Below are 57671 nucleotides of genomic sequence, written 5' to 3' on the forward strand. Positions count from 1 at the left end.
ATATTTCTCGCTTAAACGCTTACCGTCCTTGTAGGGACGCCGAGGGCGTTTATGCTTGATGGGTCAATAACAGATTTACATTAAATGTTGTAATAGAAAGCGGTGTACTAGTGTCTTCCTATGGGAAATTTGCTTATGTATACGATGAGCTCATGGCAGATATGCCGTATCCTGATTGGATCTCCTTTGCTGAAACCGCATGGAGCAAATACGGTAAGCCTGTAACCGTGGCTGAGCTTGGCTGCGGCACCGGGAGTATCACTATTCCTTTGGCGGGTTCAGGGTATCATATGACCGGAATCGATCTATCTTCAGATATGCTCTCAGTGGCACAGCGCAAAATGGAAGAGCATCCCCAGGGACGGCGCTTCTTGCGCGAAGGTAGTGTTCGTTGGATTAGACAAAATATGAAGGAATGGGAGCTTCCAGAGCTTGTGGATTCTGTGATTTCTTTCTGTGATTGTCTGAATTATGTGCTGGAAGAAGACGATATCAGAGCTGTCTTTGCTAGTACTTTCGCAGGACTGAAGCAAGGCGGCACCTTTCTGTTCGATGTGCATCATCCAAATACACTGATCCGTTATGAAGAAGAACAGCCTTTTATTCTGGATGAACCATCGGTGTCTTATATTTGGACTTGTGAGATGGATGTTCCACGCCGCGAAATAGAACATCATCTGTCTATTTTCGCCCGCGAAGAGGGACGGAGTGATGTATATCGCCGTTTCGAAGAGACGCATATTCAGCGTGCCTACGATCCCCAATGGATGAAGGATGAACTGCTTAAGGCTGGATTTAGTGATGTGAAGACTTACGCCGATTTCGAGTGGATAGAGGCGGATGATGATGCGGAACGTTTATTTTATATTGCTATAAAATAAATATTTCCATAATAATAAGAGGGGTGTCTCATTAGCTATGAAAATAGCTGATGGGACACCCTTTTTTTGACTTCGTACTTATGTAAAACAAAAAACCGGGCAGTGTTTATGCCACCCGGCATCTTCCAATCCTTACCGATGCTCAAACAGATCAATGGCACCCAATACGACATGAGCCAGACCAAATCCAAGTACGCCTGTTGCTGCCATCTTATACTTGCTTCCAAGAAAAGCGGCGCTTGAAGCGGTTACGACGGTTCCAAGAACAGCGGGAATTAGACCTTCACGCATTCGAAACACTCCTTCTCGGTGGTTTGGGAGACAAGGTTATTATGAGTCAAACCCAAAAAAATATACGAAGGTAAAAAAGACCGGAGAACAGAAATTTCTGCTTCTGCGGTCTTTTTGTTTAAATGGTTTACTCTGATAAGGTAACAGCAGTACGAGAAGCGCCAATTTCAACTTCATGAACATCATATAGTACACGCGCCAGCAAGTCCTGGCTATAGTTGCCGAAATGTTTGCCGTAAATGGTGAGTCCGCGTTTGTTTACAGGCTTGTCCGTTACAGCTATCCGGAAAGTAAGCTCGCTCTTGTAATCAAGCTGGATATCATCCAGGGTCACGTCAGAAATCCGGCAGCCGTCAATAAAGCTGCCTTCATTATTAATACGGATCAGTTTGAGCATACCATATTGGTTTAAATGTGGAGGCCACCAGTCTGGATTAAACGTTCCACGGGTGTCTCCGAAATCTCCAGGACTAGTCCAGTAGCCGATTTCAATTCCATTTAGGTAAAAATAAAGATCGGAAGGGTAGTTATCGTTAGATCCTGGGGCCTCAGAGCCAATCTCCATCGAGAATTGGATTTCACGGAACGTTTGATTAGCTTTAAGATAGTTCGGAACTCTATATTCGAGAAAGCCTTCGCCCATCCATATGATCTCAGCTTCAATCCGTTGGGGGTCTGCAAAATAACGCGGCTCATCAAAATCCCCGATTATGCTGTCTTTGGTAGCAAGTCCGCAGGTCGGAACAGCCTGATAGTTGCTATAATGTCCTACTTGGATTTCTACTTCGTAGAGATTATCAACATCCTTGCTGCGAAGATCAACAATAAGCTTATCCTTATTTAAATAGCAGACCTTCTGAATACCGTGTTTACCCACGGATGTGTTTATCTCGATGAGACCGCTTTCTTCTAGCTTTTTAATATGCATCGTGATTGCGCCATTGCTGAGATTCAGCTTCTTGGCAATTTCATTCAGATTCAGTGCTTGATTGGTAGCTAAAAGTTCGAGTATGAGGATTCTGATTTCAGAACTAAGCGCCTTGAATATTTCAAGACCACTCATTAAATCTTTAATATAGATCATTTTATCAATACCTTCTTCCAAATGGTCATAAATGAATACTGTTTTATGAAATTATAAACTAATATAGCATATAAATAAAGCATCCTTCCTTATTTTGTAGAATGATAAAAATAAGGGAGTTTTTTTCCTGTTTTTGCATCTAATCTAATTTAATTTAAAAATTAATGAAACTAATTTACAAAAAGAGATGATTTTACCCGTAATCCTGTTACTTTAACTATTTATTTTATAAAAGTATTAAAAGGTTTAAATAAATATATTTACAAGTCTTTTTGTCTATGCTATTTTTAAACTGAAAGTCTTAGAAAAGGACGTGAAAATCATTATGTTAGCTGCAACGCCCCCGATGGGCTGGAATAGCTGGGACTGTTACGGAGCTAGTGTTAATGAAGAAGAGGTAAGAGGCAACGCTGAATATATGGCTGCTTATTTGAAGGAATTCGGCTGGGAATATGTTGTTGTGGATATTCAGTGGTATGAGCCTGGAGCGAACTCTTCGCAATATCGTAACTTTGTACCGCTGGTCATGGACGAGTATTCCAGACTTCAACCGGCAGAAAATCGTTTTCCTTCCGCTAAGGGAGGCAGAGGTTTTGCTCCACTTGCTGAATATGTGCATGGATTAGGGTTGAAATTTGGCATACATATTATGCGTGGAATTCCTCGTCAGGCCGTTCATGCTGGCAGTGCCATTCTAGGATCTAAGCAAACTGCACGTGATATCGCTCATCCCAATTCTATTTGTCCGTGGAATACAGATATGTATGGAGTAGATGCTTCTAAAGAAGGCAGTCAGGCTTATTATGATTCGCTCTTTCAGCTGTATGCCAGTTGGGGCGTTGATTATGTGAAAGTAGATGATATTGCCGCTTCACGTATTTATGGATACCACAAAGACGAAGTTGCCATGATCCGTAAGGCTATCGACCGCTGTGGCCGCGAAATGGTGCTTAGTCTTTCCCCTGGACCTGCTCCAGTGGAAGATGCGAAACACTTAGCTGATCACGCAAACCTGTGGAGAATGACTGACGATTATTGGGATCATTGGCATTTGCTACGCGGAATGTTCGAGCGCTGCGAGAAGTGGGCTTCCTACGTTCAGCCAGGCCATTGGCCGGATTGTGATATGCTGCCGCTAGGTCATCTTGGAATTCGTTCTGTTGATGGCGGGGGAGACAGATTTACAAGGTTTACTCCTGACGAACAGGTTACCATGATGACACTCTGGGCTATTTTCCGTTCGCCTTTAATGTTCGGAGGGGAGCTTAGAGACAATGATGAGTGGACTTTATCTTTGTTAACCAATAAGGAAGTGCTTCATCTGCATCATTTTGGTAAGGGTGGTAGACAGGTAGAGCGGAATGAAGAGTATGCGATCTGGACTTCTGAGGATGAGCAAGGTAACCATTATGTAGCGTTGTTCAATCTCAGTGATGAAGAGTCGACGCTTCAAATATCGTTTCAGCAGCTTCATGTTTCCATTCCAAGCACGATCCGTGATCTATGGCTAGGCCGTGACCTGGAGGTTGTTAATGAAGGGGTTAAGCAGCTTCTTCCACCGCATGGTTCTGCATTGTTAAAGCTTTTATAGAGGAGAGAGATTATGGATACGAGTAGAGCGTACAACAACCCATTGGTGGAGCAACGTGCTGATCCATGGGTATATAAACATACGGATGGCTATTACTATTTCACAGCTTCTGTTCCAGAATACGACCGGATCGAAGTAAGAAGATCGACAACCATCGAAGGATTAACTACTGCAGAACCAGTTGTAGCTTGGCGCAAGTATGAGACGGGGCCACTTAGTGCTAACATTTGGGCGCCGGAAATTCATTACATAGACGGGAAATGGTACATTTACTTTGCCGCAGCACGGACTACGGAGACGACGGATGGTTTGTTCGATCACCGGATGTTTGCGCTCGAGAATGCATCTGCTAATCCCTTAGAAGGAACATGGGTAGAAAAAGGTCAAGTGAAGACCGCTTGGGAATCGTTCGCTTTGGATGCGACCACGTTTCAGCATAAAGGAAAACTGTACTATGTATGGGCTCAGAAGGATCTGAATATTGAGGGGAATTCTAATCTGTATATCTCTGAAATGAGCAATCCGTGGACACTCACAGGTCCTCAGACTATGATTGCTACGCCTGAACATGACTGGGAAGTTATTGGGTACAGAGTCAATGAAGGTGCAGCAGTATTGAAACGTAATGGTCGTATCTTTATCAGCTTCTCGGCTAGTGCTACAGACTACAATTATTGTATGGGACTATTAGTTGCGGATGAAGACAGTGAACTTCTGGAGGCCGCTTCATGGACTAAACTACCCAATCCTGTATTTCAAACGAATGAAGAAAATGGACAATTCGGTCCTGGCCACAATAGCTTTACGGTCAATGAAAATGGGGAAGATGTGCTCATCTACCACTGCCGCAATTATAAAGAAATTACTGGCGATCCTCTTTATGATCCAAACCGTCATACTCGTGCTCAGGTCTTCCATTGGAATGAAGATGGCACACCGAATTTTGGAGTTCCTGTTAAGGATGCACACTAAAAATACTCCGTTTTGCAAAAAAAGAGGGTTACCCATAAGCCGCGTTAATGGCCGCTGGGTAACCCTCTTTTTCATTTGTTACATGTTGCTGCTTAAGGTATATATTGTTGCACGATGGAAGTGATTACGCCGTCCTGAATCGTAAGGTGATAAGGGAATTGGCTTAGATCGAAAATATCCGTCTTATTAAATTGATCGATAAATTGCTGTAAGGTAATGGCTTCGTTCCACTGAATGTCTAAGTCCTCAATGTTACCAGTGTGATCAAAGATCTGCATGGTGACTGTTGCGTTATCAGCGATCGGATAGGTTGTCAGTGTATCAACATCATTAACAACATAATATCCGTCTGGAGCTCCGCCAATTTCTGCTGCACCTTCCGGGTCTCTTTCAGCAAAGACTCGGTCAGCATCAGCACCCTGATACCAGTTTATTTCATCGGCTGTAATGGAAAGTTTGCCATTCTCGGATTGAATAGTATGAATATATACCGTCTGTTGCTGAGTCTTGCCACTATCTTGCGCATCTACTCGTGTTCCAACGGTACTAGCAGTAGTAATTAGGGAAAGAAACAATAGAACAACAACCGGTAACACATACGCTGACTTTTTCTTAAACATTAGAAATCTCCCCCTTGAGATATGTAAAAAGGTTGTATATAGCTTATTACCCGCTATGTTTTTTCCTAAACGGGCTATATACTTCTATTACGTTAAACGGGCAGGTTTTGTTGCAATTTTTTTAAAAAATTTCTGAAAAAAGATGCCAGTCGTGAATCCACTGAAAATGATAGTAAAAGTTTGTCTCCTCGGGCATATTAAAATGTCAAAACATACAGATTAGGGGGAGCAACGAATGGGTGGAATACTACGGATTTATAGGAACGACTGGCGCAACGTTTTTAAGGTTCCTGTGGCCGTGTTCCTGATCGCTGCTTTGGTGGTGTTACCTTCTGTGTATGATTGGTTTAACGTTGCGGCGGTGTGGGATCCCTACAGTAATACCTCTGGCATTAAGATTGCTGTAACTAGTCTGGATGAAGGGACCACTGTCAAGGATAAGAGCTTCAATATCGGCAATGATGTCATGGAAAGTCTTCGGAATAATAAAAGCTTAGGGTGGACCTTCGTAGATGCAGAAGCTGCGCACAATGGTGTGAAGCGTGGAGATTATTATGCGAGTATTGTTATCCCTGCTGATTTCTCCAAAAGAATGACAGGAATCCTTGAAGGCAGGATCGTGAAACCAGAGATTGAATACACCGTCAATGAGAAGATAAACGCGATTGCGCCTAAAATCACGGATAAAGGTGCCTCTTCAATCACGACACAGATCAGTGAGAATTTTACGGAAACCATTAGCGAAACCGTATTTACAGCCTTAAAACAAATCGATTCAAAGTTCCAATCTGAATTGCCTATTATACGCAAGGTAGAAAAAGGACTTTTTCAGTTAGAGGCAAGTCTCCCCGAAATTGAAACGGCAGGCCAACATGTATTGAAAATGGAGGCGCAATGGCCGCAAATTCATGCATCGGCAGCGCGCATCTCTAAGCTGGAGAATAAGCTGCCAGAGGTTGAAAAGGCGGGATTGGCTTTAGAAAAAATAGCTGAACATTGGTCTCAAATTGCCAATATTGCAGATCATTTAGGGGAGCTGCAGGATAAGCTGCCCAAAATTGAACAAGCAGCACAGCTAATCGTTCAACTTGATCATCATTTTGGTGAAGTTGAACAAATTATGGACAAGGCGTCTGAAGGTCTTACGGAAGCAAATAAAGTTGTTAGCACTGCCCTAACTGCGCTACCTAAGGCGGACAAGATTGCAACTGCTGGAAATGATTTTGTTCTAGAGCTTCAACAGTTCTTAGAGAAGAGTAATGCTGCATTTGAAGCGGTACCTGCCGCCCTCAAACAAAATATATACCTGCTGCAAAAAACGGAGAATGCAGTAGTTCAGCTTGCTGAACTGCTGCAGGGAGAAGATATTGACCCGCAAGCGGTCCGCGAGCAACTTGAGTCTGTTTCCGCTCAGCTGGGGTCGGGAAGTAACGTGATGGATCATACGCTTTCTTTGTTATCGGCACTGAATACATTCTCGCCAGGAACAGTGCCTAATGCTGAGATTGGCGCCTTGAAGGATGTAAATAATACCTTGAGCAGACAGACTTCTTTGGTAAATTCGTTGGTATTGGATTTACAAAATGAAGGTCAGCCAGATCCGAGTGATGTTAAGCAATTAGGTCTTAAATCTGGCGAAGGGAACTTAGCCATAGCGAAGCTTATTTCCGAATATGAAGCGGCAACTATCCCTGCTATAAAAAATACGTTAGAGCAAATATCCACTGCTGCAGAGACTACAGCCACTGCCCTGGAACAAGTTCCGGATCGTCTATCGGCGCTGGGTACCCTTCTTGAGGAGACTATGGCAGCAATTGAGTTCGGACAATCAAGCTTGGCTAGTCTACAGCAGGACTTACCAGCTATTCGTGAAGCGGTACATACAGCAGCTAGCGGTGTCGCAGATAAGACACAGAGCTTTGGTGCTTTTGTTCGCGATACACTTCCACTAATTCAGAGCAGCTTACCTGTTGCAGGAGCAAAAATACAACAAGCTGCAAATTTCGTCCGTCAGGATCTGCCGGCTGTAGAGGAACGGGTGCATCAGATTTCTGATCTGATACGTACAGGTCTCCCCCGAGCGGATAAGGGAGTGGCGGTCGCAGCGGATATGGTGCGAAATGATCTTCCGATCCTGGAAGATTCGATTCGTAAAGCGGCAGCTACCATCCGTCAGATCAAAGATGAGGTGGATCTGGGAGAGATTGCAGAGCTGCTCGGAGGGGATATTAAGAGCAAAAGTGATTTTTTGGCCAACCCGGTAGTATTAAAAGAGAATAAGTTATATCCTATTCCGAATTATGGTTCGGCTATGACTCCTTTTTATGTTGTACTTTCCTTATGGGTAGGTGGCACACTCCTAATCTCACTTCTTCGTACGGGAGTGGATACGGAGGGAATTGTGTACAAGCGGTATCAATTGTATTTTGGACGTTTGCTGACGTTTCTTACGGTTGGAATTCTTCAAGCGCTGGTGGCTGTACTCGGTAATCTCTTTATTCTGAAATGTTATGTGGTGGACAAGGTGTGGTTTGTCCTTTTTGCAGTATTAATTAGTATCGTATTCGTGACGATTGTTTTTACGCTTGTCTCCGTATTCGGCAACGTTGGAAAGGGGATAGCGATCGTATTCATGGTGCTTCAATTCTCAAGCTCTGGCGGTACGTTTCCAATCAGTACAACAGGCCATTTTTTTCAAATGTTGAATCCGTTTATGCCATTTACTTATGCGATTAGTTTGATGCGGGAGGCGGTAGGGGGGATTCTGCCGGAAGTGGCGATTCGCGATTGTCTTTATTTGATCCTATTCGGTGTAATAGCACTCTTACTGGCGCTAACGCTCAAGAAGCCGCTGGAGCGTTATATCGAAAAGGCGGCTGAACAAGCCGAAGAATCCAAATTGATTTCTTAAGAAAAAAGAGGTTGTACTTAAGCCAATTGCTGTGGCTTTTGGTACAACCTCTTTCAGATTATCTCGCGGGAGCGAAATTGGCTACTGGCTTTAGAAGCTCTTCAATTCTCTCCAAAGTTTCAGGAGACAATACGGCATCAACAGCTTGGGCATTCTCTTCCACCTGCGCTGGCTTACTGGCCCCGATAATAGCAGAACTTACGCCGGGTTGACGTAGGGTCCAAGCTAACGCTAGTTGCGACAGCTTCAAATCAAGACGGTTAGCTAGTTCATCGAGCTGTCCGACAACAGTCAATACATCATCGCGGAAGTAGCTGCGAATGACGCCATTTACCGAATCATCAGCTGCGCGGGTTCCTGCCGGAGGCTGTTGTCCAGGTTTGTATTTACCTGTCAGAATACCTTGGGCGAGTGGAGAAAAGACCACTTGTCCGAGGCCCTCACGCTGACATACCTCAAGTACCTCATCCTCAATGTACCGCTCGAACATGTTATAGATAGGCTGATTGGAAATAAGCGGACGCAGATTTAGTCTGCGTGAAATGCCGGTGGCGTCAGAAATTTGAGCTGCGCTCCATTCGCTCATTGCCGAATATAGAATTTTACCTTGTGCAGTTAGGTCGTCCAGCGCGCGCAAAGTTTCCTCCACAGGCGTCTCTCTGTCAAATCGATGACAAAAATAAACATCAATATAATCGGTTCCTAAACGCCGTAGGCTAGCTTCGCATTGCTCCATGATGTGCTTACGTGATAAACCACGATTATTCACATCATCGCCCATCGGAAAGAATACCTTTGTACTCAGCACATAAGACGATCTTTCATAGGCGCGAAGAGCAGCACCCATTGCTTTTTCGCCTTCACCACGGTTATAAGCATTAGCTGTATCAAAGAAATTGATACCGCATTCAAAAGCTTTGCTGATGCAGGCGTCTGCTGCCTTTTGCTCTGCTGCTGTTCCATATGTAAGCCAGCTGCCTAAGCCGATTTCACTGATTTTTAGACCTGAATTGCCTAGCCTTCTGTATTTCATTATTTTCTTCCCTCCTTGAGTTGTATATGTTAACTTTACTTGTATCTTATGGAATATTCAACTTGAGTGTTTCATGTGAAAGAAGAGATCAAGGAGATGAATCATAGGAATGACTATTCCAACTTCTAAAGCTAAAAAAGTGATTTTATTTCAGGGCGACTCTATTACGGATGGGAACCGTGGTCGTGATGAAGACCCCAATCATATTCTGGGACATAGCTATGCGTATATTATTGGAGGCAAGCTAGGCAATGAACGGGCTGAGCAGAATCTAGTGTTCTTTAACCGTGGGATCAGTGGGGATCGAATTTCCGATCTGTATGCACGCTGGAATGAGGATGCGATTTACCTTCAGCCAGATGTCATCAGTATTTTGATTGGTGTTAATGATCTTTGGAGAACAATGAAAGGGGAACCAAGTGGAGTAACGGATCGTTTTGAACGTGCGTACCGTCATGTGCTTGAGGAAACCGGGGAAGTACTTCCGCAAACGAAGCTGGTCTTGTGTGAGCCCTTTATTCTAAATACCGGAGCTCCGGCAGAACAATGGGACGAATGGAAAGAGCGGATTACTCATTATCAGGGGGTTGTTAAGCAGCTTGCAGAGGAATTTAATGCTGTGTTTGTTCCTTTACAGGAAGCATTTGATGCAGCTACTCGTAGAACAGATGCAGCCTACTGGCTGTGGGACGGCGTTCACCCGACAGCAGCCGGGCATAATCTGATTGCCGGGGAGTGGCTGAAGATCGTAGAGAAAAGCGGTATTTTAAAAGACTAGTGAAATAAAGGATTCTCCCAATCTTTATCTATGCACCTACTGATTACTCAGCGGGTGCATAGATAAGAGATATATGATAGTGATTCAGAAACTCGATCCATTCCTCAGAAGGCTTCTCGTCTGTAACGATATAATCCACTCTATCGAAACTGAATAATTTGATGAACGCAGTCCTGTCGAACTTAGAGTGATCTGCGAGCAGAACGACTTTATTCGCCTGTTGTTGCATAAGAATCTTCAGTTCACTTTCTTCTTCATTCGAATCGCTGAGTCCGCCAGTCATGGATAACGCTTTACAGCTGAATATAGCTACATCCACATTATATTTTTGAATGGTCTGTGAGGCGGTATGCCCAACGAAGGAGCTTGTCTCTGGCCCTAGTATCCCACCAGTGGAAATAAGCTTTTGCCCAGAATGTTGAAATTCGGATAATACAACCAAAGAATTCGTAATAATCGTCAGATTGTTTTTCTCCTCTATAATTCTCCGTAAAGCCTCAAAAACGGTTGAGCTCGTATCCGTCACCAAGCTATCCCCATCATTAATTAATTGGAGAACATGATCAGCTATCGTACGTTTGGCCTCTATATTTACCTGATGCCTACTCACATAGGGAGGGTCCTCATTCGTGTGGGCATTAAGAATTGCACCGCCATAATTTTTCTTGGCAAGGCCTTCCTTGTCCAGTTTATCCAGATCCCGCCGAATGGTCTCTTCCGAGACATTGAATTTTTGCGCCAGCTGAGCGACATGGACTTTCTTTTGTCTATACAGCTCATTAATGATTAGATCCCGCCGTTCAAATGCTTTCATCCGTTCACTCACCTCTATCATCATCTACTTCCTAGTTTACTACATTGTCATAAAAATCAAAATCAAAAAATAACCTCATACTCACATAATACCACAGTGTTATGTTATAAATACCACATAAAACCACATTATTTATCTATAAATATGTTGATTTGTGTTGACTAAAGCGTTTCCATATTTTATGATGGAGGAGAAATCATTCCATTATCGATGAGATTAAAGATGATCTTGAGGAGGAACAGCAGTGATAGAAAACTATCCGAAAATTGGTATCCGTCCGACCATTGATGGCAGAAGAAGAGGTGTTCGCGAATCGCTAGAAGCTCAAACCATGGGTATGGCACAGCGGGTAGCTAAGTTTATTGAAGAGAACTTATTTTATCCAGATGGCCGCCCCGTGGAGTGTATCATTGCCGATACTACGATTGGTGGTGTTAAAGAAGCTGCGGCTGCGGCTCAGAAATTTGCTGGGGCTAATGTTGGCGTATCGATTACTGTGACCCCTTGCTGGTGTTATGGTTCTGAGACGATGGATATGGACGCCTCGATCCCGCATGCGGTTTGGGGATTTAACGGAACGGAACGCCCAGGCGCCGTCTATCTAGCTGCTGTTCTCTCTGCTTATGCACAAAAAGGAATTCCGGCGTTTGGTATCTATGGTGAGGATGTTCAGGAGTCTGGCAGTGAGGAGATTCCAGCGGATGTGCAGACGAAATTGCTACAGTTCGCTAAAGCAGGGATGGCAGTTGCTCAAATGAGAGGGAAGTCCTATTTATCTATGGGTTCTGTTTCGATGGGGATTGCTGGATCGATTGTGAATGAACAGTTCTTCCAAGAGTATCTGGGGATGCGCAATGAATATATAGATATGTCAGAATATGTACGCCGCTTTGAAGAGGAGATTTATGATAAAGAGGAATATAAACGAGCCCTCGCGTGGACTAAAGAAAACTGCCAAGTTGGTGCCGATAATAATCCGAAGCATCTGCAAATAAGTGATGATGAGAAAGAGAAGCAGTGGGAGACTTGTGTGAAAATGACATTGATCGCCCGGGATCTGATGATCGGTAATCCTGTTCTCGCTGAGCTGGGCTTTGAGGAAGAGGCCAATGGTCATCATGCGATTGTTGGTGGCTTCCAAGGTCAGCGCCAATGGACGGATCATTTTCCTAATGGGGATTTCATGGAGACGATACTGAACTCCTCTTTTGACTGGAACGGTAAACGTACACCTTATATCATAGCGACAGAGAATGATAGCCTGAACGGAGTAACAATGCTGTTCAATTATCTGCTGACGAATACTGCACAAATCTTTGCGGATGTCCGCACCTTTTGGAGTCCAGATGCTGTTAAGCGTGTAACAGGTCATCAATTGCAAGGTGAGGCAGCACACGGAATACTACACTTGATCAACTCGGGTTCGGCTGCTCTTGATGGTACGGGTGAACAGACGATAGACGGCAAACCTGCGATTAAACCTTTTTGGGAAATTACAGAGGATGAGGTAGAAGCTTGTTTAAGCCATACACAATTCCGCCCAGCTTCTCAAGAATATTTCCGTGGGGGTGGCTTTTCTACGAATTATTTAACCAAAGGCGGGATGCCAGTTACCATGGCACGTTTGAACTTGGTAAAAGGACTTGGGCCTGTTCTTCAGCTTGTAGAAGGTTATACCGTAGAGCTGCCTGAGGATGTTCACCATACACTGGATCAAAGAACAGACCCAACTTGGCCAACGACCTGGTTTGCACCTAAGCTAACTAATAGTGGTTCATTCCAATCGGTTTATGATGTCATGGATAATTGGGGCGCCAATCATGGGGCGATTAGTTATGGGCATATTGGAGCGGATTTGATTACACTGGCGTCCATTTTACGCATTCCAGTCAGCATGCATAACGTTGAGGAATCACGTATTTTTAGACCACGGGTATGGTCATTATTTGGCACTGAAGATCTAGAGGGAGCCGATTACAGAGCCTGTCAGAACTTTGGACCTCTCTATTAAAATCTTCCTGTGAAGCAGGTGTGGTGAACAATGGGTGATACGATTAAGCTTCTAGCCATAGATCTCGGCGCCAGCTCCGGAAGAGTGATGCTGGGGATATATGGTGGCGATAGGCTACAAATGGAAGAAATTCATCGGTTTGATAATACGCCGGTACAGATCAACGGGCACTTATATTGGGATGTTCTTAGACTGTTCCATGAAATGAAGCAAGGGGTTCAAAAAGCCTTTAGGCAACATGGAGAATTGACGTCTTTAAGTGTGGATACATGGGGCGTCGACTACGGTTTTATCGATAAAAATGGAATGCTGCTCTATTCCCCACATCATTATAGGGATCGGAGGATGGAGGTTCACCGTCTCAAATTGGAAGCGTTACTGTCGCCGGCAGAGCAGTTCCGTATGACCGGTATTCAACCAAGTGTGATTAATACAGTCTATCAGTTGTTCTCTGACTTTCAGGATAATGATTCTGTTAGGGAGACTGCGGACACTATTTTAATGATGCCAGATCTATTTCATTATCTATTTTCTGGTATAAAAGCAGCAGAACGCACGATCTGGAGTACAAGCGGCTTAATGGATGCTGTTACGGGAGAACTCTCCTCTGAATTATTTAGCAGGCTGGGGATTCCGAGTCATCTAGTTCCACATAAGGTTCATGCGGGGACAGTTATTGGATCAATCCTTCCGGTTATTCAAGAGGAGCTTAGTATCGGACTGATGAAAGTGATTGCCGGCGCTTCACATGATACGGCTTCAGCAGTGGCTTCGATTCCGTATACTCGTAAGGATGAAGCTGCATTTTTAAGCTGTGGTACGTGGTCGTTGGTGGGGATGGAGACGCCTGAGCCGGTCATTTCAGAGAAAAGCTATGAATATGGTTTCACAAATGAACGTTGCTACGGTAATTCTAATCGTTTGCTAAAAAACACAACGGGACTATGGATTCTACAGGAGCTCCAGAGGAATTGGGCGAAAGCAGGAGAGAATTTTAGTCAAAGTGAAATGGTTGAATTAGCCCAAACGATTAATGGGTCGCCAGCGATCATTGACCCGAATGACCAGCTTTTCAGCACACCTGGTGTGATGATGCAGCGGATTCAGGAATATTGTGAGCGAACGGGGCAACAGTCGCCTAATACGAAAGCTGAATTTATACGCGTTATCCTTGAGAGCCTTGCGCAATCATACTGTAGAACGATTGAAGAAATGGAAGAGATCACCGGCAAGACAATCACTATCATTCATATGGTTGGCGGTGGGATTCAAAATGAGCTATTATGCCAGCTCACCGCTGATGCTACGGGTAGAGAAGTCGTTGCAGGGCCAGTGGAGGCCAGTGGAATTGGCAATATCATTGTCCAGCTGGCTGCCCTGGGGAAATTGCAAGTTTCTAAGGCGAAAGAGTTCGTGGGACGATCTTTTACCTTTAAGACATACCAGCCTTCTTTGGTGAAGAACTCTAAAAAATAGGATATGAGGAGAGAACTTATGGATAACTTGGAACAAAAACTACGTTCGCAGATTTGTGATATTGGCAGAAATTTGTTTACTAAAGATTTCATTGCCGCCAATGATGGGAATATTTCAGCACGGTTATCAGAGAATGAAATTCTCACTACCCCCAGAGCCGTAAGCAAGGGATATTTAGAGCCACATATGATTGTAAAAGTAAACCTGCAAGGTGAAGTTCTTGAAGCGGCGGAAGGATACAGACCTTCAACGGAAACCAAAATGCATTTGAGAATTTATAATGAGCTACCTGAGATGAATGGTGTGGTTCATGCACATCCCCCGTATGCTACCGCTTTTGCCATTAAAGGTGAGGCGCTCGATAAAATGATGATGCCAGAGTCGGTTATCATGATCGGGGATATTCCTTTGGCGGAATACGGAACACCTTCAACAGAAGAAATCCCGGACTCACTGATGCCTTTCCTTGGCAAAAAAACAGCAGTCCTGCTCGAAAATCACGGAGCACTTACTTGGGGAACGGATGTTATGGAGGCTTATCTGAATATGGAGAGACTCGAATATACAGCCAAGATTACCTTTATTACACGTATGATTGACGGGGAGAGAGAACTGCCACAGCATCGGATTGATGAGCTGGTTGCTTTGAGATCTTTTTATGGGAAGTAATGAGGTGCTTGGATGTTGAAAAAAATTCCTAAGCTACTCTCTCCGGAACTGGTACGAGTGATGATGGAGATGGGTCATGGTGATGAGCTTGTACTGGCAGATGCTAATTATCCAGGACACTCCTTAAACTCAAAAGTACTAAGATATGATGGCATTGGAATACCTGATCTTTTGGATGCAATATTGGAACTGCTGCCACTTGATCATTATGTGGAACATCAGGTGGCGTTTATGGCTGTGGTTGAGGGAGATCCTACGGTGCCGGTGATCTGGTCCACGTACGAGTCGATAATCGCCAAACATGACGCTGAAGCGACGATTAAATATGAGAAGCGGTTTGATTTCTACAATCGTTCCAAGCAAAGCTACGCTATTGTAGTATCGGGTGAAGAAGCACTCTATGGAAATATTATTATCAAAAAAGGTGTAATCAAGGCCTGATGGTCAGCGATTCTGCTTACGGTATTGCAGAGGTGAGCATTTTGCGATTTGCTTAAACACCCGCCCAAAGTGGGCGATGCTGTCAAATCCTGTATTTTCGGCAATGGTCATGACTTTAGCGTTGGTACTCTGCAAGAGTCGCTGAGCTTCCTTGATCCGAATGTAGTTTAGATATTCAACAGTGGTGAAGCCAGTGGTCTGTTTGAATAAACGGCAAAGATAAGTACTGCTGATGAAAAAAGTGTCGGATAGCTGCTCTAATGTAAGCTTTTCAACATAATGTGCCTGTAAATAATCGATAATTTCGTAGACTTTAAGCTGCTTCTCACTGCTCTCAGGAGCGATGGGCTCGCGGCTTATTTCTTGTACTCTGTTCATTTCAATAAATAACTGGATGAGCAGTGTCTGAAGATAGGGGACTTGCTGTGATCGATGTTCTTCTTGTTCTTTTAGCATGGAGAAGAGGATAGATTCGATGGCTCCTTGTTCATGTACTCCGGGACGCAGAAGTAAGCTTTGTGTAGTTAAAAAAGGAATACTTAGGTCGTAGTTCGCCAACGTTTTTTGCAGAAAGACCTCCTCAAAGTTAATCAATATTCGTTCATGGCGCGCTGAGCCCTTAGAAGTGGTGCGATGGAGTTCATTTTTGTTAATAAATATTAAATCACCTTTGCGTAAGGTATAAATCAGATTATTGATATAATAGCTGCGCTCACCTGCGAGTAAATAATAAATCTCATATGTTTCGTGATAATGGTCGGAATCCATGCTGAATGGACCGGCTCTTTTGATTTGCTCAATGAAAAATGGGGGTTCAAGCACCTGTTCCATTCTATATCTGCCCCTTTCAGATAATGAAGCTAATATATGCATAGTTTTCGTTATTTCTACTAATAATCGCTTAGATTTGGATGTATTTTATACTATAAACTATAAGAAGAAACGGCATCTAAATCAATAGCGATGGAGTGATCCTTGTGTCGAAGAAGAAATATGTATTCGTAGGTACTGGTGGCCGAGCGGAGTTCTTCTATGGTGAGATAACTACGAATTATCGTGAAACTTCAGAAATTGTAGGCTTTTGCGATGTGAATGGGACAAGAATGGATTATGCGAATCGATTACTGAAAGGGAAATATCATTATCATGCGGTTCCTACTTATAAAGCTCATGAGTTTGATCGTATGGTTGAAGAGACCAAGCCGGATGTGGTTATCGTTACGAGTATTGACCGCACACATCACCATTATATTATCCGGGCGATGGAGCTTGGCTGTGATGTGATTTCGGAGAAACCAATGACGGTGGATGAAGAGAAATGTCAGGAAATTCTTGAAGCGATTGAGCGGACGGGGAAAAAACTGCGTGTTACGTTCAATTACCGCTATGCTCCGCATAATACCAAAATCCGTGAATTGATCATGGATGGGGCGATTGGAGAAGTGTTATCCGTCAATTTTGAGTGGCTGCTAAATACGCAGCATGGGGCGGATTACTTCCGCAGATGGCATCGGGATAAACGGAACAGCGGAGGGTTGTTAGTTCATAAATCAACACATCATTTCGATTTGATGAATTTCTGGTTGGGCTCAAGTCCGGATACGATCTATGCCATGGGAGATTTAAGGTTCTATGGCAGAGAGAACGCGGAGAAGCGCGGGGTGACGGAGTTTTATCAGCGTGCCCATGGGAGTAGTGCAGCGGAAAATGATCCCTTTGCGCTTCATCTAAAAGACAACGAGCAGCTTAAGCAGATGTATCTGGATGCCGAGCATGAAGATGGGTACCTGCGAGATCAAAGTGTATTCGGTGATAATATCAGCATTGAGGATACGATGGCAGTCATGGTCAAATACAAAAACAAGACGATTATGAACTATTCACTTAATGCTTATTTGCCTTGGGAGGGCTTCATTGTAGTATTTAACGGGACGAAGGGGCGGATGGAAGTTAAGGTTGTTGAACAGTCCTATGTAAACGCCGGGGGGAAGAAAGAAGATGAAGGGGCACTAAAGGACAAGCAGATCACTGTATTCCCTCATTTTACGCCGCCTTATGAAGTGGAAATTGAAGAAGGCGTTGGGGGACATGGGGGTGGAGATCCGGTCATGCTCCGTGATATTTTTGAACGACCTGTGGAGGATCGGTTTAATCGTGCAGCTTCCCATGTGGATGGGGCGATGTCTATTATGACCGGGATTGCGGCTAATCGTTCGATCGCTACTGGACTGCCGGTGAAGGTGGATCAGTTAATCAAATGGTAGAAGGAAAAAGCTCAAAACCAAAATTAGTAGTAGCCTGTTTGTGAACAAACCGCTGTGGAGTGGAGGGTTCTTACGATCGCTGTTAAAGCCCAATTTCTGGATAGTAGAAAGATTAGTAGTTGAAATTGGTCTTTAAAGGCGAACACTGGCGTTTCTCCAGAATCCCTCCACCCCTCCGCTCTGTCTTCACGTCAATTTACTACTATTTTTAGATTGAGCTAAAAAAGTAAAAATAAAAGGCTGCCTCCAAAGTCATTGTAGATGACTAAGAGACAGCCTTATTTATTTTGGCTATAGAAATTATTGTTTGACGACGTTGAAGCCGTCTTTTTGCAATTGAGTCACAATGCCATCATCACCCAGCATGTGTAGTGCACCAACAATGACAAGATAAGTCGCTTTTTTATCACTATTCAAATATTCTTTTACATGCTTCACCATGTTGGCATTCCGATCCGAAACGAGACCTTTATAGTATTCTGGCTCCTTAGCGACCGCTTGTGTCATAGCTACGAGTGATTGTTCATCCCCCTGCATCCACATTTGGGATAATGCATCCAACGAAGCCGTTGCTGCAGCATTGTCCGTTTGCTTGAGGCTATCGAGTGTATCGAGGAGAAGCTTTTCTTGCAATCCATCTGAGAATTGATTAAACATATTCAGCTGCAATTGCATATTTTCCAATTCAATGATAGGTTTATTCAGTTTGCCTGCCTTCTGTGTGAAATATAGGTCGATCCCCGTATCCGGTGTATAATCTGTCGTTTGCATTTGTAGGCTTGAGATACCTTGAGTAACGACCCATGGCTTATAGGAATCGAATGCATTTCCTGCAAGACCATTCGCTTTCAGAACCGCAACAACTTTGTTATAAGTATCAGCGGATACGTGATCCTTGAGTTTGGTCCCATCTGTATAAGAACCTTTCTCCGCAAGGAACTTTTGCATCTCCGTTTGATCAACCTTTGTTAAGTCAACTTCAACCCCGAGATATTGAGACGCTTCAAAAGCAGCTTCAATTTCCGGGCGTAGCGGGTACATTTTGTCGTTAGCTACATGGATAGAGCCAAGTAGATAGACGGTATTACCGTTGTTCTCCACTTTCCATAAGAATCCGTTGCTACCAGCAGCCTCGTTATTAGCTACAAAGGTGATGGTGCGCTGCGCCGCACTCCATTCTACCTTATAGCCGATCGTTTCACCGATAAAGCGGACAGGAACATAGGTGACATTGTTGATGGTTTTAGGAGCCACCTCTAGTTTTTTCTTCTCCCCGTTTACCGTTGCTGTGGTGCTGCCGATAGTCAGTGAAAGGGCCAGTCCATTTTTGGTCCCCGTTACGGTTTGGGTCTTTTTATTCCAATTCATATTTACATTTAGCTTCTCTAGGAGTGGACGCATAGGAACCAAGGTCGTTCCTTTTTCAACAATTGGGTTAGAATTGCCTAACTTTACTTCTGTTCCATCAATCCACACACCGACAGGCTTTTCAGCCGCATGGGCAGTGGTAAAGACAGACATAACCATGAAAATGGATAAAAATAATGCACCTAGCTTTTTCATTAATAGGACACTCCGTTTCTAAAAAGAATGAAAGTTGTAAGTTACTTTTTGATTTTAACGTATTTTTCCATAAATAGTTATACGTTTTGTTACTATATTGATTTGATGCCTAGGATTGGAAAGCGAACCTGTATCACTTTACTTCGTACAAAAGTCAAAATAATGCACATCAAAGCAAAAATCGCCCCTATTAGATCCTGTTCACTCTCCTTATCATGAAACATAAGAAACGAAGAGCCCGAAGGGAGCAAGGAGCTTATGTGGAGCAGTGCGATTGAAGATGCAATAGAGAAGGTACGTAAGAACATTGACCGATTTGGGGGCAGATTCCCTCATGTCAGCATCAATGGAACTTACCAGCTTAATAACAACGATGATTGGACCAATGGATTCTGGAGCGGCATGTTGTGGTTGTGCTATGAATATACGCAGGATGACAGCTTTCGTATTGCGGCATCTCATACCGTAGAGGATTTCCGGCGCCGTTTCTCGGCAAAGACGGTGCTTGATCATCACGACATCGGTTTTTTGTATTCATTATCCTCCAAGGCCCAGTGGATGATTGATAAAGACGAATCCGCACGTCAGTTGACACTGCAAGCGGCTGATTTACTACTGAAGCGCTGGCGGACAGGCGGCGGTTATATTCAGGCTTGGGGACCTGTGGGAGATGCCAAGGAAGGTGGACGCATCATTATTGATTGTCTGTTGAATCTACCCCTTTTGTACTGGGCGGAACAACAAACTGGTGATTCACTATACCGTCAGGTGGCGGTCATGCAGGCGGATAAAACGAAACGTTATCTGGTGCGGGGAGATGACAGCTCCTACCATACGTTTTTCTTCGACCAGAAGACTGGAGAGCCGATTGGCGGCGCTACACACCAGGGTTATACTAACGGATCGACTTGGACGCGAGGGCAGGCCTGGGGCGTCTACGGTTTTGCATTATCTTATCGCTATACTAAGGATCCGTTGTATTTGGAAACGTCCAAGCGGATGGCCCGTTATTTTTTAGAACATTTACCAGAGGATCATGTCGCTTACTGGGACTTTAATGCTCCAGTGTCTGCGGATACGTACCGGGATAGCTCGGCCTCTGCAATTGTTGCGGCTGGACTGCAGGAACTGCTGGAGCTAATGGAGGAGGAAGATCCCGAACGGGCTTATTTTCATCAAGGATTAATACAGTCGATGACTTCACTTGTGCAGAACTATTCCACGATCGGTGAAGACGCGGAGGGGCTGCTGAAGCACGGCTCTTACCATGTGCGCGGCGGTCTGTCTCCGGATGATTTCATGATCTGGGGAGATTATTTCTACCTCGAAGCGTTGCTGCGGCTGCAAAAAGGCACCAGGGGGTACTGGTATGAACGCTGATGGCCGATCAACCTCTCCCTATGCTGTCTTTACGCTACTCGACCTTGAGTTACCTGCTTTAGCGCCCGTGAAGGATGCGCTCAGCCAAGCACGGCAGGAAGATGCGCTAACTGAATTGCATCGTTATTTGACTAGTCGGAGCATGCCGAGCTGGCGGGCAGAGGACAGTCAGAAACAGCAGCATATCGATTATATACAGCGATATTGCGCAGAAGAGCTGGAAGTCGTAATGAAGACGGCGGATGAAGTTATGGAGCAGACGTTTCTTTTTCGGTTTCCCTGGGATATGGAACGCAGCCGCATTCCGGTCACTTTTGAGGAAGAAATTGACTGGCGTTATATTCCCGATAAGGATGTAGAATGGGCTTATATGCTGAATCGCCACCGCTACTGGGTGGCATTAGGACAAGCGTATGCGATAACAGGTAATGAGGAGTATGCGAGAACATTTTGTTGTCAGCTTGAAGATTGGATGGACCGTAATCCTGTTCCAGACATGCCTACGAATGATACGTTGACTTGGCGCACCATTGAAGCGGGTCTTCGCTGTGCGAACTGGATCAAAGCGCTGTCCTATATACAGGATAGCCCGCTGCTTACACCGACGCTTCTGGCGAAAGTGATGATATCCCTTCATGAACACAGCGAATATTTGTCTTTATCGTTTACGGGCTGGAAGAATATCAGCAATTGGGGAGTTCTGGAGACTTGTGGCTTATTCCAAACCGCGCTCTACTTCCCTGAGTTCACAAGGGCTAAGATTTGGCGACGGCTCGGTGAGGAAAGATTGGGGGAAACGGCTAGAATCCAGGTCATGGCAGACGGTATCCATTGGGAGCAATCGCCCACCTATCATCATGAGGTTCTGGTATGTTTTCTCGACTGCATCCGCTTGGCTCGCATGAATGGACTGGAGCTACAGGCTGAACTTCAACAAAAAGTTCATCAAATGGCCGCCGCTTCCTTGTATTGGGCCAAACCGAATCATCGGCAGCCGATGCTCGGGGATAGCGATGATAGCGATGTCCGTTCGATTTTGACTTATGCAGGTTGGTTGTTTCAAGATTCTGTGCTCCGCTTTGGCGGATACGATCATATGGATTATGACAATGCCTGGTTGTTCGGAACGAGTGGAGTTGAAGGCTACGAGCAGCTGATTGCGGAGGAACCGCCTTACTTGTCGCGCTCTTTCGCACATTCCGGTCATTATGTGATGCGAACGGGTTGGGACGAGCAGGACTTGTATCTATATTTCCACTGCGGGCCGCTTGGGGGTGGACATGGTCACGCGGATTTGCTACATTTCGATCTGCATGCCTTTGGGCGGGATATGCTTACCGACCTGGGCAGATACAACTATAGTGATCACACACCACTCAGAAAAGCGTTAAAAGAAAGCGCTGCCCATAATACGACTACTGTTGACGGAATTGGATTCACTGAAATCACGGATACATGGTCCTTCTCCCAAATTGCGAAGCCGACAGGCAGCAAATGGATCAGCAATCCGGATTTTGATTATGTTGAAGGCAGCCATGATGGCTACCTTCATTTGGATGATCCGGTACACCTGCTAAGGAGGATCATATTCATCAAGCCTTATTACTGGCTTCTGGTCGACAGCTTTAGCTGCCGTCAGGAGCATACGTTTTCCCAGCATTTTCATTTTGCACCCGGAGCGGTTCAGATGGAAGACGAGACATTCATTTGCCGTACAACAAAAGATAGGGAAGCCAATCTTAGCATCATTCCCGTTAATGTTAAAGGACTTCAGGGCAAGATTGATGACGGGGTAATCTCCCGCGAATACAATCTGCTGGAACCCAATCAGCATGCCGTTTATTCCCGAACGGGAAAAGGAACGGTATCGATGATGCAGATGCTGTACCCGCAGCCTTCCGGTGAGCCATTCTGTCCACAGGTTGAACAGGTGCCGATTTACCGCCATACGGGTGAACCTGTGGATGCTGTACAGGCGGAGGCATGCCGCATCAGCTTCCCTGAAAGGAATGAGGAGCATATTATCGTGATCAGCCATAAGCTTCCATCCAGTCACTTGGATTCCTATGTAGTAGAAGATATACAAATATTTGGTGAAGTAGTGCTTATTGTTTTCGCAAACGGTCGAAAGAAAGTCACGGTAATCAGATAATGCATGTATACTGGATAACGGGCTGATAGAATAAAAGAAAAGAGCATGAGAGAGGCGCGGAGAAAACATGTTCAAATTCACTTACTATAGACGTATCCAGGCATCATTTCTTTTGCTGATTTTTATCCCGCTGATTGCAGTATCGATCATCTCCTTTGTGCTTATTCGGGATACGATGGTAGAAAAGCTACAGCTCAGCAACGATAACTTCCTGAACGTTATGATTGACGAACTAAACAAGACCATTGATGATGTGACATTTGCATCGCATTTTATTGTAAACGATACCAATTTTCGCGCCAATCTGAAGGTCTTTGCAGATACCGGGCGACTGAACACCTATCAGGATTACGTACATTTTACGCAAATTCAGGATGTGTTTTCGCTCATCAACTCTAAGCCGCTAAATAATAACATTCGTATGTATTTGGTTAACCGGAAACACTTTGTGATCTCCTCTGGGACTGAGAATTTATCCGTGATTAATGCCAACATGGACAAGCTGATGGGACGTGTCAATATTCACGAACCGGAGACCTTGCAATGGCTTGGGATGGCCGACAGCGGTTCCGGTAAAAGCAGCAGCTACTATATTGCCAGAGTAATCTATGATAGCCGGGAGAAACAGCAGGTGTCCGTGCTTCTCATCTCGATTCCTGATGCCTATTTCAATAAATTACTCGGACCGGTTGAGTTTGGCAAGCTGGCGTTGTTTGATTCCAGAGGAGGTCTGATCGCAGGGAACTCAGAGCTAGCCCCAGAAGGCAAGGCAGATAGAGGGAGCGTGCGTACGGCCAGAGCCATCGACAAATCCAATTGGGAGCTGGTCTATGAAGCTTCAGAGAAAGAATGGTCGGGCCAGATTTCGCGAACTTTTTATAGTGGTATTGGTTTAGTGCTTCTCTTGTTTATTGTCTTTTCCGCCACTTCCATGCTGATTGCCAAAAGATTGCATAGTCCGATCATGAAGCTACAGCGCGTTGTGCGCCAGTTCGGAATGGGGAATCTTGATGTCAGGCTGGAGGTCAAGGGCAAGGATGAAATCGCTGAGCTGGGGCAGACATTGAATACTATGCTGGATCAACTGCAAGGATTGATTCACGACATCGAGCTGGAGCAAGAACAGAAGCGAGTGATGGAACTTGAGGCCCTGTTTATGCAGATTCGTCCCCACTTTTTGATCAACACGTTGAATTCGATCAAATGTAGTCTTATTTTGGCTAAAGATAAGCTGCACAGCGGGATCATTGATTCGCTAATGAGTCTTCTCCGTGCCTATTTGAAGGTCAATGAACCGGCTACCTTACGGGAAGAATGCAGACTGCTTGGCCATTATATCGACATCATGAAGATCCGCAACGAAATCCCTCTTGAACTGGAGGTCGATCTGGAAGCGGATACAGAGAAGCTCATCGTTCCTAAACTTATTCTGCAGCCTCTCGTAGAGAATGCGATCGTTCACGGTCTAGTTGACCACCCGGCACCGCGTATTGTCGTACGTGCCCGAACGATTACTGATGGGATTATGATTGAAGTCGAAGACAATGGCTGCGGAGCAGGGGCAGAAATTCTGGCAGGACTGAACCGCAGATTGCTCTACAAGGACGATGAACAGGATGGAGCTTATCAAAGGGTCGGTTTAATTAACGTGGTCCAAAGACTGAGGCTGACCTATGGTCAGGATACCCGCTTGTCGCTTCATAATTTGCCGCAAGGTGGGGTGTCCGTTTCTCTGTATTTGCCGCAAGGCAATCATCAGGTTAATCTGCCCGAGAGAGAGGGATATTGATGTATAAAGTGATGCTCATAGATGATGATGTTCCTATGCTCAAAGTGCTTCAGCAGATGATTGACTGGGAAGCACATAGCTTGCAGATTGTCGGCAGCACCTATTCCAGTGCCAAGGCGTTATTAATGTTTGAGGAAGTGCAGCCCGACATCGTGATCACGGATATAGGCTTGCCGCAAAAGAACGGGATTGAGCTGGCCGATTACTTTACCCGGATGAAGCCGGAGGTCAGAATTATTTTCCTGACCTGTCATGAGGATTTCCATTATGCTCAGCAAGCGGTAAAGCTGAAGGTGGATGACTATTTAATCAAGGACCAGCTTACAGACGAGCAACTGGAGAAAAGCCTTGCCAAGTCTGTACGCTTGCTTAAATCGAAGATCGGGTTAATCAAGCATGGGGAGACGGGTTACAACAGCCAGCTATTCCGGCAGAATCTGCTGCAAAGGGTGATTGGCGGCGCTCCGCCCGAAACCACGTTAGCCTATGCGACGCAAATCGGCATATCCTGGACGTACCCGTGGTTCATGCTGGGCACGGTCAGTATTCACTTTTCCAGTTTCGAGAAGAGGTACAAGCAGAGCGAGTATCCACTTATTTTATATGCCATTTACAATATAGCCTTAGAGCTGTCCGAAGCGTGTGAGGGGATTACGCCTTTTTTGGAGCAGAAGAATATTGTGATTCTGTATAATTACCGTGTGAATCTGGCGCAGAATGCCAGTCTTTATTTTCATGATTATTTACAGCGATTGTGTTCTGAGTGCTCCCATCTCCTTAAGATTCAACCGGGCATCATTGCAGTCACTGAGAAAATAGAGCTACAGGCGATCGGACAGATTCATCGGCAAATTGTCCAGGACAAGTGCGAGTTTTATGCGAGTGCGGATTACACAGTTCTGGATACTCTGCAAATCGCTACTCCTCGCTTCCAGCCTGCTCCTCAAGGATTTCTGGATAGTTATATCCCGCAGATGGAACGGGCCGTGATTAAAAATGATCTTGAAGCCATCCGTGGCACTCTTCAGGAAATCGCTAGGACTGCAAAAGTTATGGCTATCCATCCGGGAGATTTCGTCCGGGATTTATCCTTTATGCTCCGCGGGATCGAGCTGATGTTCACTAGCCTAACATTCGATGAGGATCTGTTCGTCTATCTCGTGCAAACCCGCACACTGGAGGATACGATGGAACTGGTGGAAAGAAAGCTTGTGCAGATTACAGGCAACAAACAGCAGGTGGCGGGAACTCCCCCGCAGGAGCCCAAGCTGCAGCTTATCCAGCAATTTATCGATCAGCATCTTGGCGATAACATCACTTCAATCGATATGGCACGTTATCTCTTTCTGGACCCGAGCTATTTCTCGCGTTATTTCAAACGCATGACAGGTCTGACCTTTACGGACTATGTACATCAGCACAAGATGAAGGTTGCGACCAAAATGCTGAAAATCTCCAGCCAGAACCTGGAATCGCTAGCCGTTGGTCTGGGATATTCGGACAGAACCTATTTTTCAAAAGTGTTTAAAAAATATGTGGGAACAACGCCGAGCGAATATAAATCCAAACACTCGGTACGCTGAGAAGATTAATGCCTATCGTTCTGAACAGAGCCGCCGCCCCTCCCGGGCGGTCTTTTTATTGTCAGCGGACAAAGGTCAAAATCTTGCACATCTCGGGTCATAATCACTCCTTCATGCGGAAGGCAGATATATTACTATAATGACAAATCAAATTGTCGAGGTGATACAACGTGGAGGCTGCAAAACAACCTGTGCCAAAAATTCTGCAGGAGAAGCGGAAGTTCTGGACTCCGCAGCGGAAAGAGGCTTTGACCGGGTGGCTGTTTCTAGCTCCGGAAATTGTCGGAATGCTTTTTCTTAATGTATTTGCACTTGGATTCTCACTTTATTTAAGCTTCTCGAAATGGGATCTATTGTCGGGGGTTCAAGGGATCGAGTTTATCGGATTGGATAACTATATCAAAATGTTCCATGATCCGAGCATCATTCAAGCTTTGAAGAACAATGCTATTTATATGATTATGACCGTGCCGATACCGATTGCGATTGCTTTGGTGCTGGCGGCATTGATTCAAAATAGTGTATTTCTTAAAAATTATTTCAAAGTTGCCTTCTTTATCCCTTATATTTCTTCGATTATTGCAATTGCCGCTGTATGGAGCGCATTGTTCCATCCATCCCTTGGACCGATTAATCAGTTCTTGATGGAGCTTGGAATTTCCAGCCCTCCAAAATGGCTGGTGGATCCAAAGACCTCGCTGTTATCGATTGCCATTATCAGTTCTTGGGCGAGTCTGGGTTACACCATTATTATCTATATGGCCGGCTTGACGAATATTTCCGATGAAATCTACGAGGCTGCAGAAATAGACGGAGCCAGCGCACTGAAAAAATTCTTTGCCATCACGGTTCCGATGCTGCGTCCAACCACGTTCTTCTTACTTATAACCATGCTGATCGGCTCGTTTAAGGTGTTCGACATCATCGCCTTTTTGACCGAAGGCGGCCCGAACAATTCTTCTACCGTGCTTGTGTTCAGGATCTATGAGGAAGGGTTCAAATACTACAACATGGGCTATGCTTCTGCAATTTCCTGGCTGCTATTCGCCGTCATAGGCTTGATCACCGCAGCTACTTGGAAAATGAGAAATGAAGAATAAAGGGGGGAGATTAACATGCAACTGATTAGAAAAAATATGTCCAGAGTGATCACTACCTGCATCATGGGGGCTTTGTCCATTGTATTTCTTATTCCTCTGATCTGGATGATTTCCGCAGCCTTTAAATATGAGAAAGATGTTATGCGCTTCCCGATCCAATGGATTCCCGAGAAGATCAATGTAGCGTATAATTTCAAGATGGTTTGGATGGGACGAGTACCTTTTTCTCATTTCTATTTAAATTCCTTTAAAGTTGCGATTATTACAACCTTAATTACACTTATCATATCATCTATGTCGGCGTACGCCTTGACCAAAATCAAGTTTAAAGGACGAAATATGGTATTTCTGGCGCTGCTGTCGTTCATGATTATACCTGACCAGGCCACACTGATTCCGCGCTTTCTGCTGATTCGCTGGTTCGGTCTTTATGATACTCATGCTGCAATCATATTAATGAGTATGTTCTCCATCTACTTCACGTTCCTGCTGCGGCAATTTATGATTGGTGTCAGCGACGAATATATTGAAGCGGCGCGAATTGACGGTGCAGGCCATTTACGGATATTCTGGTCTATCATTATTCCGCTCTGCAAGCCGGTGCTCGCTACGGTGGCGATCATCAAATTTATCTGGACCTGGAATGATTACCAGAATCCGCTGATCTTCTTACTAAATAAGAATTTGTACACTATCCCACTCGGTATGACACTGTTCCGGGACGATTATTCGAACAACTATGCGATTATGATGACGGCAGCGGTGTCTGCGATCATCCCTCTGGTCATTGTGTTCATTGCCTTACAGAAGCAAGTCATTAACGGGATTTCCTTAGGTGGTGTAAAGGGCTGATCAAGCAGCTGCACCAAAAGATGGGGAAAAGTCAAAAATGTAATCCTACAACAGCAAAATTGTGCACTTGGCCTGTATAGCAGGTGCCTATAATAAGAAATGAACAAGGCACTATACTTAAAATTCAGTGCGGGGGGAAATAAAATGAAAACAAAGAGCAAAAAAGGATTATCCGTTGTATTAGGCTCCATGCTAGCGGTTTCCTTAACGCTAAGCGCTTGTGGTAATTCCGGCAATACGGCCGAGAATGGCAGTGCTGACGCAAGTGCAAATGCAGGGAATGCTAAGGCGGACAAGCAGGTCGCCATCAAGTATTACAACTGGGACAATGAAGCGCAGTCGGCAGGAACCGATGCTATGCTGAAGGAATTTATGGATCAGAACCCGGACATCAAGGTAGAGCATGTGACACTCGTTCCTGGGGATTCCGTAGAAATGCTGAAGAAACTTGACTTCCTGATTTCTTCCGGCGAAGCGATTGACGTTGTGCAGGTACCAAGCCTTGGCGGTGTGCTTGAACGGGCGACTCGGGGAGCGCTTGCCCCGCTGAATGAATTCTATGAGAAGGATAACCTCGTTCCTGAGGATGAATATTATGTAAACGCTAAGGTCGATAGCAAATATTATGGGATGCAATACACTAAGAGCAGCAACTATGTGATGCTGAACAAGGACGCGCTGGATGAAGCGGGGTTGCCTGTCCCTACTTTTGGCTGGACATGGGATGACTACCGCGACTATGCTAAAAAATTGACTAAAGGCGAAGGTGTGGACAAACGTTACGGCACATACTTTCACACTTGGGAGCTATACATGAATGCTCCAGCCCAAACGATGATGAAAGATCCGTTCGTATATGATGATGGAACAACCATTTTCGCGGATCCAACCTATAAATATTTCTTCCAGCTACGTAAAGACATGGAGTCGGTTGATAAGTCTGCAAAATCTTATGCGGATGCTCTTGCTGCAAAGCTCAACTACCGGACTGAATTCTTCAATGAAGAAGCTGCTATGATTCTGGCAGGGAACTGGACGATTGCTGACCCAGGTAATACAGAGCAGTACCCACATGGATTTAAGACAGCCTTTGCTCCGGTTCCGGTACCTCCGGCAGGATCGGAACCGAAAGAATATGAAGGCAAATACTTCACCAGCGGCAACATGCTGGCGATGGGTGCAACTTCGAAGAACAAAGAAGCTTCCTTTAAACTGATGAGATTCATGTCAACGGCTGTTAGTGATAACAGACTGGAATTCTCCGGCTATAAAAAAGCTGACAATGAGGCTCTACTGACTAAATTAGTTGCTGGAAAAGAAGATATGTATGATATGGATTCACTCAAATATACACTCTTCGATAGCGGAATTCAGTTCCTCGACGGTGCGCAGGTGATGACGACGGCGACTTCCGAGTTGACCAAAGTTATCGATGACGGGTTCAGCAGATTTATGCTCGGCAATGAATCAGTGGATAAAGTGCAGCAATGGATGGTTGATGAAGCAACGAAAATCATCAATGAAAAAGGCGTCATCAAATAAATAGGCAATAAGCGAGGTATCCCAAGTTGGGGACGGGGCTTTGGAAGGTCATCAACCGGCTTTCCAAAGCCTTATTTATACATTGGGCTACACAAATATATGGGAGAGTATAAAAATGATGGAAAGTATTTCTTCAAAGAACAAGTCCGAAGAGCAAGCAGCGTTGCCTTCCAGAGAGCAGATGGCTTGGCAAGACCTGGAGCTGGGGATGTTCTGCCATTTTGGTATCAATACATTTTGCGATCAGGAGTGGGGAGAAGGCGGCGATTCACCTGCCGTTTTTAATCCGCTTGAGCTGGATGCCCGCCAATGGGTTAGTACAGCCAAAGAAGCTGGATTCCGTTATTTTATACTGACGGCTAAGCATCATGACGGCTTCTGCCTGTGGCCGACTGCGACAAGCACCTATTCTGTGGCTTCCAGTCCATGGAAAAAAGGACGCGGCGATATCGTTAAGGAGTGCGCAGAAGCTTGCCGGGAACTTGGGGTCGGCTTTGGCATTTATTTGTCTCCATGGGACAGACATGAGCCATGTTATGCGGATCCGCAAGCGTACGATGATTTCTATGCCCTGCAATTGCAGGAATTACTTACGGGATATGGTCCGCTTACGGAGATTTGGTTCGACGGTGCAGGATCAGAGGGACGCAATTATGATTGGCGGCGGATTATGGAGCTGATTAAGCTCCATCAGCCAAGCGCTATGGTGTTTAATATGGGAGCACCAACGATTCGCTGGGTTGGCAATGAGGAGGGGGTTGCTCCTTATCCATGCTGGAACACTGCGAATACCGCAAGGGGGAGCATGTTCAGTGAAGCTTCGCTAAACTGGCTGCCCGGAACACCGAAGTGGGTGCCTGCGGAATGCGATGTGCCTATCCGTAAAGACCGTTGGTTCTGGCATCCTGAGGAAGAGCATTTGCTGCTGTCCCTAGAACAGCTAATGGACATTTATTATCGTTCGGTTGGGCATGGGGCGACTTTGCTGCTCAATGTGGCGCCTGACAACCGCGGGCTGTTTCCGGAGGCCGATGTGCAGCGTCTGCTGGAATTCGGTAAGGAGATTAAGCATAGATTCGGCGAGGCTCTGGCGGTAACGACAGGCACTGGAGAGCTTATTGAGCTGGAACTGCCTGCGGCTGCTGTGATTGACCATGCCGAGATGATGGAGGACATTGCTTACGGAGAGCGGGTGGAAAGCTATGTACTGGAAGCGTACAGCAATGGGGAGTGGCTGGAGTTAAAGCGCTGTAGCGCGATTGGCCATAAGAAAATTGACGCTTTCCCTCCAGTATATGCAGAAAAAATACGGCTGCGGGTGATGGAAGCTTCCGCAAGTGCCGAGATCAGACGGCTTGCCGTTTATCACTGTGGAGAAACGATAGAATAGATGTTGAAAAAGGAGGTTGTAGAGTATGAGCCTACTCACTTGGAACGATGGACACTATTTGCTGGACGGACAGCCTTACCGGATCGTATCGGGAGCCATTCATTATTTTCGGGTTGTGCCTGAATACTGGAAGGACCGGCTGCTGAAATTGAAAGCCTGCGGATTCAATACCGTGGAGACCTACATCGCCTGGAATATGCATGAACCTAAAGAAGGGGAGTTCGTATTTGATGGCATGGCCGATGTGGTCTTTTTTATTGAACTGGCCGGAGAGCTTGGGCTCCATGTAATTGTCAGACCAAGTCCATTCATCTGTGCGGAATGGGAGTTCGGAGGTCTGCCGGCCTGGCTGCTGGCTTACAGTGAACTTCAGCTTCGCTGTTGTGATCCTCTTTATTTAAGCAAAGTGGACAGGTATTACGATGAGCTGATTCCTCGGCTGGTTCCTCTGCTCTCCACACATGGCGGGCCGATTCTGGCCGTCCAGGTAGAGAATGAATATGGCAGCTATGGCAATGACAGTAGTTACCTGAGATATATGCGTAATGGACTCCTCAGCAGAGGGGTCGATGTGTTGCTCTTTACCTCCGACGGACCAACCGATGAAATGTTGCTCGGCGGAACACTGGAAGATGTGCATGCTACAGTCAATTTTGGCTCCTGTGCAGAGGAATCCTTCCGCAAATACCGGGAATACCGATCTGAAGAGCCGCTGATGGTGATGGAATATTGGAATGGCTGGTTCGATCATTGGATGGAGGATCATCATGTGCGCGATGCTGAAGATGTAGCTGGCGTTCTGGATGATATCCTGACGCCCGGCTCCTCACTCAATATGTACATGTTCCACGGAGGGACCAATTTTGGCTTCTTTAATGGGGCGAATCATATCGTCGCCTACGAGCCGACGACTACAAGCTATGATTATGATGCCCCGCTCACGGAATGGGGAGATATGACAGCGAAATTTGAAGCTGTTCGGTCGGTACTGGGCAAACATGGATTTGCACCGACTTGTCCGCTCCCTGAGCCGATTCCGAAGATTTCCTACGGGAAAGTTGCCTTGATGGAAAGAGCGGAACTGACTTCCAATTTGGCAAAGTTATCCGAGCCGGTGAATAGTGTGTGTGTGCAGCCGATGGAAAAGCTAGGACAATCTTATGGGTTTATATTGTACAGCACTTATGTGCAGGGACCACGGTCCAGGCAGAAGCTTTACATCGAGGGCGTGCGTGATCGGGCGCAGGTCTTCCTGGATGGACAGGTACTTGGGGTAATTGAACGCTGGAATCCGCAGCCACTTGAACTTTCCATTCCTGCTGGGGGAGCGCAGCTGGATATTCTCGTCGAGAATATGGGGCGGATCAATTATGGGCCGCTCATTCGTGATCCTAAAGGGATCTTAGATGGGGTTAGAATCGATAACCAGCTGCAATATAACTGGACGATCCGTACACTGCCACTGGAATCTGGATCGCTAGATTTACTTGTGTATAAGGAACCTCCGGTGGAGCAGCAGGAAGCTACGACACCTTCGGATCTACCTGGATTTTACCGGGGCAGCTTCGAGGCGGAGGAAATAGGGGATACCTTTCTAAGATTCGATGGATGGAACAAAGGGGTTGCCTGGATTAACGGGTTTAATCTGGGCCGCTACTGGAACGCAGGACCGCAAAGGGCGCTATATATCCCCGGTCCATTGCTGCGCAAAGGTCGTAATGAACTGGTTCTTTTTGAACTGCACGTCTGTGCGGAGACATGCGAAGTTGAGCTTGTGAATTGCCCTGATCTGGGAAAAACTTCGGCCGTCGACGATGCCGTGCTGAATTTTGTACAGGAAGATAATGTGTAGATATTTTTAGCTTTAAACAATTCAAAGATTGGGGTGAACAAATGCGGAAATCAAGTCTGGTTTTAGTGTTAGTTCTCATGGTTGATCTTTTTTCTTCATGCGTAGGAATTCATTACAACGCTGATGGTAAAGCCTCAGCGGCTGCATCAAATCTCATGCTTAACGGAAGCTTTGAGAATACAACGACAACCCTGGATTCAACCTGGACAGGGGTTACAGACGCTGCTCCGGTGGGCTGGAGCTTATGGGTCCCTACAGGTAGCGGGAAAGGCACGAATAAAACAGCGAATATCAAGATAGACGCTGGCACTGCGCATGAAGGAACCCGGTCCATGCTGTTTGATGCCTTTGCCACAAGCAGGATTTCCATCAATCAGGGGGTAACTTCGGTTATCCCCGGTAAATCCTACAGACTTAAAGTCTGGCTAAAGACAGACAACGTCACTGGGCAGGGAGCCTACTTTAGAACACAGTATTACAATACTGCCAAAGTGGGAGATGGACCTTCTTCTCCCAAAATAACAGGCACACAGGACTGGAGTATGCAGCAAGTACTTTTAACTATGCCGGCTAATGCGACGAAGCTTGTCATCGAGCCTTTTTTGGAGACTGGAAAAGGAAAGCTTTGGATAGATGATATCCTATTGGAGGAATATACGGGTCTTACGGGGATTGCACTGGACCGGACGGCCTTCTCTATGGTCAAAGGGGACACCGTTGCACTTCTGCCGACATTATCTCCATTAACGGCGGTGGATAAAACGGTAGTGTGGACTTCAAGCAATCCAGAAGCTGCGACTGTGGATGCATTTGGTACTGTAACGGGTACGGGGATCGGATCTTCGACCATCAAGATTGCCACGCCGGATGGTAGCCTCGCAGCCGAATGTCTGGTTACTGTTGAAGCTCCTGACACGATACAGGCCTATAAAAAACTGAGGCTGAAATGGTATGACCGATTAAGTGGTGGCCAATACGATGGGAATGATCCTGATATCGCTGCCAGTATAAATGCTCAGGCTGTGACGGCTGCTGCATTTTGGGAGAGTATGAACAAATCCTCCGGCCGCACCTCCTTGTGGAGTGATACCGCGAGCACTACAGATTCACAGTTTATTACAAGCGCTTACAATCGCTTGAAGACTATGGCATTGGCCTATTCTGTGGAGGGCTCGGAGCTTTATGGCAGCAGTATTTTGGCCAATGATATTGTAAGCGCAATCAATTGGATGTACACCAACCGTTATAATCCGGGAAAAAGTGCTTATGGGAACTGGTGGGACTGGGAGATCGGCACGCCGCAGGTTGTAAATGATCTTATAGTGCTCATGTATGACCATCTGACGCCGCAGCAAATCAATCAGTATCTTGCGGCTATTGATGCCTTCTGCCCGGATCCCAGAGTAGGGTCGGTGCTTGGCGTCAAAGGCACAAAGATGACGGGAGCAAACCTGCTGGATAAAGCGCTTGTGGTCACGGTAAGAGGCGTGATTGGCAACAACAGCGCGAAGATTATTCAGGGCCGTGATTCCATTGGCTCCGAGTATGTGTACACAACCCATGGAGATGGTGTATATAAGGATGGTTCGCTCGTTCAGCATAATAATATTGCCTATACGGGAGGTTATGGTTCGGTCTGGCTCAAAGGGACGGCTGATATGTCTTATCTGCTGACCGATTCTCCATGGCCAATAACGGACCCGAATGTTCTGAACATTTACGAATGGGTGGCTCAGACTTACGAGCCGGTGATCTACAACGGTCAATTTATGGATTCGGTAAATGGTAGAGGTATTTCTAGAAAAGGGAGCGGCAGCGCAAGGGGGTTAATTGTCACCCTGCTGCGGATGGCTGAAACTGCTCCGGACAATATTGCAGTATCTATTAAGCAAGCCTCAAAAGAATGGATCTCAGCGAATATGGCATCCGGCAATTATTATGAAGGGTTGTCGCTTGCCGATATAACGATTGTAAAAAAGCTGATGAATGACGGGAAGATCCATCCAAGAGGAGCTCTTATTAAGAATCAGGTATTCGCCGGCATGGATCGGGTAGTTCATCTGCGAGAAGGTTACGGCTTCGGCTTGAGTCTGTTCTCGAATCGCATCTCGGCGTTTGAGAAAGGGAACAACGAGAACCTGAAAGGTTGGTACACGGGGATTGGGATGACCTATTTATATGATCAGGATCTGGCTCAATACCGCAATGACTTCTGGCCTACCGTCAATTCCTACCGCTTGCCTGGCACGACAACGGATGGATCTGGGCAAGGGATGGTACCTGTGGAATGGAAAAGCTACATGAATCCCAAAACCTGGGTGGGTGGATCGTCGCTGGAAGGCCTTTACGGTGCAGCCGGTATGGATTTCTCACTCTCGCAAGTGACCGGCAGCGATTTGCAGGGCAAGAAATCCTGGTTCATGTTCGATGACGAGATTGTGGCGCTTGGTTCGGGAATTTCCAAAACAACTGCCGGCCCGCAGTCTGTTGAGACGATTATCGATAACCGGATGCTGAACGAAGTGGGAAACAACAAACTTGTAATCAACGGAGCTGTAGAACCGTCACAGACGGGATGGTCAGCGACATTGAAGAATGTTCAATGGGCCCATCTGAAGGGGAATGTGCCAGGTTCCGACATTGGCTACTATTTCCCTGAAGCTCCAAGTATTCGGGCGCAACGCGAGTCCAGAACTGGCAGTTGGAAAGAGATTAATGCTTCTCAATCCGATGCTCCCATTACGCGCAACTATTTAAGCCTGGCAGTTGAGCATGGGGATACGCCTACGAATGACTCATACAGTTATGTTCTGTTGCCTAATCGTGACATTTCAGGTACTGAGGGTTACAGTGGCAACCCGGATATCGAAGTGCTGCGCAATACAGAGGATGTGCATGCGGTCAGAGAGAAGAAGCTGGGCATAACCGCCGCTAATTTCTGGAATCCAGGAACGGTAGATTTCATCAAGGCGCGCAATCCGGCTTCCGTGATGATTCGGCAGATCGATCAGGAGCTTGTAGTTTCGGTGTCTGATCCTACACAGTCACAAAATCAATTGTCCCTGGAACTGGATATACCGGGATTGACACTGCTCAGCAAAGACAGCAAGACAGATGTGATGCAGGCTTCGGGAAATACTGTTATTACGGTGGATGTGAAGGATTCTATAGGGGCTACACATGTATTGAAATTTAAGATTACTGAAGGAGAGGCTCCAAAAGACGAATATGATGAGCTTCGTGGAAGATGGGTGGAGTATTTGACCGGAGGGCAATCCTTCAACCCGAATCATCCGGACATTGCCAAGTCCATAAAGATTTTATCAGATAAGATTAGCAATCAGGAGCAAACTGGATTCTGGGATACGATGAACAAGCAAATGAACCGTACTTATTTATGGAGTGATAAGCCGGGCAGCACAGCGGATGCTTTTGATACGGCCGCCTCTTATAATCGGTTGAAGGATATGGCTATTGCCTTTTCGACAACTGGCTCACCATTATACGAGAACAAGCAGCTGAAATCAGATATTCTGGACGGTTTAGATTTCCTATATGTGAATTGGTATAACGAAACCAAACTGGAGAAAGGCAATTGGTTCGAATGGGAGATCGGTATTCCGCTTGCATTGGGAGATACAATGGCCTTGATGTTCGAGTATTTGTCAGCCGATCAGATTAATAAATATACCAAAGCCATTGATAAGTTCTGTCCGGACCCAACCAAACGGACCAATCAGCCCTCGTTGATGGAAACCGGTGCGAATCGGCTGGATAAAGCACTGGCGGTGGTCCTGAGGGGCATTCATAATCGTGACAGCGCAAAGATCAAACAAGGACGGGATGCGGTTAGCCAGGTATTGCCCTATGTGACCCGCGGAGATGGCTTTTATGAGGACGGCTCCTTTATCCAGCATAATAATATTGCTTATACCGGCAGTTATGGGGCTGTATTGCTTGGCGATATGATGAAAATGATGACTCTGCTGACAGGGTCCTCCTGGCCGCTGACGGATGCCAATATGAAGAATGTATACAACTGGGTAACGGATTCTTATGAACCTCTTGTCTACAGAAAATTAATGATGGATATGGTGTTCGGCAGATCGATAGCTCGGGGCAACAGGCAGCTCGTGCCTTGGTCACATATTCTGCGGCTGGCCTCTTCCGCGCCACCGGAGCAAGCGGCCCGATTTAAATCGATGGTAAGGTATTGGTTTGAAGCCGATACGGTAGTAGAAAGTTATTACGAGGGTCTACGAGTAGCTGATGTTGTTCTGCTTCAGAGTCTTATGAATGATCCTGAGGTGCAGCCATCAGGAGACCTTACCGTGCATAAGCAGTTCGCGGCTATGGACCGGATTGTCCACCATCGGCCTGGATATGCCTTTGGGATCAGCATGTCATCCGCCCGAATCGCCAACTATGAAGCTGGCACAGAGAACCTGAAGGGCTGGTATACAGGTGAAGGCATGACCTATCTGTATAACCAGGATCTGGATCAATATGCAGATGCATTCTGGCCAACCGTGAACGCTTACCGTCTGCCTGGGGTTACATCGGATGGGGCAACGCGCGGTGCAGCCAAGACCACATCTAAAACATGGGTGGGAGGATCATCCATAGACGGTCTTTACGGAGCGGCCGGCATGGATCTGGATCCGGATAACAGCACATTGTCCGGTAAAAAGTCCTGGTTCATGTTCGATGATGAAATCGTAGCGCTTGGTGCAGGCATTACAAGCACGGATAACCGCAAGGTGGAGACCATCGTAGATAACCGTAAGCTCAAGGCGAGCGGCGATAATGTACTTACGGTCAACGGAGAGGTTAAACCATCCGCGCTGGGCTGGTCTGAGTCAATGAATCAGGTGCATTGGGCACATCTTGAAGGCAATGTTCCTGGTTCAGGGATCGGTTATTATTTCCCTGATGCCCCAATGATAGACGGTCTGCGAGAGTCTCGGACTGGCGCATGGAAGGATATTAATCAAGGGGGATCCACGGAGCCGATTACGAGAAATTATGCCAGCCTGTCGATTGCTCAGGGAACGAATCCGGTGAATCAATCGTATTCGTATGTGCTGCTGCCGAATCAGGATGAAACGGCGACAGCGCGCTACAGCAGTAGTCCTGACATCGAAATTATAGCCAACACGGATAGTGTTCAAGCCGTCAAGGAACAGAAGCTGGGACTTACGGCTATGAACTTCTGGGTTCCGGGAATGATCGAATCCGTGCGTGCCAATCAGCCAGCTTCCATTATCGTCAAGGAGTCTGGAGATGAACTGACGATAGCCATTTCGGACCCGACACAGTCTCAAACCGTGGTGAATGTGGATGTCGGCAGAACCGCGCTGGAAGAGCTGATGAAAGATCCAACCGTGACGGTACTGCAGAGCTCGCCGAGGATCGAACTCGCTATCCATACGAGCGGATCTAAAGGAAAAAGCCATGTAGTCAAGTTCAGAATTGATCCGAATGCCGAGCCTTCCGAGCCTTCCGAGCCCTCCGCTTCGGAACCAGATGAAGCGGCAATAACGAAGCTGTATGTTTCTGAAGATGCGTATGTCAATGGAGGATCGAAAGCTGCAGTCAATTATGGTTCGGTCAATTACTTGCAAATCAGAAATGGCAGCGGAGACACAGACAGAAGAGCTTATCTGAAATTCGATCTGAGTTCATTTGTCGGCGAAGTCGGTTCTGTGAAGCTGAATGTGTTCGGAAAGACAAATGACGGGGCAGGCACTTTGTCCGATATTGGTGTATTTGGAGTCCAAGATGATTCTTGGACAGAGGCAACGATAAATTACAATAATGCTCCAACAATCGGTACTCAAGCCGCGCTGCAGACTTTTTCCGGACCGGAGCAGTGGCGGCAGTTCGATATCACCTCATGGGTTGGTAAAGAGTTCCCTTCCGATCCGGTGATAAGCTTGGCGTTCAGGCAGGTAGGCTATAATCTCGCCACAGATATAAGAAGCCGCAAGAACGAGAATGGCAAATATGCTGCGAATCTGGAGATTCTGCCGAAAGATACAACACCTCCAGTCACGAAGGCGACTGTACTTGGAGAAGCAGGAGAAGGGGGCGCATTTAAGGGCAAAGTCAATATCACTTTTGATGTTACCGACCAATCCAATGGGGGGGCTGTTGGCTGGGGAGTCAAGCGGACGGAATACCGGCTCAACGGAGGTGCATGGAATGCGGTTACTCAGAGCGTATATATTGAGAACCCCGGAACCTTCAGCATTGATTATCGTTCGGTGGATAAGGCTGGCAATGTAGAGCCGTTCCGGCAGCTTCAGGTGACGGTCATGGAGCCTACAGAAAGAGTCTCAACGGCAATCAGCGGTCCGGCAATCCTGACTGTCGGGGAGACCGGAACGGCGGTTACTTCGGTTGTATACAGCGATGGCAGCCGTTATATAGTAACCGAAGGCATAATCTATGAGAGCAGCGATACTAACGTCGCAAGTATAGGCAAAGATGGCCATATTGAAGCAAAAGGCCCGGGTGTTTCGGTTATTTCATCCGTTTATGACAGCATGACCGCTTCCTATTCATTAAAGGTGTATGAACAGCTGCCGGAGCTTCTCTCCATTTCGTTAAGCGGTCCGACATCCTTGGAAACAGGGCAGAGTGGTACGGTGGTCACAACAGCAGTATATAGTGATGATAGCCGCCATACGGTAACCGAGGGTGTGATCTACGAGAGCAGTAACAGGAAGGTAGCCACAGTAACGGTAACAGGGCAGCTGCAAGCACTCGATCCGGGCATGACTGTGATTACTGCAAGTTACGGAGGACAGCGGAGCAGTCTGACGCTTCAGATTCTACAAACGGAAGACAATACTTCAACTGTTCCGAGTCCGCAACCACAAGTACCTTCCGTACCGGAGGAAACGGCGGGACGACTGCAACTAAATGCAGCCTCGTTGAACGATCTTTCGGCAGCAATTGTCTACAAGGGTAAATTGAGAATGCTAGTATTGCCGGGGATGGCAGCAGACATGCTGAACCAGAAGCCGCTTCGGGTAGAGGCTTCTAACTTCAATGTGACCCTTCCGGCAGCGGTGCTTCAACAATTGCAGGCTTTGGTTCCTGCGGAGCAATTGGCCGATAGCCAAATCCTTCTGGAGGCTTCCGAGGTAAATGGGGGAGCGAAGCAGAGAATACTAGCTAACGCGGAGCGGCAATCTGGTGCAGCATTGAACCAGGCAGGGGAGTTCCTTCTCTTTAACCTGTATATTGTCGCTGGTGACGGTACACGAAGCATACTTCACCCATTTGTTGAGCCCGTTACATTGGAGCTTAACATTTACCCTGAGGCAAAAAGGAATTTGCTCGGCGGCTATTATTTTCCGGAGTCCGGAAATATGGAGTATGCGGGTGGTTCCTGGCTGAAGGGCAAGGTGGCTCTGCACACCGAACACTTAGGCACATATGCTGTGCTGGAATATAACAAATCGTATGACGATATTCCTTCTGGACATTGGGTGGCGGCGGTTGTGCAAGAGCTGTCGGCCAAACATCTAATTCAAGGCGTCGGACCTCGGAATTTCGAGCCGAACCGATCAGTGACCCGTGCCGAATTTACAGCTATGCTGGTCCGCTTGCTAGGACTTGAAGCGAAAGGATCTACAGCATTTGCGGATGTATCTGCGGATCAGTGGTATGCGGGGGAAGTGGCGCGGGCTGTAGAGGCGGGGATAGTCCATGGGGTGAGTGAGACTCGCTTCGCCCCAGAAGCTCTTATTTCCCGCCAAGAAATGGCGGTCATGGTGATGCGAGCGTACGAATATGTCAGCGGGAGAAAGGTGGAGCCGAAGCCTGTAATCCAATTCGGTGACTTGCGTGCGGCTGCCTCATGGGCCCGTGAATCGATCAGCGCTGCCCAAGCCCTTGGACTTATCCAGGGACGAAGTGACCAGCAATTTGCTCCGGGAGGCTCAGCAACTCGAGCTGAGAGTGCAATGGTTCTACACAATCTTTTAGCAATTAAGACTGAAAATTAAGAATTGAAGCCAAGGCTTTGGGAAGGTTCAGTAGAACCATTCCAAAGCCCTTTTGGCGTTTAGAGAAATCTGCCGGTTTGGATGGACAAAGCTTTCGTTGAGGTTTCATTTCTACTCGGTTTGTGAATAATGGAGGATTGAATAGGAAGGGAGCATTAGAGATGCAAGAATATATGGATATAGTGCTGCGGGCTGTTGTTGCTATGATCATGCTCTTATTGACCGCTAAAATATTGGGCAAACAGACTATTTCTAATCTGACGTTCCACGATTTCGTGACAGGAATTATTTTAGGATCGATTGCATCGAATTTAGCATTTAATAAAGATCTGAAATCTTCGTATATGATCGTGGCCCTTCTAGTCGTTGTAGCCGTGTCTTTTTTATTTTCTGTTCTCGCTTTAAAGAATCGTAGAATGAGAAGCTGGATCTCAGGATCACCTACGGTACTTATCGAAAACGGGAAAATTCTTGAAGGGAATATGAAAAAAGTAAGGTATTCTTTAGACTCCTTGGATCAGGCGCTGAGGGAAAAAGAAATTTTTAATCTAGAGGTAGTAGAGTATGCCGTATTAGAAGATAACGGAATGGTATCCGTCTTAAAGAAACAAGAGTATCAATATGTTACTCGAAAAGATTTGAAGCTTCTTTCGGTTCCTCAGAGCTTTCCCGTTGAGTTAATTATGGATGGCGTTCTTATGGAAGAGAATCTTGAGAATAATGGACTGACCAAAGAATGGCTGGAGAACGAATTAAGACGGAAGGGGAAAAGGATCTCCGACGTATTTTACGGGGTAAGAGGAACGCAGCAGCAGCTTGTTTTTGACTACTATGAAGACGGGATAAGGAAACCTATTGATAAAGAATAATGTTTATTCATATTGGAGATTGACGGATCGCTGAGGACCGCTCTATAATATTTGTATAATTATTAATTAGTTAATAAAAATATAAATGTAGAAGGGCGGAGTTTATTCATGGCAGATCGCGCAATCCTTAACACAGACATTCGCAAAGGTACGATAAACAAAAATATTTATGGACACTTCTCTGAGCATCTAGGACGTTGTATTTATGAAGGCATTTGGGTCGGAGAAGATTCACCGATTCCTAACACTAAAGGTATACGTAATGATGTTGTGAAAGCGCTTAAAGAAATTCAGATTCCAGTGCTTCGCTGGCCGGGTGGATGTTTTGCAGATGAATATCATTGGAAAGATGGTATTGGCGATCGCGAAGTTCGTAAACGTATGATCAATACGCATTGGGGCGGCACGGTTGAGAACAACCATTTTGGTACACATGAATTTATGGAATTATGTGAGATGCTGGAATGTGAACCTTATATCAATGGTAATGTGGGCAGTGGTACGGTTCAAGAGATGTCCGAATGGGTAGAGTATTTAACCTTTGGCGGTGTCTCCCCGATGTCTGAGCTTCGCCAGCAAAACGGCCATCAAGAGCCTTGGGCCGTGACTTATTTTGGCGTCGGTAATGAGAACTGGGGCTGTGGCGGGAATATGCGTCCGGAATATTATGCAGATCTTTATCGCCAATATCAGACGTATGTACGTAATTATGGGGACAATCGTATTCACCGGATCGCTTGTGGTCCTAACGTGGATGATTATCACTGGATGGAAGTTCTGATGCGTGAAGCTACGCGCTTTATGGACTCGATTACTCTTCATTATTATACGATTCCTGGTCCAGCTTGGGAGGATAAAGGGGCAGCAACAGGCTTTGAAACTAGTGAGTGGTTTAGCACTTTAGAGAAGGCCCTTCGTATGGATGAGCTGATTACTAAACATGGCGTTATTATGGATAAATATGACCCAGATAAAAGAGTAGGCCTTATCGTTGACGAGTGGGGAACTTGGTACGATGTTGAGCCAGGCACGAACCCGGGATTCCTATATCAACAAAATTCGATTCGGGATGCCCTTGTAGCTGGCGTGACCCTGAATATTTTCCATAAACACAGTGACCGGGTACGGATGGCAAATATTGCGCAGACCATTAATGTGCTTCAAGCGGTGATTTTAACCGAAGGCGAAAAAATGCTGCTAACGCCTACCTATCATGTATTTAATATGTTCAAAGTCCATCAGGATGCTGAGTTGTTGGATTTAACAATCGATAGTGGGACTTACAGCTTTGAGGGCCGCGAGATTCCTGAAGTATCTGCTTCAGCTTCCGTCACAGACGCTGGGATCATTCATGTCAGTCTTTGCAACTTGAATCACGCTGCTTCAGCTACGGTACCCCTTGAGCTACGTGGCCTTTCCGGGCAGAAGGTTGAAGTGACAGGCACTACGCTCACAGGTAACAAGATAGATGCTCATAATACATTTAACCAGCCGGATGCTGTTGTACCGCAAGCTTTTACAGCCTTTACACTTGAAGGTGATCTTCTTAATGTAGAGCTGGCTCCAATGTCAGTAACAGTGCTGGAGATTACGCCGAAGGCATAAGGTGGTGTTATCATGTCAACAACATCTGCATGCAAGGGGTGTCGCGACGATTATAAGGTTACCGAAGCACAGATAAAGCGTATCCTGTCATCATCCATGTTTAAGACAGAGCTTTGTGTTCCAGATAAGGTTTATGCTGAACGGATTTCTCTTTGCGGGACTTGTCCTAAGCTGCATGAGAATGTGACTTGCGTCGCTTGTGGCTGCATTATTCCCGTTGTAGCTAAGCTTAAGGAACGTAGCTGTCCGCTGCCTGGTGGCGGATTATGGGGACCCTTCATTGAACATGAAATAAGGTAAAATAAGAGCCGCATTCGACTCTCCAACGGGAGATGAATGCGGCTTTATTCATGAAATATAAGAAAGTATAAGTTTCACGCTATAGTTTAGATCTTATATTTTTCAGAAACGGGTATCGTCTTTAAAAGACGACAACGTCGTTTCTTCTTAAGTATCTGTGTAGAACAGCTCAACGATTAGATCATCATTATAGTTGCCGAAGCCTTTGCCAAAAAGAGTAATGCCGCCAATATGCTCGGCCTCTTCATCGACGGAAAGCTTGAAAGTCCATTGCTTGTTGCGGATGTTCACTTGATCCAGCGTAACGTCGGACAATTTCAAGCCGTCCATAAACGTGCCTTTAGATGTAATGCGCAGCTGCTTAAGAAGGCCGTATTGATTCGTGAGTGCTGGCCACCAAGCTGGCGTGTATTTACCGCGTCGATCTCCGTAGTCACCCGGACTTGTCCAGAATCCAAGCTGCACTCCGTTTAGTTTGAAGGTGATGTCGGAGGGCCAATTATTATTAATGGAAGGTGCTTCGGAGGCAATCTCCATCGTAATGATTAGCTCCTCGGGCTGTTGACTGGAGAGAAGGAAGTTAGGAATTTTATATTCGATATATCCTTTGCCGAACCAGAGAATACCAGCATTCATACGCTCGAGATCCCAGAAATAACGGGGATCATCAAAGCTGCCAATCACTTGCTCTGTAGTGGCGAGACCGCAGGTAGGCTCGATCATGAAGTCGGAATAATGTCCAACAGGAATCTCCTTGCGGTAGCTTTTGCGCTCATTAATTTGTCTGCCTGGAAAGGTTATCTCGGCACTTTCAGCAGCCAGCGTACAGATCTTTTGCAGACCACTTCGTCCAGGTGCCATATGTGTCTGGATAAGTCCTGCAGCTTCCAGCTTACGCACATGCATTGTCATAATGGCGCTGCTCAAATTTACTGCTGCGGCCAATTCCTTGACATTCATTGGGTTCTCGGCAAGCAAGCGCAGCAGGTGCAGACGAACTGAACTGGCTAAAGCTTCGTAGACGGGAAGGGATTCTTCCGACAGGTCAAGTTTCATAGATGGCCTCCAATTTAGTTCAAGACGTATAGTTAATGATTATATTATTTAAATGCTTGTTTTACAATACGAAGGTGAGAAACTTTCTGGATGCTCATTCACTTTAATCGCGTGATTTAAGATAAAAAGAACGGAGCCTGAGGCTCCGCTCTCTTTCCAAATGATGATTCTCTTAATTTACATTTGAGTTATATTCGGTCAGTATTTCGTCTGATTTGAGTGCTCTGCTGTAAATCTTCAGTTCATCAATCATTCCCTTATAAGGTACGTCCCAATAGTTTACGCCAAGTGCGAATACACCATTCTTGTTCTTAAACACATTCGGGAAGCCCTCACCGGAGAATTGCTCAACTCCGTCGAGGTATACCTTCACGGTACCGTTGTTGACCGTAAATGCTACATGCGTCCATTTATTCTCTGGAATCTTCATAGCGGAAACAGCATCATACCAGGCCTCGCCAGACCATAGGAGTGTTTTACCTCCGCCGTTCTGAGGAACGAAGCTAATCCAGCTGTTTATCGAAGCAGCACCGAAGAAGGTTGTTGTTGCATCAGTAAGCTGCTCAGGGTTTAACCACATAGATACAGTATAGGTATTGCTGTCAATTAATCCATCAGGTAACCGGATTCCGGAAACACCGTCAAATACTGCTGCTTGATTAATGATACCTCTACCGTAAGTAATGTTACCTACAGTTGGAGCTTCGATTTTTATTCCCGTAACCTGGCCAGTACCGACCAATTGGAGGGAGTCATCAAGGTTTCCGTCAAAAGCATAATAGGCTACTTTTCCATCCGTAACGTTTACCTTATAGTCTGCTGAGACACCACTACCATCAGCCGCAGTAGCAGTAATTACTGCTTCACCACCGACCGTTAGTGCTGTTATGGTTCCGGTTGTACCATCTATTGAAACGGCGCTAGGATCACTAGAACTCCAAGTGAGTTTCTTATTTCCTGCATTGGTAGGCAGTACATTTACTTGAGGAGTAAAGGTATTCCCCACAGCCACATCCATTTCAGCAGCACTGATGGTTATCGTACTTACTTTAACATTGCTGTCAGGCTGACCGTTTACCAGCAAGTCAACCGCTTCTGCGGAGAGTGCACTTTCATAGATTCGCAGGTCATCTATCAATCCTTTGTAGGGGATATCCCAATAGTTTACGCCCAAGGAGAATACTGCATCTGCGCTGTCAAATACATCCGTAAATCCTTTTCCAGTGTACTTCAATACTCCGTTTACATAGAGCTTCGCAGTCCCAGCATCGTAAGTGAAAGCTATATGCGACCATTGGTTAACTGGAATCTGGATGCCTGCTTCTGCATCATGGAAGGTTTGACTGCCAAACCACATCCGGGTTGTAGCTCCGCCGTTTCCATAAGGCAAGAGACTAATCCAATTCGTATCTGTTGTAGCACCAAAGAAGGCTGTAGTGAATTGAGTCAATTCTTGTGGGTTAAGCCACATGCCTACTGTGTAGGTGTTGCCTTTAATCAAACCATTTGGTAGGCGAATACCGGAGCTACCGTCGAATTTAGCTGCAAGACCAACTTCACCAGTCTCATAGGTGATGTTCCCACCAGTATTGTTAATCCGATTGCCGGTAATTGTACCCTTCTCAGTACGATCTCCGTTCTCTGAAAGACCTCCTTCAAAATCATACGCTGCCACCAAACCGTCTTCCAGTATATTTCCAGTCAGTTCCATTACAACGATAGTAAAGGTCTTAGTTGCAGTAGACTCACCCAGCACAATCGTAGCAGTAAGTTCAATCGTTGCGTTGCCGAGTCCTTTTTCGGGACGAACCACTGAACCATCGTTTCCTACTACGGCTTCATTGGAAGATGACCACGTAATGACTGTTCCGCTTACGGCCTCAGTTGGGAGCGTAAGATCTTTGTACACTTTACTTGTGTTGCCTAGGCTTAAACTATCTTTAACATTGGATACAATTTGATCTGTGCTCAGCAGTTCAATTTGGCTGCCCCAGACGGTAACACCCTTATTGGACATGGCTGTGAAAGTCATAACATTGCTCTGACGAGTGGAATCCCATTGTTTTACGAATACACCTTTGTAGAGATTTTGTACAGTAGCTCCGTTTTCTGTTTCATTGATGAGCAGGTCGGCGTAATACTCTCCTTTTAGCGCCCAAGAACCGGTTACGGACCCTGTAATAGTTCCATCACCTCGCAGTTCGATAGCTGTTGTGGATTTAATTTTAGCAGAAGTATCTTTCCCGTGATTCACGAACTGATAAGCTCCAATAACATCATCCTGCATAACAGCAGCGATAGTTTCACCAGTGTAACGATGAGGAGAAGTGAGCGGCCATCCATCCTCGTTGGTGAACATTTGATGCACACGAAGCTCATGTGTTTCACCACGCTGCGGGAAACGAGTGTGGAAGAAGTTGAATATTTTACCTGTCTCTTCATCATAATTCACTGAATTATGGCCTGAAGCAACATAGCCGTAGGTTTGAAAGTCTGGGTCACTATTCACGTTCGTGAACAAGAAGTTACCAAGAACTTTGTTGCCAACGCCCGAATGGTCATTGCTTGTTGCCAGCACTGCACTTTGTCCGGCAGCATCTACATAAGGACCATCCGGATTCGTTGAACGGAACTGACGCATATTGTAACCACCGTCGGACGCAAGTCCTCCATAAGTTACATATAAGAAGTAGTAACCAGTATTCTTGTCGTAAACGATATACGGACCTTCGCCCGATTTGGTCATACCGCCAGAAATATGGGTACCGAAATACCGGTCGATTAGACGTCCATCAGCGGTCGTTCCATCTTTACCCGGATATTTAGGCTCGCCGGAAGCTGGATCGATTTCTAGAATAAATATGCCGCCTGACCATGATCCATAAGTCATCCACAGCTTGCCGTCTTTATCGTAGAATAACGTCGGGTCAATTGCGTTTGTATACGTTTTGTTCTTATAAGAACCGCCTGCGTCAAACCAATCTGGGTTGGCATCTTCTAATGTTCCGTTATTAATAAGCTTTTGAATATTTGTGTTTGTCCATTTTTTATTAATTTTGCTGTTAGTATCGTAATCTTCTTCCTTGGTGAAGCCGGAATAAATTACGGTATTTCCATAGGTATAAGGACCTTCAATATTTTGCGAAGTGGCAAAGCCGATCGCTGAGCGGATGTAAGTGGAAGAAGCGCTATAATACATCATATAAGCACCAGTGGTCCCGTCCGCATTCTTATAATCCTCATTCCAGAAAACGTCTGGAGCCCATATGGAGAATCCGCCTTTACTGTCAGAATCGTTCTCTCCAGCCCATTTAAAGGATTCTGCCAGATTCGCGGAAAGATCACCAAAGAGTACGTTGCCCGGTGTTGTATAACCATTTGTGAAACGAGTCCAGTTCAGCAGATCATCGCTTTTGGCAGCATCGATATGAGACCCGAATACATAATACGTTCCTTTGTCTACAGCCACTGAAGGATCATGTACAGAAACATTGGAGAGTGCTGGTGCCGTTGCTGACGGACCCGGTGTAGCAGTAGGAGTCGCTGTAGGTGTAGGAACCGGAGAAGTAGTAGGTGTAGCCACAGCGCCGCCGTCCGATCCACCAGAAACAGAGCCACCAGAACCAGACGTTGCCGTAGCTGTCGGAGTAGGCATTTCAAATTTGATTAGATTACTGTATTTACTGTCAAAGCTAATCTTACCGGTGCCTTGGATAGTAATCATCTCGTTTATGCCAAGGATAAGATTCTTGATTGCTGCACTAGCATCTACACGCAGCTTGGCTAATTGGTTCAATGTAACTTCAGTAATATTGCCTGCAGCTAGATGTAGTGTAGGCACTCCTAACGCCCGTACCTCAGCAGAATCAAAGTTTCCTCTCAGCCTGATGATTGAATCGTTCGGGAGCGTATTCTCTATAACGACACGACCGAAGCCTGCTCCCGTCAAAGTAGTATCTTCCTCAAGCGCTACACCGGAATGTACACGTACGCTTGGTACGGTACTCGTTCCTTTAGTAACGACGCGAAGTCTCCCATTACGCTTATCTACAACCATGTCACCTGCATTAGAGTTACTAAGCACGATACTATTTTCGCCGCCGCCGGATACAAATATTGTTCCTTTAACAGTGACGTTATTCAGCGTGATATCGCCTTCTGCAATCCCTTCGGTAAGGTACAGGTTTCCGGAGATGGTGGAGTTGTTCAACTCAACACCCGGGCTACTAATTACCATATTCTGAGTGGTAATCCCCGTATAACTCCCGCTCTTAGAAGTGATTTGCCCGGCCAACTTCTCAATCATGCGCAGTGCTTCCGCTCTTGTTACGGCTTTTGCGCCTTTAAAGCTGCCATCAGTATAACCATTCAAATAACCTTCACCAAATAAAGATATTACAGCTTCTTGGCTCCATGAGGGTAAATCTTCAACATCTTTTGGTGCAGTGGTATTTGCAGAAGAATTGAGCTGGAATAGTCTGTGCAGCATAACCGCGGCTTCTTGACGGCTTACTACCTGTGTTGGACGGAAGGTGCCATCGCTATATCCTGATACATATCCTGCAGCCGAAGCTTTCTGGATATCGCTGTAATAAGCGCCTGACTCCAGTACATCCGTGAAGGCAATTTCTGATTTTTCCTGCAAATTAAAGGCCCGATTGATCAATGTAACCCATTCCGCGCGGGTGATCTCTTGATTCGGTTTGTAAATTCCATTTCCATAGCCTGAAATCAAGCCCTTATCCACCCAGGATTGAAAATCTTTCTCTGCCCAGTGGCCTGAATAATCGACAGCCTGTTGATGCGTGGATAGTGCGATTGTTTTGGAATCGCTTGCAGAAGCTGCTGAAATGAATGGTGCAGGTACTAGCAGCGTGAGTGCAAGAAGTGAAGCGGTTAGCTTACGAGTTGTTTTCCTCAAATTCATGATCCTCCGATTCTATTGATTAGAGATTGCGGCGGTACGAAAAATGTAAAACGCTTACAATAAAACTACTAAAAAAACGTTTTTCACAAATCAAAATGGATTTGTTTTATGTTCATACAAACCATATCGTGGAAAACGTTGTATATTGATCTCATTTTAAGCATGATATTAGCATATAGTCAAATAGAAATTTATGAAATGATGAATCTATTTATATTTTTATTAATAAAAGGGAGTTGGGTTTGGATAGCGTATGAAAAGTACTGTAGATTACTACTGAAGTTGTGGAAAGTAAAAGAAGGTGGGAGATGTGGGCGATAAAGAGCTGGATAGTGGAAAGTGATAACTGGTTCATATCACAGTACAGATAGGGGGGCTAAGGAAGAATAAATACTAATTAGTTGTTCGCCCCCATGAAAGAACCAGCCTTGATTCTTAAGTGTACTAGAAGATTTTAAAGGTAATACATTTTGAACATAATATCTTGATCATGATTTCCGAATTTTTTTCCGAAAATTGTCGCGCCTCCGACGTGTTTTGCATCTTCCTTCACTTCGATCCGGAAAGTCCATCGGTCACAGGTCGTATCTAAATCTTCTATCGAAACGGAAGACATGGGGTCACCGTCAATGTAAGTTCCATTGTGATTAGTGATTCTAATCGTTTTTAGTAATCCATACTGGTTAATATTGTGCGGCCACCACTCAGGTGTGAATTTACCTCTTGCATCAGCAAAATCGCCAGGGCTTGTCCAAGTACCTAGTTCCAAGCCGTTCAATGAAAAGGTAATGTCTGAAGGCCATACGTCATTGGCAAATGGGAATTCAGAAGAAAGCTCTAAGCTAATCTCAAATTGCTGTAAGGTTTCATCTTTTTTTAGGAAATTGGCAATGTTGTATTGAACATAACCTTGGGTAAACCATAGAATCTCTGCATCGACTCTTTTAGAGTCCATGAAATACTTGGGTTCGTCTACTCTGCCGATAAACTCTTTCTCTGTGGCAAGTCCGCATGTAGGCTTCAGATCATAGTCCGTATAATGACCAATCGGCACGGATGTCTCATAGGAGGCAAAGGAATGAAAGATTTTCTTAGGGAAGTTAATCTCAATATGATCGACTCTAAGAATTGAAATTTTTTGCATTCCGGATTTACCAGGAACCTTTTCTGTTTTTATGATGCCTGCATCTTCTAACTTTTTAATATGTTTTGTTACGATGGGACTGCTTATTTTAAGTTCTTCTGCCAAATCTTTGATGTTCATCTTATTTTTGGAGAGTAACTGAATGATTTTTATTCGTACTTCACTTGCCAAGGCTTCATAAACAACGAGAGAGGACTTGTCTATTTCCAATTGCATTTTATCCACTTCTTTCAAAGTAATTTCATATACTGTAAAGTTTATTAATCTCTATATAAAGTAACACGAAAGGTAACTGAAGTAAATAATATATCGCTTTCATCTCGTCTTAATGAACTAAAAGGTTAACTAAGATTTAAAAAAATCAATTAAGTTTATTTAAAAGTTATTGACTACGCTTTCAAATCGACTGTATACTAAGTTTAAGTTAATCGTTTCCAACAAAGTTAATGTGAATGATTATCTTAACATTACAGCTGCAGGGGGAGAGAGTAATGAAAAAGAAATTTGGAGTAGTATTAGCAACGGTTCTAATGTTAACGACGGTGTTAGCAGGATGTGGTGGTAAAGATGATAGTAAGACGATTACGTTCTGGACACCGCTGACCGGTGATGATGGTGCTTATATGGATCAAATCGTTAAAGAATACAATGCAACGAATCCAGAGATTAAAGTGAAGCACGTTATTACAGCTGATATGTACACGAAAATTTCTACCGTTTTGGCTTCCAGCAAAGGTGTTCCTGATTTAGCTATTATCCACGCTGACCGTGTTCCTGGGTTTGTTAAGCAAGGTGTCTTAGAACCCATGCAAGATACTGTATTGCCGGCACAACCTGAACTAAAAGCTGAAAATTACTTACCACAAGCTTGGAACACTGGTAACATCGACGGAACGCAATACACAGTACCTCTTGATATCCACAGTAACGTAATGTATTACAATAAAGATTTGCTCAAGAAATATAATGCTGAATCTTTCTTGGATGATAACGTTGTTACGATTGATGAAATGCTTTCCTTGCAAGGTAAATTGGATGAAGGCGACTATGTAGTTAATGATGCCTTGCTCGGATGGGTTATCCTGGCTCAAATTCAAAACTTGGGCGGAGATATTCAGGTGGATGGCAAACCGGCTGTTAACTCCCCAGTATTTAAACAAGCCTTTGAAGATGTTAAGAAAATTGCCGATGCGGGTTTGATGACTCCATTTGGTGAAGACGGTTACTTGATGTTCCAATCCCAAAATGTACTCTTCTCCACAGATGGAACTTGGAGTTCTACCGCACATGCCGGAGTTGAAGGCTTGAACTTTGGTGTGACTAACATTTATTCTCCAACCGCTGATAAATTCACGAACAGATCTTCTTCTCACTTGTTCGCTATGCTTAAGAACGACAAGAGAACAGATGAAAAAGAAGTAGGGATTGCTAACTTCTTAGAATATGTGCGTACAAACTCAATGGAATGGGCAAAAGCTGGTCAAAACGTAGCCAGTAACGTAGTTAACCAAAGTCCGGAATACCAAAACTACATGCAATCCTTCTTTACTTCTAATGAAAAAGAAATTGAATCCCTTTACATTTACACATATGAGTACTACCCATACATTGCAGAAGCAGTAGATACTTATTGCGCAGATATCGTTCGCGGTAACGTTGATCTAGATGAGACCTTGGCAACCATGCAGAAGTTTGTAGAAGATAAGATCGCAGAAAGCAGCAGTGCAGCGAAATAAAGCGAAATAGAATAGATTGTACGAAGTAATGTGCCGTACTGTGGTGCATTACTTTGTGCAAAAGGAGAAATGAAATCCTATGAAAAAGAAAATAAACTGGGCACCTGCCTTCTTTGTAGGTCCGCACGTCATTTTGTTTGCTATCTTCATTTTATTGCCAACGATTTATGGGATTTATGCTTCATTTACAAAGTGGAATTTAATGAGTGACCCGGTATGGGTAGGCTTTGATAACTATAAGGCCATTCTTTTTGATGGCAAATCAACGTTTCATACTCAATTTTTCAGAGGTCTGAAAAATACGCTGGTCTTTGTGGTTCTCTCTGTTCCATTATTAATAGTTATCCCATTAATGGTTGCTGTTGCACTTGAACATAAAAAAGTTAAAATGAAGAGCTTAATTCAATCTATTCTCTATATTCCAGGCTTAATTTCAATTTCTGCGGCAGCACTAATCTGGCTTTTGATCTTTAATAAGCAATTAGGGATTACTGGTAATCTATTCGGATCACAAATTGCTTGGCCAGCAAATCAGCCGTATGCGTGGATTATCATCATTGTAATTACACTATGGGGTGGTATTGGGGGCAACATGATTATTTATCGTGCTTCCTTAAGTGGTGTTGCGCAGGAATTATATGAATCGGCAGAGCTCGATGGTGCGGGTTCAATTAAAAGATTCACAAGTATCACCTTGCCGTCTATTCGTTTTCCATTAATCTATACCTTTGTTATGACAACTGCTGGAGCCTTCAATGTATTCGGCCAACCGTTAATGATGACCGATGGCGGGCCTCGACAAAGTACACATGTACTCATGATGTATATTCGTCAATTAGCTTTCGGTAATGGTGAATCCATTGCAGGGATGGCATCGGCGATGGCAGTGTTATTGGGATTAGTAATCTTGGTGATCTCCGCACTGCAATATTATGTAATGAACCGAAATGCTACATAAGGTTCTCGGGAACTAATGGATTAACAAGGAAATGGAAAAGGTAGGTGTACTAAAATGTCAAATCAGGCGTTAAATGGCCTAGATAATCGTCCAGTTGTAAATAGAACAGGCAAAGTAAAAGGCTCATCCAATATTAGCATTTCAAAATATGTATCATATGCTTTTTTGCTTATCCTTTGTGTGATTTGGATTATTCCGGTTATATTCGGGATTTCCACATCTTTTAGATCACAAACGGAAGTGGTTTCCACCGGCTTTAGACTATTTCCTGAAACATGGGTTTTTGAGAACTATGTAACGATTCTGAACAATACTTCAACAGCCCCGATTCTACGTTGGTTAGGCAATTCATTATTTATCGCGACATCCCACACCATCCTGGTGGTTATTGTGATTTCGATTACTGGCTTTGGTTATACCCGGATTAACTTTAAAGGAAGAGACACGTTGTTCTTCACTTTGCTAGGCATCTCTTTCTTCCCCGGTGTGGTTAACTTGATTCCTTCTTACAAAATTATCGATTCCTTGGGTTGGGTGAATACTTCCTGGGCAATGATTATTCCGGGTCTTGCGGGTATGGGGAACATCTTCTTGGTCAGACAGTTTATGAACGGTATCCCCAAAGAATTAGATGAGTCTGCAAAAGTTGACGGTGCTAGTGATTTTAGAATTTTCGCACAAATTATATTGCCGCTAGTTAAGCCAATTTTGATTGTTTGCGGATTGTTCTCCTTTACGGGATCTTGGAATGACTTCCTCTGGCCTGTTATCGTGTACACAGATGTAGACAAAATGCCGGTTACAGCGGGTTTGCTCTTGCTTCAAGATATCTATGGAAACTATCGTATGATCGGGCAATTAATGGGGTCGGCGATTTTGGCGATCATTCCAACCTTGCTGCTATTTATATTTGCTCAAAAATACTTCGTTCAATCTATTAACTTGAATTCAGGTATTAAAGGGTAGATCCAATGAACATAAACTTAAATACACCTTACCTTCTTTATAAGGAAGGGTGTGTTTTGGTGACCCATAAAATTAAAAATAAAGAGAGATATAGGAGTTGTCATCATGAGAGAATTCAATGCGAAAAATCCGCTTATTGAGCAAAGGGCAGATCCATGGATCTATAAACATACTGATGGTTATTATTATTTCATAGCTTCGGTTCCGGAGTTTGATAGAATCGAGCTTCGTCGTTCTAAATCCATTCAGGGATTAGCTGAGGCTGAGGGTAAGACCATTTGGGTGAAGCATGAAACTGGCTTAATGAGTGCCAACATTTGGGCGCCTGAGATTCACTATATTGATGGAAAATGGTATGTGTATTTTGCAGCAGCACATACTTCCGATACGAAAGATGGCTTATTTGATCATCGCATGTTTGCCATAGAAAATTCATCCGCAAATCCTTTGGAGGGTGAATGGGTGGAGAAGGGTCAAATTAAAACGAAATGGGAATCCTTTGCCCTGGATGCAACCACTTTTGAACACAGAGGGGTTAGATACTACGTTTGGGCACAAAAGGATCCTGATGTTCCTGGTAATTCTAATATGTATATCTCCGAAATGGAGAATCCTTGGACATTAAAAGGAGAGCAGGTGTGCATCACCACGCCTGAGTATGAATGGGAAAAAATCGGCTTCCTGGTGAATGAGGGTGCGGCAGTTCTTAAGCGTAATGGACGTATTTTCATGACTTTCTCGGCAAGTGCGACAGATCATAACTACTGTATGGGGTTGTTAACCGCTGATGAGAATAGTGAATTAATGGATCCGAAATCATGGGTCAAAACACCAGAACCTGTGTTTACGACTTCTGAAGAAAACGGTCAGTATGGTCCGGGGCATAATAGCTTTACAGTTTCTGAAGATGGCACACAGGATATCCTGGTGTTCCATGCTAGAAGCTATAAGGAGATTGTAGGAGACCCGTTATATGATCCTAATCGGCATGCGCGTGTGCAAGTGATCGAGTGGAATGAAGATGGAACGCCAAACTTTGGTGCCCCTAGACCGGATACGAAATCTTAAAATAATGCTTCTCTAGTGTGAAGAAGCTTTTATATTCTTCTATTAATAAAGGGGGACGCTTCGTTAGCAATATGCTATCGGAGTGTCCCCCTTTTCTTATAATGAAAGATCCCGTCGTTTAAACAGCTCGATCCCTAAGGCGAAAGCGAGAACACCGATCAACAGTAACCAACTAGAAATCTGAATAATCTCCACGTTACCTTGAACGATTTTACCCGGCTGATAGAAGGAGAATAGGGTCAGGTAACGTAACCCCTCCATTTTATCACTTATTTTAGCAAGTAAGTCCAAAGTGAAGAATCCGAAGGTGATAGCACCGGAAATCCCAAGCGCTTTTTTCTCATCATTACATATCGAGGAAATCAGAAAAGTCAGTCCCGCAACGGCAAAAAACAATAAAAAGGCAACGGTATTCAATTGTACAAAACGTCCGCTGTTAAATTCGTATTCACTGCCGAGCAACCATGCTTTACCTAATAGTCCGGCGAGTGTAGTCACACCCATAATCAGGAGCAAAGCTGTCGTGAGTACAAGCGCCTGCGTGGTAGCTACTTTTCTCCGCGTAGTTGGTGTTATAAGCAGATAAGCCATAGAGCCGCGATCCACGAGCCGAGCCATGAGCTGTGTTGACATTTGTACACAGACAATGGATAGAATCAGCACCAGAATAAGTCCGTAATATTCTCCTGAGATAAACGCCTCAGCACTGGTGAATCCGCTATTTAATCCAAAAGCTTTTCCCACACCTTCTGGCATAGCTTTAATGAGATCATCGATAGCTTGTGTGCTTCCAGCGATCCCTGGATAGAGCCAGATCATAAACAGAATATAGAAGGCAGAACCGAAGGCGTAATTCATAATTCCTTTCAGGTTCACTCTCATCATTTCTTTATAGAGTGGAAGATTCATTGCACGGCCCCCTCACGGTCATAATAGTCCATGAAGATATCCTCTAAATTCTGCGTGAACACATCCATACTGCGGATATTGTATTTACCAGTCTCCTGAATGAATCGATCGTAATTGCCTTGTACAGCAATGCGGACCATATTCCCTTCGCGAGCTTCCACTTGAAGACCAGAGGCGGCAAATTGCTCTGCATCTTCACGATTTGTGAAAACAACCTCAAACAGCTTCCGCTGCATCGATTGTAATTCGTGAATATCTTTTACAGTGATGATACGTCCGTCTTTAATGATTGCAGCGCGGTCACAGGTTCGCTCAATTTCTTGAAAGCTGTGAGAGGACATTAGAAAAGTGGTTCCGGCTGCTTTTTCCTCCAATACGAGATCTATAAATACCTTTTGCATAAGCGGGTCGAGACCCGAGGTAGGTTCATCCAGAATGATAACTTCAGGATTGTGCATGAAAGCTGCGACAATACCGACTTTTTGCTTCATTCCCTTTGACATTTTGCGGATCGGAGTTGCGGCATCAAATTGCAGGCGTTCAATCAGGTGGTCACGTTTAGTGGTATTCTTCATCCCTTGCATGCCAGACATGAATTTAAGAAAGGAAATGCCCGTCATCCCGTCAAAAAAATTGATCTCACCAGGGAGATAACCGATATGCTTCTGGACCGTACCCTGTGCTTTCCATACATCAAGTCCATGGATGCTCGCGTAACCTCGATCCGGCACCATAAATCCCATGATATGTCTTATAGTCGTTGATTTACCTGCGCCGTTAGGCCCCAGAAATCCAAACACCTCGCCTTTATTTACGGTAAACGTAACATCTTCGATGCCCTTGCCATTCGAAAATCGTTTGGTTAAGCCTTCAACTACAAGCATGCCGCCACCCCCACTGCAAAATAATGAACTATTATTAATTGGATATTTCATATGTTATATTATTCCTAGTGAACAACGAAGTCAATGAAATTATGAAATAATTGATTATGAATATTTCATTAAATAAGGGTGGATAGCATGAATGGATTTGAGAAAAGAGCGGCACAGATAAAGCTCAAAATTATGAAAACT

General features: G+C 45.1%; 40 protein-coding genes (1 of these 40 running past the window's edge). 28 read left to right on the forward strand and 12 right to left on the reverse strand.

All coding sequences use genetic code 11. The annotated features are described in order from the left end of the window. The first annotated feature begins 110 nt into the window (after positions 1–110). The gene (locus CA600_RS16930; protein ID WP_042185976.1) at positions 111–881 is read left to right on the forward strand and encodes a class I SAM-dependent DNA methyltransferase; all 771 of its coding nucleotides are present in this window, start codon (positions 111–113) and stop codon (positions 879–881) included. A 132-nt stretch (positions 882–1013) separates the two neighbouring features. On the opposite strand, the gene CA600_RS16935 is transcribed toward CA600_RS16930, so the two are convergent. Then, positions 1014–1172: a hypothetical protein gene (locus CA600_RS16935; protein WP_036675694.1), complete on the reverse strand. Its 159-nt coding sequence runs from the start codon at positions 1170–1172 to the stop codon at positions 1014–1016. Between the two features lie 127 nt (positions 1173–1299). Further along, positions 1300–2256 (reverse strand): ArsR/SmtB family transcription factor, encoded by a 957-nt coding sequence (locus CA600_RS16940; protein ID WP_094871572.1) that lies wholly within the window; start codon positions 2254–2256, stop codon positions 1300–1302. A 325-nt stretch (positions 2257–2581) separates the two neighbouring features. Between CA600_RS16940 and CA600_RS16945 the strand changes: the two genes are divergently transcribed. Next, positions 2582–3847, forward strand: coding sequence for a glycoside hydrolase family 27 protein (locus CA600_RS16945; protein ID WP_373455825.1), 1266 nt, complete (start codon positions 2582–2584; stop codon positions 3845–3847). A 12-nt stretch (positions 3848–3859) separates the two neighbouring features. Beyond that, positions 3860–4819, forward strand: a complete 960-nt coding sequence (locus CA600_RS16950) for a glycoside hydrolase family 43 protein (protein ID WP_094871575.1) — start codon at positions 3860–3862, stop codon at positions 4817–4819. A 92-nt stretch (positions 4820–4911) separates the two neighbouring features. Here CA600_RS16950 and CA600_RS16955 read toward each other — a convergent pair whose 3' ends face one another. Further along, positions 4912–5439 carry a hypothetical protein gene (locus CA600_RS16955; protein WP_094871576.1) on the reverse strand — a complete coding sequence of 176 codons (528 nt, stop codon included), beginning with the start codon at positions 5437–5439 and terminating at the stop codon, positions 4912–4914. 235 nt (positions 5440–5674) lie between these two features. Between CA600_RS16955 and CA600_RS16960 the strand changes: the two genes are divergently transcribed. Continuing rightward, entirely contained in the window at positions 5675–8350 is a 2676-nt protein-coding gene (locus CA600_RS16960; protein ID WP_094871578.1) for a YhgE/Pip domain-containing protein, read from the forward strand. A 58-nt stretch (positions 8351–8408) separates the two neighbouring features. On the opposite strand, the gene CA600_RS16965 is transcribed toward CA600_RS16960, so the two are convergent. Beyond that, a complete protein-coding gene (locus CA600_RS16965) occupies positions 8409–9383 on the reverse strand; it encodes an aldo/keto reductase family protein (protein ID WP_094871580.1) in 975 nt (324 codons plus the stop codon). 109 nt (positions 9384–9492) lie between these two features. Here CA600_RS16965 and CA600_RS16970 point away from each other — a divergent pair, with 109 nt between their 5' ends. Beyond that, on the forward strand, positions 9493–10161 hold the full coding sequence (locus CA600_RS16970) for an SGNH/GDSL hydrolase family protein (RefSeq protein WP_094871583.1): 669 nt from the start codon (positions 9493–9495) through the stop codon (positions 10159–10161). Between the two features lie 43 nt (positions 10162–10204). On the opposite strand, the gene CA600_RS16975 is transcribed toward CA600_RS16970, so the two are convergent. Then, positions 10205–10975 (reverse strand): DeoR/GlpR family DNA-binding transcription regulator, encoded by a 771-nt coding sequence (locus CA600_RS16975; protein WP_094871640.1) that lies wholly within the window; start codon positions 10973–10975, stop codon positions 10205–10207. A 244-nt stretch (positions 10976–11219) separates the two neighbouring features. Between CA600_RS16975 and CA600_RS16980 the strand changes: the two genes are divergently transcribed. The 4 genes from CA600_RS16980 to CA600_RS16995 are packed head-to-tail and all read left to right on the forward strand — an operon-like array spanning position 11220 to position 15572. Beyond that, positions 11220–12986, forward strand: coding sequence for an L-fucose isomerase (locus tag CA600_RS16980; protein WP_094871585.1), 1767 nt, complete (start codon positions 11220–11222; stop codon positions 12984–12986). 30 nt (positions 12987–13016) lie between these two features. Further along, complete coding sequence (locus CA600_RS16985) at positions 13017–14462, forward strand: rhamnulokinase (protein ID WP_094871586.1); 1446 nt, start codon at positions 13017–13019, stop codon at positions 14460–14462. Positions 14463–14480: 18 nt separating this feature from the next. Next, positions 14481–15131: a class II aldolase/adducin family protein gene (locus CA600_RS16990; protein WP_094871588.1), complete on the forward strand. Its 651-nt coding sequence runs from the start codon at positions 14481–14483 to the stop codon at positions 15129–15131. A 12-nt stretch (positions 15132–15143) separates the two neighbouring features. Further along, positions 15144–15572 carry an RbsD/FucU family protein gene (locus CA600_RS16995; RefSeq protein ID WP_094871590.1) on the forward strand — a complete coding sequence of 143 codons (429 nt, stop codon included), beginning with the start codon at positions 15144–15146 and terminating at the stop codon, positions 15570–15572. A gap of 3 nt (positions 15573–15575) precedes the next feature. On the opposite strand, the gene CA600_RS17000 is transcribed toward CA600_RS16995, so the two are convergent. Beyond that, a complete protein-coding gene (locus CA600_RS17000) occupies positions 15576–16403 on the reverse strand; it encodes a helix-turn-helix domain-containing protein (RefSeq protein ID WP_094871592.1) in 828 nt (275 codons plus the stop codon). Positions 16404–16549: 146 nt separating this feature from the next. Here CA600_RS17000 and CA600_RS17005 point away from each other — a divergent pair, with 146 nt between their 5' ends. Then, complete coding sequence (locus tag CA600_RS17005) at positions 16550–17836, forward strand: Gfo/Idh/MocA family protein (RefSeq protein WP_094871593.1); 1287 nt, start codon at positions 16550–16552, stop codon at positions 17834–17836. A 300-nt stretch (positions 17837–18136) separates the two neighbouring features. Here the strand turns inward: CA600_RS17005 and CA600_RS17010 are convergent, their stop codons facing one another. Further along, positions 18137–19399 carry a TraB/GumN family protein gene (locus CA600_RS17010; RefSeq protein WP_094871595.1) on the reverse strand — a complete coding sequence of 421 codons (1263 nt, stop codon included), beginning with the start codon at positions 19397–19399 and terminating at the stop codon, positions 18137–18139. 258 nt (positions 19400–19657) lie between these two features. Here CA600_RS17010 and CA600_RS17015 point away from each other — a divergent pair, with 258 nt between their 5' ends. The 13 genes from CA600_RS17015 (at position 19658) to CA600_RS17075 (ending at position 43831) form a co-directional block, all read left to right on the forward strand. Beyond that, on the forward strand, positions 19658–20779 hold the full coding sequence (locus CA600_RS17015; protein WP_094871596.1) for a glycoside hydrolase family 88 protein: 1122 nt from the start codon (positions 19658–19660) through the stop codon (positions 20777–20779). Continuing rightward, a complete protein-coding gene (locus CA600_RS17020) occupies positions 20769–22931 on the forward strand; it encodes an alginate lyase family protein (protein WP_094871598.1) in 2163 nt (720 codons plus the stop codon). The genes CA600_RS17015 and CA600_RS17020 overlap by 11 nt, the downstream gene beginning before the upstream one ends. A 67-nt stretch (positions 22932–22998) precedes the next feature. Next, a complete protein-coding gene (locus CA600_RS17025; RefSeq protein ID WP_094871600.1) occupies positions 22999–24720 on the forward strand; it encodes a sensor histidine kinase in 1722 nt (573 codons plus the stop codon). After that, positions 24720–26303: a response regulator transcription factor gene (locus CA600_RS17030; protein WP_094871601.1), complete on the forward strand. Its 1584-nt coding sequence runs from the start codon at positions 24720–24722 to the stop codon at positions 26301–26303. The genes CA600_RS17025 and CA600_RS17030 overlap by 1 nt, the downstream gene beginning before the upstream one ends. 170 nt (positions 26304–26473) lie before the next feature. Next, positions 26474–27403 carry a carbohydrate ABC transporter permease gene (locus CA600_RS17035; protein ID WP_042125419.1) on the forward strand — a complete coding sequence of 310 codons (930 nt, stop codon included), beginning with the start codon at positions 26474–26476 and terminating at the stop codon, positions 27401–27403. Between the two features lie 15 nt (positions 27404–27418). Further along, complete coding sequence (locus CA600_RS17040; protein WP_042186014.1) at positions 27419–28255, forward strand: carbohydrate ABC transporter permease; 837 nt, start codon at positions 27419–27421, stop codon at positions 28253–28255. 144 nt (positions 28256–28399) lie between these two features. Then, entirely contained in the window at positions 28400–29797 is a 1398-nt protein-coding gene (locus tag CA600_RS17045) for an ABC transporter substrate-binding protein (protein WP_094871603.1), read from the forward strand. Between the two features lie 115 nt (positions 29798–29912). After that, complete coding sequence (locus tag CA600_RS17050; protein WP_256989888.1) at positions 29913–31187, forward strand: alpha-L-fucosidase; 1275 nt, start codon at positions 29913–29915, stop codon at positions 31185–31187. Between the two features lie 25 nt (positions 31188–31212). Next, positions 31213–33039 (forward strand): glycoside hydrolase family 35 protein, encoded by a 1827-nt coding sequence (locus CA600_RS17055; RefSeq protein WP_094871604.1) that lies wholly within the window; start codon positions 31213–31215, stop codon positions 33037–33039. A 41-nt stretch (positions 33040–33080) separates the two neighbouring features. Further along, positions 33081–41057 (forward strand): polysaccharide lyase family 8 super-sandwich domain-containing protein, encoded by a 7977-nt coding sequence (locus tag CA600_RS17060; RefSeq protein ID WP_094871606.1) that lies wholly within the window; start codon positions 33081–33083, stop codon positions 41055–41057. Positions 41058–41218: 161 nt separating this feature from the next. Beyond that, positions 41219–41926: a DUF421 domain-containing protein gene (locus CA600_RS17065; RefSeq protein WP_094871608.1), complete on the forward strand. Its 708-nt coding sequence runs from the start codon at positions 41219–41221 to the stop codon at positions 41924–41926. Between the two features lie 108 nt (positions 41927–42034). Further along, complete coding sequence (locus tag CA600_RS17070) at positions 42035–43531, forward strand: alpha-N-arabinofuranosidase (protein WP_094871609.1); 1497 nt, start codon at positions 42035–42037, stop codon at positions 43529–43531. Between the two features lie 12 nt (positions 43532–43543). Continuing rightward, a complete protein-coding gene (locus CA600_RS17075; protein ID WP_094871611.1) occupies positions 43544–43831 on the forward strand; it encodes a hypothetical protein in 288 nt (95 codons plus the stop codon). Between the two features lie 147 nt (positions 43832–43978). Here CA600_RS17075 and CA600_RS17080 read toward each other — a convergent pair whose 3' ends face one another. The 3 genes from CA600_RS17080 to CA600_RS17090 form a co-directional block, all read right to left on the reverse strand. Further along, entirely contained in the window at positions 43979–44887 is a 909-nt protein-coding gene (locus CA600_RS17080; protein WP_094871612.1) for an ArsR/SmtB family transcription factor, read from the reverse strand. Between the two features lie 172 nt (positions 44888–45059). Further along, the gene (locus CA600_RS17085) at positions 45060–49808 is read right to left on the reverse strand and encodes a LamG-like jellyroll fold domain-containing protein (protein ID WP_179281650.1); all 4749 of its coding nucleotides are present in this window, start codon (positions 49806–49808) and stop codon (positions 45060–45062) included. Positions 49809–50268: 460 nt separating this feature from the next. Further along, entirely contained in the window at positions 50269–51174 is a 906-nt protein-coding gene (locus CA600_RS17090; protein WP_042186035.1) for an ArsR/SmtB family transcription factor, read from the reverse strand. A 275-nt stretch (positions 51175–51449) separates the two neighbouring features. Between CA600_RS17090 and CA600_RS17095 the strand changes: the two genes are divergently transcribed. The 4 genes from CA600_RS17095 to CA600_RS17110 all read left to right on the forward strand — a co-directional run bounded on the left by CA600_RS17095 (position 51450) and on the right by CA600_RS17110 (position 55686). After that, positions 51450–52694, forward strand: a complete 1245-nt coding sequence (locus tag CA600_RS17095; protein ID WP_042186037.1) for an extracellular solute-binding protein — start codon at positions 51450–51452, stop codon at positions 52692–52694. A 79-nt stretch (positions 52695–52773) separates the two neighbouring features. Beyond that, complete coding sequence (locus tag CA600_RS17100) at positions 52774–53652, forward strand: carbohydrate ABC transporter permease (RefSeq protein ID WP_094871615.1); 879 nt, start codon at positions 52774–52776, stop codon at positions 53650–53652. Positions 53653–53706: 54 nt separating this feature from the next. Then, complete coding sequence (locus CA600_RS17105; protein ID WP_094871617.1) at positions 53707–54618, forward strand: carbohydrate ABC transporter permease; 912 nt, start codon at positions 53707–53709, stop codon at positions 54616–54618. 105 nt (positions 54619–54723) lie between these two features. After that, a complete protein-coding gene (locus tag CA600_RS17110; RefSeq protein ID WP_094871619.1) occupies positions 54724–55686 on the forward strand; it encodes a glycoside hydrolase family 43 protein in 963 nt (320 codons plus the stop codon). 96 nt (positions 55687–55782) lie between these two features. Here the strand turns inward: CA600_RS17110 and CA600_RS17115 are convergent, their stop codons facing one another. Next, complete coding sequence (locus CA600_RS17115) at positions 55783–56595, reverse strand: ABC transporter permease subunit (protein ID WP_094871621.1); 813 nt, start codon at positions 56593–56595, stop codon at positions 55783–55785. Continuing rightward, entirely contained in the window at positions 56592–57479 is an 888-nt protein-coding gene (locus CA600_RS17120) for an ABC transporter ATP-binding protein (protein WP_094871622.1), read from the reverse strand. Before CA600_RS17120 ends, CA600_RS17115 begins: the two co-directional genes overlap by 4 nt. A 138-nt stretch (positions 57480–57617) precedes the next feature. Between CA600_RS17120 and CA600_RS17125 the strand changes: the two genes are divergently transcribed. Next, a protein-coding gene (locus CA600_RS17125) for a TetR/AcrR family transcriptional regulator (protein ID WP_094871624.1) crosses the window boundary here: on the forward strand, positions 57618–57671 show its start. Its footprint extends 546 nt past the window's final position; only the first 54 of its 600 coding nucleotides appear in the window; it begins with the start codon at positions 57618–57620; its stop codon lies off the right edge, out of view.

The sequence above is a fragment of the Paenibacillus sp. VTT E-133280 genome, assembly GCF_002264385.1.
Lineage (GTDB): Bacteria > Bacillota > Bacilli > Paenibacillales > Paenibacillaceae > Paenibacillus_AQ > Paenibacillus_AQ nitricinens.

What these genes read in the sequence shown, in the direction of transcription:
- CA600_RS16935 (WP_036675694.1), bottom strand. Translation starts at nt 1,172, where the DNA reads ATGCGTGAAGGTCTAATTCCCGCTGTTCTTGGAACCGTCGTAACCGCT.
- CA600_RS16940 (WP_094871572.1), bottom strand. Translation starts at nt 2,256, where the DNA reads ATGATCTATATTAAAGATTTAATGAGTGGTCTTGAAATATTCAAGGCG.
- CA600_RS16945 (WP_373455825.1), top strand. Translation starts at nt 2,582, where the DNA reads ATGTTAGCTGCAACGCCCCCGATGGGCTGGAATAGCTGGGACTGTTAC.
- CA600_RS16950 (WP_094871575.1), top strand. Translation starts at nt 3,860, where the DNA reads ATGGATACGAGTAGAGCGTACAACAACCCATTGGTGGAGCAACGTGCT.
- CA600_RS16955 (WP_094871576.1), bottom strand. Translation starts at nt 5,439, where the DNA reads ATGTTTAAGAAAAAGTCAGCGTATGTGTTACCGGTTGTTGTTCTATTG.
- CA600_RS16960 (WP_094871578.1), top strand. Translation starts at nt 5,675, where the DNA reads ATGGGTGGAATACTACGGATTTATAGGAACGACTGGCGCAACGTTTTT.
- CA600_RS16965 (WP_094871580.1), bottom strand. Translation starts at nt 9,383, where the DNA reads ATGAAATACAGAAGGCTAGGCAATTCAGGTCTAAAAATCAGTGAAATC.
- CA600_RS16970 (WP_094871583.1), top strand. Translation starts at nt 9,493, where the DNA reads ATGACTATTCCAACTTCTAAAGCTAAAAAAGTGATTTTATTTCAGGGC.
- CA600_RS16975 (WP_094871640.1), bottom strand. Translation starts at nt 10,975, where the DNA reads ATGAAAGCATTTGAACGGCGGGATCTAATCATTAATGAGCTGTATAGA.
- CA600_RS16985 (WP_094871586.1), top strand. Translation starts at nt 13,017, where the DNA reads ATGGGTGATACGATTAAGCTTCTAGCCATAGATCTCGGCGCCAGCTCC.
- CA600_RS16990 (WP_094871588.1), top strand. Translation starts at nt 14,481, where the DNA reads ATGGATAACTTGGAACAAAAACTACGTTCGCAGATTTGTGATATTGGC.
- CA600_RS16995 (WP_094871590.1), top strand. Translation starts at nt 15,144, where the DNA reads ATGTTGAAAAAAATTCCTAAGCTACTCTCTCCGGAACTGGTACGAGTG.
- CA600_RS17000 (WP_094871592.1), bottom strand. Translation starts at nt 16,403, where the DNA reads ATGGAACAGGTGCTTGAACCCCCATTTTTCATTGAGCAAATCAAAAGA.
- CA600_RS17010 (WP_094871595.1), bottom strand. Translation starts at nt 19,399, where the DNA reads ATGAAAAAGCTAGGTGCATTATTTTTATCCATTTTCATGGTTATGTCT.
- CA600_RS17015 (WP_094871596.1), top strand. Translation starts at nt 19,658, where the DNA reads ATGTGGAGCAGTGCGATTGAAGATGCAATAGAGAAGGTACGTAAGAAC.
- CA600_RS17020 (WP_094871598.1), top strand. Translation starts at nt 20,769, where the DNA reads ATGAACGCTGATGGCCGATCAACCTCTCCCTATGCTGTCTTTACGCTA.
- CA600_RS17025 (WP_094871600.1), top strand. Translation starts at nt 22,999, where the DNA reads ATGTTCAAATTCACTTACTATAGACGTATCCAGGCATCATTTCTTTTG.
- CA600_RS17030 (WP_094871601.1), top strand. Translation starts at nt 24,720, where the DNA reads ATGTATAAAGTGATGCTCATAGATGATGATGTTCCTATGCTCAAAGTG.
- CA600_RS17040 (WP_042186014.1), top strand. Translation starts at nt 27,419, where the DNA reads ATGCAACTGATTAGAAAAAATATGTCCAGAGTGATCACTACCTGCATC.
- CA600_RS17045 (WP_094871603.1), top strand. Translation starts at nt 28,400, where the DNA reads ATGAAAACAAAGAGCAAAAAAGGATTATCCGTTGTATTAGGCTCCATG.
- CA600_RS17050 (WP_256989888.1), top strand. Translation starts at nt 29,913, where the DNA reads ATGATGGAAAGTATTTCTTCAAAGAACAAGTCCGAAGAGCAAGCAGCG.
- CA600_RS17055 (WP_094871604.1), top strand. Translation starts at nt 31,213, where the DNA reads ATGAGCCTACTCACTTGGAACGATGGACACTATTTGCTGGACGGACAG.
- CA600_RS17060 (WP_094871606.1), top strand. Translation starts at nt 33,081, where the DNA reads ATGCGGAAATCAAGTCTGGTTTTAGTGTTAGTTCTCATGGTTGATCTT.
- CA600_RS17065 (WP_094871608.1), top strand. Translation starts at nt 41,219, where the DNA reads ATGCAAGAATATATGGATATAGTGCTGCGGGCTGTTGTTGCTATGATC.
- CA600_RS17070 (WP_094871609.1), top strand. Translation starts at nt 42,035, where the DNA reads ATGGCAGATCGCGCAATCCTTAACACAGACATTCGCAAAGGTACGATA.
- CA600_RS17075 (WP_094871611.1), top strand. Translation starts at nt 43,544, where the DNA reads ATGTCAACAACATCTGCATGCAAGGGGTGTCGCGACGATTATAAGGTT.
- CA600_RS17080 (WP_094871612.1), bottom strand. Translation starts at nt 44,887, where the DNA reads ATGAAACTTGACCTGTCGGAAGAATCCCTTCCCGTCTACGAAGCTTTA.
- CA600_RS17090 (WP_042186035.1), bottom strand. Translation starts at nt 51,174, where the DNA reads ATGCAATTGGAAATAGACAAGTCCTCTCTCGTTGTTTATGAAGCCTTG.
- CA600_RS17095 (WP_042186037.1), top strand. Translation starts at nt 51,450, where the DNA reads ATGAAAAAGAAATTTGGAGTAGTATTAGCAACGGTTCTAATGTTAACG.
- CA600_RS17100 (WP_094871615.1), top strand. Translation starts at nt 52,774, where the DNA reads ATGAAAAAGAAAATAAACTGGGCACCTGCCTTCTTTGTAGGTCCGCAC.
- CA600_RS17105 (WP_094871617.1), top strand. Translation starts at nt 53,707, where the DNA reads ATGTCAAATCAGGCGTTAAATGGCCTAGATAATCGTCCAGTTGTAAAT.
- CA600_RS17110 (WP_094871619.1), top strand. Translation starts at nt 54,724, where the DNA reads ATGAGAGAATTCAATGCGAAAAATCCGCTTATTGAGCAAAGGGCAGAT.
- CA600_RS17115 (WP_094871621.1), bottom strand. Translation starts at nt 56,595, where the DNA reads ATGAATCTTCCACTCTATAAAGAAATGATGAGAGTGAACCTGAAAGGA.
- CA600_RS17120 (WP_094871622.1), bottom strand. Translation starts at nt 57,479, where the DNA reads ATGCTTGTAGTTGAAGGCTTAACCAAACGATTTTCGAATGGCAAGGGC.